Source organism: Bacillus sp. UNC69MF (genome assembly GCF_000746035.1).
GTDB lineage: Bacteria > Bacillota > Bacilli > Bacillales > Bacillaceae > Bacillus > Bacillus velezensis.
The window spans coordinates 715491-772593 of record NZ_KN050798.1 but is presented as its reverse complement, the minus strand read 5'-3'; the positions used below and the strand labels follow the sequence as shown (position 1 = coordinate 772593).

Genomic DNA, 57103 nt, shown 5'->3' with positions numbered 1-57103 from the left:
AGACGGAATGACACTTTTACGAGCAGGTCATCCTCAGGTATTCTGTCAGTCCCTTTTTCTTCCGTCACATCCAGAAGTTCAACCCTTGGCGGAGAAATGTCAATCTTTTTACTGAACACGGTCGACATTGACGTAGCAGCCGAGCCCATCATTTGATTCATTGCTTCCTGCACGGCGCTCAGGTGGATTTCACCGAGTGACGGATCGGCGCCCCGGCCGTCCCCGCCGATCATCAAATCCGCGATGATAGCCGCGTCGCTTTGTTCGACGACGAGCAAATTGCTGCCGTCAAAGCCTTCTGTATAGTTCACTTCAATGGCAACATACGGATGAGGAAATTCATCACTGATTTTGCTTTTTGAAATGACGGTCACACTCGGTGTCGTAATGTCCACTTTTTGATTTAAAAGAGTGGACAGCGCCGTAGCCGAGCTGCCGAACGAAATATTCCCGATTTCTCCGATCGCATCGCGCTCAAGTTCAGACAAGTTCGCCCCTTGAGGCTGTTCTGTATCCTCTGAGTGACTGTTTGTGCCGTTAAGAAGAGCATCGATTTCATCTTGAGATAATCTATTGTTCATCTTGTTCACCTCTTATGTCGTGATCTAAAATTTGCACTGCCTGTCTTCGATTCACCCGGCCGGCCTGCCCTAAAAACTTCGGTTTGTTTCCGACCAATACAGTAAGAGGATCAGTCACTGATTTGTCCAGAGTTATACAGTCCCCGACTTCCAAACTTAAAAATTCTTCTATTGTCAGTTCAGAAGCGCCCAAGAGAGCCACAACGGGAATTTGAGCCGTCATGATGCGCTTTTCAAGCAACTTCGTTTCTTCGGGCTTCGCTTCATTCCGGTCTGATTGCATCCAATAATGTACGGAAAGCTTAGGGATAATCGGCTCAAGTACGACATGGGGAATACAAAGATTAATGACACCGCTGATTTCACCTATCTGCGTATTGAGAGAAATGACAACGACTGTTTCATTTGGGGAAACCATCTGTACAAACTGAGGATTCACTTCAAATTCAGTCATTTCAGGGTCAATATCAGCAATCGATTGCCACGCTTCTTTGTAGTTGCCCAGTGCATTTTCAAATAAGTTAGAAATAATATTCGTTTCAATTTCCGTAAGGCTGTCAGCTTTGTTATGAGTGATGCCGATGCCTCCCATGACGCGGTCAAGCATTGCGTATGCGATGGTGGGATTAACCTCCATCATGATTCTGCCTTCCATCGGATGAACATCGAATAAATTTAAAATCGTCATGTTCGGTATGGAACGGATAAATTCTTCATACGGCACCTGGTCAACTGAGCTGACGGATATATGAATATACGTTCTGAGCTTGGCGGAAAAGTGTGTTGTGAGAAGCCTCGCAAAGTTATCATGTATCCGGGTTAAACTGCGTATCTGATCTTTCGAGAATCTGAGAGCCCGTTTAAAATCATATACCTTTACTTTCTTCTCTTTAACTTCCTTTTTCAGCTCTTCCGCATCCGCCTCACCCGTGGAAATGGCGGAAAGCAGTGCGTCTATTTCATTTTGGGAGAGAACTTCTCCTGACATTTTCTTCACCTCCGTATTCTGTCAAATTTGTTTTTATTGCAGATTAAAGGAGGTAATGTACACTTTCTGAACTTTTCCTTCTTGGAGATAGCTGTTTACTTTCTCTTTTAATGATTGTTTAAACGCTTCTCTTCCTTTATCTCCCTCAATCTCTCCGGCGCTTGTGCCGGCTAAAATGGAAATGATGTTGTCTTTCACCTGAAAATCGCGTTTTTCAAGTTCTTCCTTCGCTTTAGCCGAGTCGGTTTCAAGCTTGATGCCGATACGGATGATGCTGTCAGACTTTAAGTTTGTCGTGATATCGTCGACAGACACAGTGGCTGCAACGACTTCGTCAATTGTCGGCTTTTTATCTTTGCCGGAATTTCCGCTGACGACAAAATATGCTGCCGTTCCGAGGCCGGCGATGACAATTAAAATAATCAGCAAAATGATGACTAATTTTTTCTTCATTCTTCTTCCTCTATTCCCTGATCCAGTGAAAATATTTGTATGCTATGGTAAAACGATATGACTTTTTTGAGAACTGCTTCTTCCGGTTCTTTCACTACGAACTTTTTGCCGTTGGACAGTGTAATCGTCGTGTCGGGGAAGCACTCAATCTGTTCGATAAACAGCGCGTTCAGCGTAAAAGGCTGGCCGTTTAAACGGGTGACTTGAATCATGCAATCCGGAGAAGCGGCCTAACCGCCTCTCCTCCCTCCTTACCGTTTCAGATTAACCAGCTCCTGAAGGATTTCATCTGAAGTCGTAATGATTTTTGAGTTTGATTGGAAACCGCGCTGAGCAACGATCATTTCGGTAAATTCATCTGTCAGATCTACATTTGACATTTCAAGATAGCCTGCCAAAAGCTTACCCGTTCCGTTTTCGCCCGGAGTGGTGACTGCGCTTGCAGCTCCTGAACTTAATGATTCTCTGTAAAGGTTTCCTCCGATTTTTTCCAGACCGGCGCTGTTAGGGAACGTGACCAGACCGATTTGTCCGGCATCATGAACCTCATCCCCTGCATCAGTGTATGTAACGGTTCCGTCTGCACCGATGCTGTAATCTTTCGCATCAGTCGGAATATTGATTTTGCCGCCGCCGATTTTTTCAAGATAGTATCCGTCAGTCGTAACAAGGTTCCCTTGATTGTCCTTTCCGAAATTCCCCGCACGTGTGTAAACAATTCCCGCACCTGTATTAATCTGAAAGTAGCCGTCTCCGTCAATGGCTAGGTCGGTTTTATTCTGTGTAGCCTGCGGGGCGCCGGTTGAATGAACGACATCAATGGAAGAAGTCGCGGCACCTAAGCCGATTTGTTTTGAATTGGTCACGTTTGAACCGCCGGCGACTGTCTGGCTGATCATATCTTTAAATGTAACGCGGCTTTTCTTAAATCCCACTGTGTTGACGTTGGCGATGTTATTGCCGATTACATCTAGTTTTGTCTGAAAGTTTTTCATGCCGCTGATACCGGAATATAATGAACGTAACATGTTAAATTCCCCCTGAGTTTCTTATTATTTAGATGTTTCGCTGACGGCCGTGACATTCCACGGACTGACCTCTTTGCCATTTTCAAGCACGAGCACGTAATTGCCGTTTGAATGCTTGACTGAATTGACTGGGCTTGTCTGATCCTTCCCGTCGCTGTCGCTGAATGTGACATTTTTGCCGATCCAGTTCACATACATCGTAAACGGATCTTGATTTTCTACAAATTTAGTCATCGTCGTATTCATATTCATCATTTGCTCCAATGAAGAAAATGTCGCCATCTGGCTGATAAATTCTTTGTCATCAACCGGATTGAGCGGGTCCTGGTTTTGAACCTGTGTCATTAAGATCTTCAGAAATTCGTCTTTCCCTAAATTCGTGCTGCTGTTTACTGCGGAGGTGCTCTTCGCGCTTGAAGTGGTTGAAGCGCCCGCCGCGGCATAATCTGAGTTTACTGATGTCAACTATTCTTCCTCCATTTCATTGAGAGAAAGCTCCTCCAGCATATCTCCGAAATCGCCTGACTGCTGCTGGTTCTTCTGCTCTCTCTGTCCCTGATGCTGCTGTTTATTGTGATCGGCCGTCTGCCCGTAAACAGGCTGCTGATCCCCGCTTTGAAGCGGGACTGTAAAACGGTCGACCTGGACCGACATATTCGGAAGCGACTGTTTCAGCTGAGGAAGATGCTGTTCCAGCAGCTCTTTCGCGGACTGGCTGGATGCGATTATTTTGCTTTGAAACATCCCGTTTTCGTTTGTCACCTTAATTGTGACAAATCCGAGGTTCTCGGGATTAAGACGAATCGTAAAGCTTCCGGTTGTTTTCCCGAAAGGCGTGTATTTCATCTGTTTCCAGCCGCTGATGACCTGATCCGTTAACGGTTTATTTTCTGCCGGCTGCTGTTCAGCTCCTGCGGACGTTTGCTGAATGCCGGCAAGGCTTCTCGTTCCCGAAAACAGTATATGTGCAGACAATTTGCTGTCAGGCGCCTTTGCGTGAGAAACCGTGCCGCCGTTTTGCTGTTCTGTTTTTCCGGCTGACTCTTGGGATGATTCAGATGATTGAGATAACACAAAAGCTTTCAGCTCAGTTTCAGCCATATCCCATTCCTTTGTTCCCTTTTGAGAAAGGCCCGCAAGCTGCTCCGCGACGCTTTGAAAGCTCTTCAGCTCAGCGGCTGTCATGGAGTAAAGTTTAGATGCAGATTCGTTTTTCGGAAAAAATGTCTGCCGCAGGTCTTGAATCACGCGGTCTGGGACACCTTGTTTTTTCAATGCCTCTAATAAACGGGCGCCTTCCTGGTAAACCGCCTTTGCCTGCGCGCTGTCCGGCAGTTCCTGCTGAGATGTGAAGAGCTGGGATACGGCTTCTTGAATGAAAAGCAGACCCTTCTCAAGCGCATCCTTGACGGAATCCCCGTCTTTTGCGAAAGAATCCGGCTCATCCGTTTCAGGCTTCGCCCCATGCTTTTTTCCCGCTAACATGTCTTCAACAGATTCGGCAAGCTGTTTCAATAAAGGAAGAGCTGTTTCAGCCGTCTGCTTTCCTTCAAGAGCTTTTACCGCCTCAAGCAGCTGTTTTAGCTGCAATTCTTTATCTTCCGGGCCGGCTTTCAGCCAATCACCGATTTTCGATAGGGCATCATTCAGCTCTGCGTCACTTGTTTTTGTTTCATCTCCGGGCTGCCGGGGAGAAGTGATTTCCGACAGGAGCCAGTTCTGAAATAGACCTAAGCTGTTTACATTCATCTTCACATTGCTGTTTTGCACAGTCTGCGTACGATTACCCGTTAATTCAAGCAGCTTCAACTTACATCACTCCTTATTTCCGTCAGCGGATAGTTTTTCTGTATATTTAGCCGCTTGTTCAGGAGTCATTTTCGTCAAGATTTCAGCAAGCTGCTTTTTACTTAATCCGTTTAAAATATCGAGGGCTTCTTTTTCTTTCAGCTTTACGATAATGCTTGCCGCTTTACCGCTGTCCATACTTTTATAGATGTTGATCATTTTATCTTTTCCGGCTGAATCCGCAGCGTCTTTTTTCGTTTCATCCGTCTTCGTTTTCTGCTGCTGTTCAGCTTCCTGTTTCAGTGAACGGATTTTCTGATTCAGATTATCGATTTCGGACTTGCTTGTGTCTAAATCTTTATTCAAAATGTTAATTTCACTTTTTTGTTCCTTTATGGTCTTTTCAAGAGAAGCCGTTCTGTCTTCCTTCTGCTTTTCCGCCGCGCTTTTCATTTCTTTCGTTTCGGGAACCAATTCTTTTAAAACAGGCGTTTTAGCGGCTGTTTCCTGAATCGGCTTCATCACATCAACGCCGGCAGCCCAAAGGATGATGCTTGCGACGATGATCAGAAAAATCAGCGGGATCATGATAAAAAGCAGGATTGAACCGAACTTTCCAGATCTCTTTTCTTTATCGGCCATTTCATTCGCTCCTAATGCCCCTGAATCATAAACTGCTTGATTGAAATGTCGTCCATTTCCCTCATCTCTGCAGCTTTGTCTTCAAGTGCGAACATATTAAATTGTTTTTCCCGCATTTTTTCAAATTTCTTTACTTCAATGTTTTTTTCGGTGAGCTGTTCCTGCTTCTCATTCATTTCATTTCGTTTCATGATGACAAGCTTTTGATAATGATAGATGGTGTTCTCAAGATTGGAAACGAATTGCTGATAATGTCTCATTTCCTGAACGCTCATCCCGCATTTCAGCTTTGATTCTTTGTCTTTTTCGAGCAATTCTTTTTTGCTCATATTTTCATATAGTTTTTCAGCCACTGTCTCAAATTCAGAAACCGATTGTCTGTATTCAGTCAATGTTTGGTCTTTTTCATTCTCTTTTAATTCCAGCAGCTTTTGAAATCTGAATTGGTATGCCACGATGTTTATTCCTCTTTTCCTGTCAGACTCGTCAATGCCGCAATGCTGTCTTCCAATTGAGCAGGTTCTTCCGTTCCTTGTTTTAAAAATTGAATAAGCTGCGGATAAAACTGAATCGCTTCATCAATTTCTCTAGATGACCCTCTTTTGTAAGCTCCGATATTAATGAGATCTTCAGAGTTTTGATAAGTTGACAGAAGATCGCGGAATTTGTTGGCCGCCTCTATATGCGCTGTGTCTGAAATATTAGACATGACCCTGCTGATGCTTTTCAGGATGTTCACGGCCGGGAACTGCCCTTTGTTGGCAAGCGCCCGATCGAGAACGATATGCCCGTCTAATATTCCGCGCACCGTATCGGCAATCGGTTCGTTCATGTCATCTCCGTCTACGAGAACCGTATAAAAAGCGGTTACCGTTCCTTGTTCATTCGCGCCCGTTCTTTCCAGCAAACGGGGCAAAATAGCGAACACAGAAGGTGTATATCCTTTTGTTGTCGGAGGTTCTCCCGCTGCCAGGCCGATTTCCCGCTGAGCCATCGCGACCCTCGTGACGGAGTCCATCATGAACATCACATTCCGGCCTTTATCGCGGAAGTACTCCGCAATGGCGGTGGCCGTATACGCCGCTTTCAAACGCATTAAGGCAGGCTGATCAGAGGTCGCGACTACGACTATCGAGCGTTTCAGGCCTTCTTCGCCTAAATCCTTCTCGATGAATTCACGCACCTCGCGCCCCCGTTCACCGACGAGTGCGATAATGTTTAAATCAGCTTCAGTCTGCTTCGCGATCATTCCCATCAGGGTGCTTTTTCCGACTCCGCTTCCGGCAAAAATCCCGATTCTCTGCCCTTTTCCTACCGTCAGCAGACTGTCAATCGATCTGACGCCGACACCCATCTTTTCCCGTATCGGCGGGCGTTTCATCGGGTTTGGCGGCGGCTGTTCCGTCGAAACGGGGGACAAACCTTTCGGAAGCGCCCGGCCGTCAAGAGGCTCGCCGAACGCGTCGACAACTTGTCCGATTAAACCCGCGCCTACTTTGATGCGGAGCGACTCGCCAGTGGCCTCCACAATGCTGCCCGGCGCGATGCTGGCCGCTTCCAGATAAGGCATTAACAGAATGTTTTCATCTTGGAAGCCTACAACCTCAGCTTTAATCGCTTTTCTCGCATGGCCTTTCGGATAAATGAGACAAACATCTCCGATTGAGCTTTCGGGCCCTTTTGATTCAATCATCAGCCCGATGACCCGTTTAACCTTGCCGTAGCGTTTGTACGGATCCGCTGTTTCAATTGAGTCTATTAAATACTGTGTCTTCATTGCTCCGCTCCCGCCTCAAGCGCCGTTAAAAGTTTTTGCTTTAATTGCATCAGCTGGGTGTCTATGCCTGCATCAACACGTCCGAACGGAGTTTCTATCGAGCACGTTCCCTTTGCGGCTTTTTCATCGGCATATAAGCTTATTCTGCATTCTTTGTATAACAGCTGCTGAATTTCGTCCATATGCTGATGAACCGTCTCATAATATTCAGGGTCCACATAGATGGAGATGTCATCATAATCTTTTACTTCGGCTACTACCTGTTTGACCAGCAGAAGGAAAGCCTCTTTATCATCACTTTTTTGCCGCCATACTTTTTTAGCGAGCGCAACGGAAAGCTCAATAATCTCTTCCTCAGCGCTTTCCAGTTTTTCCTCGACTGACTGTCTCGCCATTTCCATAACGGCATTGGCCCGGCTGATGAGATTGGCGTATTCAGCTTGAGCCTCGGCTTTTCCCAATGCCATGCCTTCTTCATATCCTTCTGCCTTTGCTTCTTCTATCAATCTTTGTTTTTCTTCCGCCCAGCGGTTTTTCTCTTCTTCAATCTGCAGAAGAGTGTGCTCTAATTGATTTTTCGCTTCTTCAGACACCCTGTCGGCTTCGGCCTTGGCAAAGGCCATGAGAGCCTCCGGATTTTCGGGTTCCTCCCGGTCTGGATGGGAATGTGATTTCCTGACTTCCTGCAAGGAAAGCTTGCGCCGTTTTTGTTCAGGAGAAAATGATGATTGCTGTTTAATGATATTAGACAATAATATCGTCTCCTCCGCCTCGCGCGATTACAATTTCTCCGGCTTCTTCCAGCTTGCGGACGACGCCCACGATTCTTGATTGCGCCTCTTCTACATCACGCAAACGCACAGGCCCCATAATTTCCATTTCCTCTTTAAACGTTTCAACCATACGCTGTGACATATTGCTGAAGACGATCTCTTTGACTTCCTCGCTCGCAACCTTCAATGAAAGCAGGAGGTCGTCGTTTTCAACGTCTCTGATCACGCGCTGAATCGCACGGTTATCAAGGGTGACAATGTCTTCAAAGACAAACATCCGTTTTTTGATTTCATCCGCCAATTCAGGATCTTGGATTTCTAATGAATCAAGGATCGTTTTTTCCGTTCCTCTGTCTACGCCGTTTAACACTTCAACAACAGCTTCTATGCCGCCGGTCTGCGTATAATCCTGCGTAAAGGAGGAGGACAGCTTTTGTTCAAGGACCCGCTCCACTTCATTTATGATTTCAGGAGACGTTCTGTCCATAACCGCAATCCTTCTTGCCACCTCAGCCTGAACGTCCGGGTTCAGCTCAGACAAAATCTGTCCGGCCTGCACCGGGTCAAGGTAGGATAAAATCAGCGCCATCGTTTGCGGATGTTCCTGCTGAATGAAATTTAAAATCTGTTCGGGCTCCGCTTTTCTCGCGAAATCAAACGGCTTTACCTGCAAAGAAGAGGTGAGCCTGTTTAAAATGCTTACCGCTTTGTCTTCTCCGAGCGCTTTTTCAAGCACTTGGCGGGCGTAATTTAAACCGCCTTGTGAAATATAGTCCTGAGCGATTGCGATATTATGAAATTCTTCAATGATTTCATCTTTTCTTTGATGATCGACGCTTCTGACCCCCGAAATCTCGAGTGTCAATCTTTCAATTTCTTCTTCAGACAAATGCTTGTACACAGAAGCTGATACATCAAGGCCTAAGGAAATCATGAGGATGGCTGCTTTTTGTTTTCCTGTAAGCTTGTTCTGATCACGTTTCGCCATTTTCCACTCCCCCTAATCCTCGTCCAGCCAGCTTCGAAGCAATTTAGCAAAGTCTTCCGGTTTTTCTTTAGCCATTTTTTCAAGCTGTTTTCGTCTGACTGTTTCTTCCGTTTCAATTTTCTCTTCGTTGATATCAGGCAATCGAACCGGCTCGGGCGGTGTTTCATATTCATATTCTTCGTATTCATCCTCTTGTGAGCGTTTCTTTCTGATGAGGAGAATAATAAGCAGAATAATGGCCGCAAGCAGTACGCCGCCTGTAATGTATACCCAGATCGGAAGACCTGAAGATTGTGCCGAATCTGTGTTCAGGCTTGTTTTTCCGTCAAACGGCTGAACGGATACAACGATTTTATTGTTGATATCATTGTCTGTCAGGTTTTGATTTTGCGTTTCGTTTTTATCAAGAGACGTTCTGACGACCGTTCCTAAAATCTTCTGTATATCAGCCTGTCTCTGTGCTGATAAGGAAGCGGCATTTTTCGGATTAGGCGGCTCCACCATGACCTGAATGCCTAAATCACGCACTTTATACGGGCTTTCAGCGATTTCTTTATGAATGCGGTTGACTTCATAGTTGATTTTATTGCTGCTTTTTTCGTAGTCCCCGCTGTTTGAACCGCCGTTTGTCTCGGCATAGTTCGCGGTGTCATTGCTTCCCGTTCCGGCCGTGCCGCCGTTGGCCGCGCCGTCGCCTTTATACGTTTCCGCAACTTTTTCGGCGCTTACCGCTATGCCTTCCATGTTATCTTTATCGACAGGTTCGACAGTGTCTTCAGTGCGTTTTTCCTTCGTGAAGTCAACATCCGCCGTCACGGAAACAACGACCTTATCCTGCCCCATCATTGTGCCGAGCAGTGACTGAACATGTTTTTGAATGTCCTTTTCGACCTGCGACTTAATACCTTGCTGAGAAGCATAACTGTCAGAAACGGACCCTGCACCGCTGTCACTTTTGTCATAATATGTAGAATTTTGATCCATTATGACGATATTATCTTCTTTTAAGTTCGGAACACTTTTAGAAACGAGATGGTACAGCCCGTTGATCTGGTTTTGATCAAGCGAGTAGCCCGGTTTCATCTGCAAAACGATTGAAGCGGACGCTGCCGGCTGATCTTCACCGACGAACACGGCTTCTTTCGGCATGTTGATCATGACCTTCGAGCTTTTAATACCGTCCATTTCATTTATCAGGTTTGACAATTCGGTCTGAGTCGCCTCAACCTTTAAAACGTCAAACTCATTATCCGTCAGGCCGAAGCCCGCATTTTGTCCGAAAAACGAATAATCAATTGATCCCGTTTTCGGCAGGCCTTCCGCGGCAAGCTGGACTTTAAGCGCATCCACTTGGCTCTCAGGAACCTTAATGACCGTGCCGCCGTCAGCAAGTTCAGAAGACACCTTTTTCGTATCGAGCTCTTCTTTAATCTTCCCCGCTTCTTCCGCGGACAAATCTTTATAAAGAGGCACCATCTTTTCAGACGAAGTAAAAATAATAACGACGATGAGTAAAATAATGAATGCGGCCAAGCCGCTTACCATGAGTATCTTCTGTGTTTTTGATCTGTTGTTCCAAAACGCTGCCGTTTTGGTTTTCATTTGCATTAGAGTACGATTCATGTTAACCCCCGGTCATTCCAGTCATTCTCTTCAATCTGACCACTACATCTGCATTCTCATGATTTCCTGATAGGCTTCCACGGCTTTATTGCGGAATTCGGTAGCGGCCGTCAGAGAAATATTTGCTTTTTGGGCAGCGATCATGACCTCGTCAAGGTTTACATCCTTTCCTGCAGCCAGTTCGTTCGTTATTTGGTCAGATTTCACTTGTGACTCATTTAACGAATCAATAGAGTTTTTTAAAAGCTCCGAAAAGCTTGTTTGGTTTGAAGAATCAGTTTTTTGAGTTTGGTTTAATTGATTCGTTACGTTTTGAGTATTTTGGGTTTGTTGAAGCTGAAAAGGAGTAATAGCGTTAACCACTTACATCACCTTACTTTCCGATTTCTAACGCCTTCAAAAGCATGCCTTTGGAGGCGTTTAATGCAGTTACGTTTGCTTCGTATGATCTCGAGCTGCTGACAAGATCCACCATTTCCTTTAATGGATCTACATTTGGTTTTTGTACATATCCGTCTTTATTCGCATCAGGATTCTCCGGATCATAAACGAGATTAAAAGCGGACGGGTCTTCCGTAACACCAGATACCTTTACGCCACTTCCCGCGCTTCCTGTTCCGTTCATCTTGGAATGTAAAAGGGACGAAAATGATTCGCCTCCGGATTGGAGAGATACCAGCTTTCTTCTGTAAGGCACCCATTCGCCATTTACCTGCTTCGCTCTCGTTGTATCCATATTGGCCAGGTTGGACGATACGACGTCCATCCGGACACGCTGTGCAGTTAAAGCGGAACCCGAAATATTTAAGCTTTGAAAGCCACTCATTATTTTCCTCCTGTCAAGACGGTTTTCAGAGAATTGAATTTGCCGCTCATTCTTTCAACCAAAGCCTGATAATTAATTTGGTTTTCGGCTAAATCTGTCATTTCTTTGTCGATATCGACATTGTTTCCGTTTTGCTGGTACGATGTATCACTGCTGGACACGATAGAATAATCGTCCCCCGAACCCGTAAAGTCAACGTGCCGATAGTCGGTTTTTACAGCCTCAAGATTGGATGTTTCCTGATCTAACAAATTTCGGAAAGAGACTTTTTTTGCCTTATAGTTCGGTGTATCTATATTGGCGATATTATTAGTTAAGACTTTTTGCTTAATGTCCGCTCTCCCCAAGGCATTCTCAAGATTTTGTATAGTTCCAGAAAATAAGTCCAAATCCACTTACCTCCATTTCAGATATTTTTCTCCTAAAAATCCTTGTCGAGAATTGTAAAACCATATGCTTATTGTAAGAAATAACAGGCTTAAAGTCTATGAAGTTAGGCTAAAAAAAAGTGCTCAATTATATCTATTTTGCATGTAGGTATTAAGTCCTAGAATATTTGTACTACAAGGATTTGTTTAATATAAGACTGAAAATAGCAGAATTTCTGTTTCTTCCTCCTTTTTTCACACAGCAAGATGGATTATCTCAGATCAGATTCCAATAAGCAACTTTAAACTGCAACTTTTCACCTATTGTCCATAAAAAAAGCAGAACCCCCATTTTTAGGGATCCTGCTTTTGTCTTAATGAGATTTAAGGTTTTCCAATTCAATAAGGAATTTGTTGTTCAGAACTTTAATGTACGTCCCCTTCATTCCCAGTGATCTGGATTCAATGACGCCTGCGCTTTCCAGCTTTCTCAGCGCGTTAACGATTACTGAACGCGTAATGCCGACACGGTCCGCAATCTTACTTGCCACAAGCAAGCCTTCGTTTCCGTCAAGCTCTTCAAAGATATGCTCAATCGCTTCAAGTTCACTGTAAGACAGAGAACTGATCGCCATTTGAACAACCGCTTTGCTTCGCGCCTCTTCTTCGATTTCTTCCGCTTTTTCTCTTAAAATCTCCATTCCTACAACGGTTGCTCCGTATTCAGCAAGAATGAGATCATCATCTTCAAATTGATCCTGCAGACGGGACAGAATGAGCGTGCCCAGTCTCTCTCCTCCGCCGATGATCGGCACGATCGTTGTTAAGCCCGCTTGGAACAGGTCTCTGTTTTCTACAGGAAACGCCGTGTATTCGCTGTTGATATCAAGGTTTGAAGACGTCTCCGGAACATTGAACAGATTTCTCGTGTACTCTTCCGGGAACTGGCGGTCTTCAAGCATTTTTTTCATGCGGTCATTTTCAATCTGCTGATTAATAGAGTAGCCCAAAAGCTTTCCTCTGCGGCTGACGACGAAAATATTAGAATCAATGACGTCACGAAGCGTTTCAGCCATTTCTTTAAAGTTTACGGGTTTGCCTGCCGCAGCCTGCAGCATGCTGTTAATAATTCGTGTTTTTTGTAGTAAAGCCATGATAAATAATCCTCCTAGAATTCCTCTTATTAAATTTTCACAATATAAATTGACTTAGATCTTTGTTGTTTGCAATCGTTCCGAGCTTTTCTTCAACGTATTGCGGCGTGATGGCGACTTTTTCCATCGTCACGTCCGGCGCTTCAAACGACAGGTCTTCCAAGAGACGTTCCAATATCGTGTGAAGCCTTCTCGCTCCGATGTTGTCCGTATCCTGATTCACATGATAAGCCACTTCGGCGATCTTACGAATAGCTTCGTCAGAAAATTCAAGAGATATACCTTCTGTCTGCAATAAAGCCTGATATTGTTTTAACAGCGCGTTATCGGGTTCGACGAGAATTTTCACAAAATCATCTACCGTCAGCTTGCTCAATTCTACACGAATCGGAAAGCGGCCCTGCAGCTCCGGAATCAGGTCAGACGGTTTGGCCATATGGAATGCCCCGGCTGCGATAAACAGCACGTGATCTGTTTTGACGGAGCCGTATTTCGTGACGACGGTAGATCCTTCGACAATCGGAAGGATATCTCTTTGAACGCCTTCTCTCGATACATCTGCTGAGGAAGAAGCCCCTCCGTTTTTTGCGATTTTATCTATTTCGTCAATAAAGATAATGCCGCCCTCTTCAGCTCTTAACACGGCCTCTTGGCCGACTTCATCCATATCGATTAATTTGCCTGCCTCTTCATTGGTCAGAACCTTCCTTGCTTCTCTGACCGTCATTTTGCGGCGTTTTTTCTTTTTTGGCACCAGATTGCTCAGCGCATCCTGCATATTCATGCCCATCTGCTCCATCCCGGAGCCTTGCAGCATGTCAAACATCGACGGCTGCTGCTCTTCCACCTCTACGGAGACGTAATGGTCTTCGAGCTCTCCCAATGCGAGCTGATGCGCCATGCGCTTTCTTTTCTCTTCAAGGCTTGCTTCTTCCTGCTGGTCGGCTTCATCATCATTTGCCGCCTGGCTTCCTCCGAAAAGCATTTCAAACGGATTTTTCACACCCGCTTGTTTTTTCTTTCCCGGAACGAGAAGCCGCACTATACGTTTGTTTGCATTTTCTTCAGCCTGTTCTTTCACTTCGCTGATTTTTTCTTCTTTAATGAGCCGCACGGATGTCTCAACGAGGTCTCTGACCATTGATTCGACATCTCTGCCTACATAGCCGACTTCTGTAAATTTTGTCGCTTCAATTTTTATAAATGGCGCACCGGTAAGCTTGGCGATCCGTCTGGCGATCTCTGTTTTCCCCACCCCGGTCGGGCCCATCATCAGGATGTTTTTGGGGACGATCTCGTCTCTCAGTTTTTCATCAAGAAGACTTCTGCGATAGCGGTTTCTTAATGCCACGGCGACAGCTTTTTTCGCATCCTGCTGTCCTACAATGTATTGATCCAACCGATCTACGATTTGTCTCGGTGTTAACGGTTTGTTTTCCATGCGCCTCAAGTCCTTTCTATTCAAGTTCTTCCAAAATGATCTGATCGTTTGTGTACACACAAATCTCGCCCGCGATTTTCAAAGCGGCTTTTGCAATATCTTTGGCGGACAGATTCTCTCCGGCATAGGTTTTCAGCGCTCTTCCTGCTGACAGGGCGTAGTTTCCGCCGGAGCCGATTGCCAAAATGCCGTCATCCGGCTCAATCACTTCACCTGTTCCCGATACGAGAAGCAAGGTATCCTGGTTCATGACAATCAGCATGGCTTCCAGCTTGCGCAGCACTTTATCGCTGCGCCATTCTTTCGCAAGCTCAACCGACGCACGTTTTAAATTGCCGTTGTATTCTTCAAGCTTCGCCTCAAACATTTCAAAAAGTGTGAAAGCGTCTGCAACAGATCCCGCAAATCCGGCCAGAACCTTTCCGTTAAACAGCTTTCTCACTTTTCTTGCAGTATGTTTCATGACTACAGCCTGACCGAATGTGACCTGGCCGTCTCCTGACATAGCGCTTTTCCCGTTATGCTGGACGGCAAAAATCGTTGTCGCATGAAAAGATGACATGAGAAGGGCCTCCTTTTAATTTTCTTTAAAAGCTCTCGGGTGGTGGGACATATATGTGTTTCTCAGCATTTCCTTCGATACATGCGTGTAAATCTGCGTAGAAGACAGATTGGAATGGCCCAAAAGCTCCTGGACGCTTCTTAAATCAGCCCCTTCATTCAGCAGATGAGTCGCAAACGTGTGCCGAAGCATATGCGGGTGTATATGTAAAGTGCCGGATGCTTTTTTTACAAGCCCGCTTAAAATATACCGGATTCCTCTGGCGGTCAGCGGGCCGCCTCTTTGATTGACAAACAGCACATCATGAGGCTCTTTTGCTTTTTCAAGCAGGCACTGCCTTCCGCTGTTGATATACAGCTCCAGCGCATCACGGGCATATGAGCCGAACGGGATATAGCGCTGCTTCTTGCCTTTCCCGTGAACGAGCACCGTATCCATGAACAGGTCAAGATCGCTGACAGTGAGCGTACAGCACTCACTGACCCTCATTCCGGTCGCATAAAGAAGCTCAAGCAGGGCCTGATCGCGCATCCCTGACGGCTGACTTCTGTCTGAAACAGCGAATAGTTCCTCAAGTTCTTTTTCATAAAGAAACTTCGGAATCCGTTTCTCTTGTTTCGGCAGATGAACAAGCTGAAACGGATTCTCTTCAACAAGCTTTTCCCTCATTAAAAATTTATAGAAGCTTCTCAAAGCTGAAATTTTCTTGCTGATTGTTTTTCTTGACAGGCCTTTTTCATAAGCCTCTGTCAAAAATATTCTCACATCATGATATGCAGCTTCTTTCATTCCATTTATATTTTGAGCATGCAGAAACATCCCAAATTCTTCAATCGAATTAACATAATTCACAATAGTATATTGTGAATAATTTTTTTCAATTTGTAAATATTCAACGAATAACTTTAAAAAAAAGTTAACATTCTCAGTCATTATGAAGACCTCCCTCTCCGAAGGGCTTTTAAATGGTATCATATAATGCATCGAAGTTGCAATGAAAAGCTATATCGTTTTCGAAATAGTTTGAATAGTCTCAATTGCGCGTTTAGCGTATTCTTCATTTCGTTCTTTTTTGTTTTTAATTCTTACAGGCAATTCTTTTAAGAGGCCGAAGTTTGCATTCATCGGCTGGAAGTTCTTCTGATTTGTCGTCGTAATGTAGTGAGCCATGCTTCCGATCGCCGTCTCCTGCGGGAATGTCACAAGATCCTGACCGAGCACAAGTTTGGCGGCATTGATTCCCGCTACAAGACCTGAAGCGGCAGATTCAACATAACCCTCTACGCCGGTCATTTGGCCCGCGAAAAACAGATCGTTCCGCTGTTTAAATTGATATGTCGGATTCAAAAGGCTCGGCGAGTTGATAAATGTGTTTCTGTGCATGACGCCGTATCTGACGATATCAACATTTTCAAGACCGGGGATCAGTTTAAGCACTTCTTTTTGGTCTCCCCATTTTAAATGTGTCTGAAAACCTACAATATTATAAAGCGTTCCCGCCGCATCATCCTGTCTGAGCTGAACGACTGCATAAGGGCGCTTGCCTGTTTTCGGATCTTCCAGTCCGACCGGTTTCATCGGTCCGAACAGCATTGTTTTCTTGCCTCTTTTCGCCATGACTTCAATCGGCATGCAGCCTTCAAAGAAGATTTCTTTCTCGAATTCTTTTAAAGGTACCGTCTCAGCCGTCGTCAATGCTTCATAGAAACGGTCGAACTCTTCCTCTGTCATCGGGCAGTTTAAGTACGCCGCTTCTCCCTTGTCATAACGGGATTTTAAGTACACTTTCTCCATATCGAGGCTGTCTTTTTCGACAATCGGCGCCGCCGCGTCATAAAAATACAGATACTCTTCTCCCGTGAGCTCTTTCAGCTGCTGTGAAAGCGATTCTGACGTAAGCGGTCCGGTCGCGATAACAGTCGGGCCTTCCGGAATCTCTGTTACTTCCTCAGTAAGAACCGTTACGTTCGGATGGTTTTTCACGAGATCCGTCACGCTTTGCGCAAATTCATGACGGTCAACGGCAAGCGCTCCCCCGGCCGGAACCGAGCATTTATCAGCAGATTGAATGATTGCCGAGTCAAGGGCCCGCATTTCTTCTTTTAATACGCCTACCGCATTGGCGAGTGTATTTGAACGGAGGGAGTTGCTGCATACCAGTTCGGCGAATTTATCAGTATGATGGGCTGCCGTCTGCCTGACGGGCCGCATTTCATATAGTTTCACTTGAATTCCTCGTTTTGCAAGCTGCCATGCCGCTTCACTTCCGGCAAGGCCTGCTCCGATTACATTAACTGTTTGCTGGTTCATTTCTTTTCATCTCCTGTTGTTTGTCCCTTCCACACAAAGAAGGTGAGCAAGGCTCTGCTCACCGCTACTTCTGTGGTTCTTCCTTATAATCGCATTCGACGCATTGGACTTGTATGCCTTTTTTAAGCTTTTTCTCTACGAGCATATTTTCACATTTCGGGCATTTTCGTTCAATCGGTTTGTCCCAAGATACGAAGTCACATTCAGGATAACGGTCACAGCCGTAAAAGATGCGTTTCTTTTTTGATTTTCGTTCGACAATGTTTCCTTCATGGCACTTAGGGCATTTTACGCCGATTTGTTTGACAATCGGTTTTGTATTCCGGCAGTCAGGGAAATTGGAGCACGCCATAAATTTGCCGTATCGGCCCATTTTATAAACCATCCGGGAGCCGCATAACTCACAATCTTCATCGGCGTATTCAGGTTCAATTTCCACTTCTTTCATTTCGGCTTCCGCTTTTTTCACGCGTTTTTCGAAATCGGTATAGAAGCTGTCAATGATTTGAACCCATTCTGTCTGGCCATCTTCAACATGGTCAAGGTCTCTTTCCATTTTAGCCGTGAATTCAACGTTAATGATTTCCGGGAAAAACTCCATGATAAGATCCAGCACGATCTGCCCAAGCTCAGTCGGCACAAACCGTTTATTGTCTAATCCCACGTAACCGCGGCGCTGGATGGTGTCAAGAGTCGGCGCATATGTCGAAGGACGGCCGATCCCCAGTTCTTCAAGCGTTTTAACCAGGCGCGCCTCTGTATAACGCGGAGGCGGCTGAGTAAAGTGCTGCTCAGGCTCAATATCTTTCGATAAAACCGTGTCTCCCTCTTTAAGGTCCGGAAGCATGCGGTCTTTTTCTTCCAGCTGATCGTCTTTACCCTCTACATAGACTTTCATGAAGCCGGCGAATTTGACTTTACTTCCGTTTGCCCGGAATGTCAATCCGTTATTGCTGAGATCGACGCTCATCGTATCAAGGACGGCAGGGGCCATCTGGCTTGCAACAAAGCGCTCCCAAATCAGCTTGTATAATCTGAGCTGGTCTCTTCCAAGCACCGCTTTTAAGTCGGCAGGTTTTCTGAGCACCGAAGTCGGGCGGATCGCTTCGTGGGCATCTTGTGCGTTTTCATTTTTCTTTGCCGGTTTCCGTTTTCCCGCTAAGTACTCTTTTCCGTACGCCTGATCAATAAAAGCTGACGCTTCTTCAACGGCTGTATTGGAAATCCGCGTTGAGTCCGTTCTCATATACGTGATGAGCCCGACTGTCCCTTCTTTGCCGAGATCAATTCCTTCATATAATTGCTGCGCGATCATCATCGTTTTCTTCGCTCTGAAATTCAGCTTTCTTGCAGCCTCCTGCTGCAGAGTGGACGTTGTAAACGGCAGAGCGGGATTTCGTTTGCGCTCTTTTTTCGTAACCTTGTCAACTGTATACTTATTGCCTTTCAGCTGAGCAAGGATGGCTTTTACGTCTTCTTCGCTTTTTAAAGGAAGCTTTTTGCCGTTTTTTCCGAAAAATCCGGCTTCAAACGTCTCTTTTCCTTTTAAAAATGAGCCGGTAATCGTCCAGTACTCTTCAGGTTTAAAATCGTTGATTTCCTTTTCCCGGTCGATGATCAGCCGGAGCGCAACGGATTGCACACGGCCCGCACTGAGGCCTTTTTTTACTTTTTTCCAAAGAATCGGGCTGATTTTGTATCCGACGAGTCTGTCTAGTATGCGGCGCGCCTGCTGCGCATCGACAAGATCCATATTAATCATGCGCGGATGTTTAAATGATTCTTTAATGGCGTCTTTCGTTATTTCATTAAAGACGACCCGGCAGTCCGAGCTGAGATCCAGATCAAGACTGTGTGCGAGATGCCATGCAATCGCTTCCCCTTCTCTGTCGGGGTCGGCCGCGAGATAGACTTTTTTTGCTTTCTTTGCCGCTGTTTTTAATTCTTTTAAAACAGGGCCTTTTCCGCGGATCGTAATATATTTCGGTTCAAAGTTCTGTTCGATGTCAACTCCCATTTGACTTTTCGGAAGATCCCGGACATGTCCCATTGAAGCTTTGACTTTATATTTCTTCCCTAAATAACGTTCAATCGTTTTCGCCTTTGCCGGCGATTCCACGATGACTAGATAATCAGACATTTTCATCCCCCTCAAGAGGTGTTCTCTCTCTTTTCAAGTATCAATTCATTTTAGAGCTGCCTTTTTTTGGCTTTCAACATTTCATTCTTTATGATGAACGTCATTTTATACATGAAAATAATGTGCAACTTTAAATCCTCACTATTATTAAATATTACAATACCGTTTGTCAAACGATATTTCAAAAGGGTTCCGTATACTGAACGCATCGGGCGGTCAGCTCTCCGTCAATATCCTCTGCGCATAATACAGCTTTCGCCCCTTCTTGAATGAGTTTTATAGGTCCTCCGGAATATGGATTAAATATGGAACCCGGAACGGCAAATACCTCTCTGCCTTGATCGAGAGCCTGGTAAGCTGTGATTAATGAACCGCTTTTTTCTTTTCCCTGCACGACCACAATTCCTTCACTTAATCCGCTGATTATGCGGTTTCTCATCGGAAAGTGCCATTTTTTCGGCTTTGTTTCAGGAGGATGTTCTGAGAGTAGGAGATGGTGTTCAGCCATGTATTCTGCTAACAGGAGATTTTCCCGGGGATAGATGTGATGGAATCCGCCGGCTATCACGCCGATCGTAAGCCCTTTTGCCCTGATGCTCGCCTTATGAGACAATCCGTCTATACCGGATGCAAGCCCGCTTACAATGACCCAGCCTTTTTTTGAGAGTTCGGCGGAAAGATGCCCAACCGCTTTTATTCCGTCTTCCGTCGGTTTCCGCGTTCCTACAATCCCGATTTTTCTGCCTTTTTCAAGAAGCAGCGTGTTCCCTTTTGCATACAAGACAGCCGGCGGATCATAAATCGCTTTAAGCCATGTTGGATAGCGGCTTGATGAAATCGGAATGACAGTAATGCCTTCGCGGCGGTAATCGGACAGAACTTCATCAAGTTCCGGATCCTTGCGCTCTATTTCCCGAAAAATTGCTTCCGGGGCTGTTTTCCCTTCTGATAAAACAGTTAATGGATGCGGATCCGGTAAAAAAGACAGAGAATGATCAGCTTTCCACCATTTTAATAGAAGAGACGGGGAAATGATTTGATTAATACTGCAGACCATTAAACAGCGCGATGCTTGATCCAAATCTGGAAACCTCCTCTTTTTTTCAGCAAAAACAGGAACAGCCGTTACGGCTGCCCCTGCTTCGATCAGTGCGTTTTGCACGTTTCAAATAAGCCTTTTTCTTTTAACACCTTAATCAGCGTTTCACCCATTACAGAAGGGGTTTCCGCGACTTCAATTCCGCAGGCGTTCATCGTTTTGACTTTTTCTTCTGCCGTGCCTTTTCCTCCGGAGATGATGGCGCCCGCATGGCCCATACGTTTTCCCGGAGGCGCGGTTTTACCGCCGATAAAGCCGACAACAGGCTTCGTCATGTTCGCTTTCACCCACTCAGCCGCTTCTTCTTCAGCTGTGCCGCCGATTTCTCCGATCATGATGACAGCATGTGTTTCAGGATCTTCATTGAACGCTTTTAACACGTCAATAAAGTTCGTGCCGTTGACCGGATCGCCGCCGATCCCTACAGCGGTAGATTGGCCTACGCCGGCTTCTGAAAGCTGATGGACAGCCTCGTATGTCAATGTTCCTGAACGGGACACAACGCCTACATGACCCTTTTTATGAATGTATCCCGGCATAATGCCGATCTTGCATTCTTCAGGTGTAATAACACCAGGGCAGTTCGGCCCTATTAATCTCGTTTTCTTGCCTTCCATAAAGCGCTTCACTTTCACCATGTCCAAAACCGGAATGTGCTCAGTGATACAAATGACAAGATCAATTTCCGCGTCAACCGCTTCCATAATTGCGTCCGCCGCAAACGGAGCCGGCACGTAAATAACTGACGCATCTGCGCCCGTTGTATGAACCGCTTCTGCGACCGTATTGAATACCGGTACGCCTTCCGCTTCCGTTCCGCCTTTTCCAGGTGTTACACCGCCAACGATATTCGTGCCGTATTCCAGCATCTGCTTTGTATGAAATAAAGCGGTAGAACCTGTAATCCCCTGTACAATAACTCTTGTATCTTTATTGATAAAAACACTCATTATCTGGTCCCCTGCCTTTCATTCTTTCCTAAACTAAGGATACGATTTTCTGTGCGCCGTCTGCCATTGATTCCGCAGATGTGATGTTTAAGCCTGATTCATTCAGGATTTTCTTTCCTAAATCTACGTTTGTCCCTTCAAGGCGCACGACCAGCGGCAATGTCAATCCGACTTGTCTCGTCGCTTCAACAACGCCCTCGGCGATGACATCACACTTCATGATGCCTCCGAAAATATTGACGAAAATTCCTTTTACGTTTTGATCGGAAAGAATGATTTTAAAAGCTTCCGTAACTTTTTCTGCGGTTGCGCCGCCCCCGACATCAAGGAAGTTTGCAGGTTCTCCGCCGTAGTGTTTAATGATATCCATTGTAGACATTGCAAGACCCGCGCCGTTTACCATACAGCCGATATTTCCATCAAGGGAAATGTAGCTTAAATCGTATTTTGACGCTTCGATTTCTTTCGGATCTTCTTCATCTAAATCTCTGTATTCCATAATGTCTTTTTGTCTGTATAACGCATTGCTGTCGAAGTTCAGCTTAGCATCCAGCGCGATGACGTTTCCGTCCCCCGTAACGACGAGAGGGTTGATCTCGGCGATGGAGCAGTCCTTCTCAACAAATGCTTTGTATAAACCGAGCATAAATTTAGCGGCTTTGCCGACAAGCTCTTTCGGGATGTTAATTGCGAATGCAATTTCCCTTGCCTGATAGCCCTGAAGGCCGACAGCCGGATCAATTACCGCTTTTTTAATTTTTTCAGGTGTTTTTTCCGCTACTTCTTCAATCTCCGTTCCGCCTTCTTCAGACGCCATTAAAACGATTCTTGAAGTAGCACGGTCAAGTACAAGCCCGACATAGTATTCCTTTTTAATATCGCAGCCTTCTTCAATAAGTAAGCGTTTTATTACTTGTCCGTCCGGACCCGTTTGATGTGTGACGAGCGTCTTGCCTAACAGTTCTTCGGCATACTCTTTCACTTCATCTTTTGTTTTTGCAATCTTTACCCCACCAGCTTTGCCGCGGCCGCCAGCATGGATTTGCGCCTTTACGACATAAACCGAGCTTGACAGGCTCTCTGCTTTTTCAACTGCTTCCTCTGCTGTAAAAGCCACTTTACCTTCAGGAACAGACACCCCGTATTTTCTGAGGACTTCTTTTCCCTGGTACTCATGGATATTCATTTCCCATCCTCCTAACTTATGTAGCAAAACTAAAAATAGACTGCGCTTTCATTCTATATAATACTGGAAGAATTGTCTAGGGTTCAAAACAAAATCTTTATATCCTTCCAAACATTCTAACTTTTATTTTATTGAAAATATAAATTTAAACGGAGTCCGGGAAATGAATGGTCCTTATTTTTCGTTTTTCAGGGTTTCGTCCAGTTTGTAAACAAATGAAAAAATTTCGGCAACGGTTTCATAAAGCGCCTCCGGTATCTGATCGTCAACCGTCAAATGGCGCATTAATTCGACAAGGGTTCTGTCTTCCTGAATGGGAACCCCAGCCTTCTCAGCTTCTTTTATAATATTTTCCGCCACGTGCCCCCTGCCTGTTGCGACAACCTTCGGGGCTTGGTCTTTCTGCCGGTCGTAATGCAGGGCGACAGCTCTTCTTAACGGCGTTTGCTCTTTCATATTTTCACATCCACTTTTCTTCCGCCGTCTTTTTCTATAAACTCTTCCACAAGAGCGCTCTGGTCTTTCGGGCGCCGTTTTTTAGCCGTGACGCCTGACAGGCTGAAGCCCGTTTCTTTTACGGCTTCTTTTAAAGCCGGTACGAGAGGGTCGATGGCCGCCTGAAGCTCAAAATCAGTCTCAACCGTAATGGTCATTACATTTTGCTGAATCATGCAGTCCACAACGGTTTCTTGCAGTGTTTCAAGGTGCAGCAAAAACAGGAGCCTGCAATGTGACGGATCGAGTTTTCCGTCCGGCTTCTTCCGTCCTTTAAAGAGAACTGTGATGTCATTCTCATACGCGGACGCTCCCAGCGGAAATGACAGCACCATCTGCGTAAAAGAAGGGTTATGCTGCTCAATAAACAGCTGGCCGTTTAATTTATGAATAAGCGGTTCCGCCTCTTGTTTAACGGATTGGGGCGCTTCTTGAAGCGTCCGGACGGCTTGGAGGGCTGTTTTCAGCGCTTGTTTCTCCGGCTGCGGAGACACGCCTTTTTCAAGCGCTGTAATGAATGATAATTCATCACGTGTGCCCAGTCCTTTTTTGATTTTCTGCAAAAGGCTTAATACATCATGTTTTTCTGCATATTTCAATTCGGTGAGCTGAGCGGCTTTTTCGAAAACAGCCGCCTCCTGTTCTGTCAGATGTGCGTTTTGAAGAACAGGTGCTGTTTTCAATGTTTTTTCTTGAGAAATGAAAGCCTTAATGATCTCCGCCGTTACTTTTACGGGACGGTTTTCAGTTTTTTCTGCCGATGTCATTAATTTCTCTATAATCTGTTTTGCCGTTTTTTCAGGAAGTTCCGGATTTGCCCGTGCACTCGGAGGAGAAGGCTGGCTTGAGACTGCCTTTCCGTTTTCACGAGTCTCTCGGACAAATGGTGATTGTTTTGATTCCGTCCGTTCTCCTTCATCCATCAGCCCGGTTTCTGAGAGCGGCATGCGTGCAGCCTCGGCAAGCTTCTTCAGGAGACGTTCTGCATGAAGATCCGTTTCCGCGTTTAACACGTCAGAAACCGCCTCTTTGAGCACAGACAGCTCTTTTGCCGATTGCGGAGCCTGATTGATTGCCTGAAGCAGTCCTGAGAGGAGGCGCCGGGTCGGAACCGGATATTTAACGGCATGAATGGCTGACAAGACTTCCGGATGTGCGGGCAGTTCCCGTTTCAGCGCAAATACGATTGTTTCCGCCGCTTTTTTCAATTCGGCGGCCGGAAGCGATTCAGCCCAGCGGATGCAAGCTTTGAGGCTGTTTTCCGTCATCGGCAGCTTCTGCTGCATAAACGTTTCGGCAATCTGCAGAGACACAGGGCCTGGTTTGACAGAAAGAGCGTTTAACAGTCTTCCCGCCACTTCCTGAACGGTTTTCGGGCTTCCTTCGAATTGGTCGATGACATGAAGCCGGCCCGTTTTTTCCGCCGGCTGTTTGTCATAAGAAAACCAGTAATACGCCTGCGGGCGAAGGGCGGTTTCAAGTTTTCCCTGCATCGTCCGGCCGCCGATTTGGATAAGAGCGCTTTGATCGTCCAGCAAACGGAGAACCTTCCCTAACAGCAGCCTTTGAGCGCCGCTGTCTTTACCGCCGTCTTGCCGGTCCGGAGGGATTTCCGCCGTCAGCTGTCTGAAAGCCGCTTGGATTTCGCCGCTTATGTTCATGTCTTAAGCCTCTTTTCTAACAATAAGATTGAACGGGAGCGAACGTTTTTCGGTGAATAGTTGTCGGTCCGTATGCCTGAAGAGCTTCAAGATGTTCTTTCGTTCCGTAGCCTTTATTTTTTTCAAAGCCGTACATGGGGTAGGTTTTGGCGTACTCAGCCATGAGACGGTCCCGCGTTACTTTTGCGATGCAGGCTCCGGCGGCAATTGACACGCTTTTGGCATCCCCTTTTATAACTGATGACTGCGGAATGTCAAGCGGAAGGGTCATGGCATCAACAAGCAGATAATCAGGTGTTTCCGTTAAAGCATTGACGGCTTTTACCATCGCCAGTCTCGCGGCCTCATAAATGTTGATCCGGTCAATGACGTCCGCATGGACAATGCCGACTCCTACAGCCGCCGCTTCTTCCGTGATCCGGCTGTAATACTCCTCGAGCTTCTTTTCCGACAATTTCTTCGAGTCCGTGAGACCGAGAATCTCGCATTCTGCCGGCAAAATGACGGCGCCGGCGACAACCGGTCCGGCAAGCGGCCCTCTTCCGGCTTCGTCAACACCCGCAATCAGGCGGAAGCCCTTTTTGGATGACAGTCTTTCGTATGCCGTCATGTTCAGCCATTGCTCTTTAAGAGCTTTTTCCTTCGCGTGCTTTTTCAGCCATTGCTCTAAAAGCGTCTGTACGCTTTTTCTCGGGTCTTTCTCACATTGGGCAAGGAAGGGGTCGCTTTCGTCCCTGACCTCTTGCAGGCGTTCTTTTACGCTTTTTACGGTTAATGTATTCACGTTCTCTTCTCCCTTACATTATGTATATCGGTATTCTGCGGAAAAAATAAAGACCCGCATCGCTGCGCGTCTTTATTCTGATGGTGTTTCAAATGAAAGCCTGCCGAATTTTTCCGTCCGGATGTCCCGAATGATGACTTCCGTTGTTTTATCATAGTCAACCATTCCGCCGCCCATCAAACAGCCGCGTTTTTCACCGATCGCGTCGAAAAGAGCGGCGATATCCTCAGGGATTTCCTGAAGTCCGTAGCGCTCCTTCAAGCGGTCGGGATAATGCTCTTCCAGAAAGCGCAGCCCGAAGACGGCCACATCCTGCAGGTTGATAATCGTATCTTTAATCGCCCCGGTGATCGCCAGACGCAAGCCGACAAGCTCATCTTCAAATTTAGGCCATAAAATTCCCGGTGTATCGAGCAGCTCTAATTCCTTGCCTACCTTTACCCACTGCTGTGAAGTGGTAATGCCGGGCCTGTCTCCCGTCTTGGCAATGTTTTTTTTGGCCAGCCGGTTAATGAGCGTAGACTTGCCAACATTCGGAATGCCGATGATTAATGCGCGGATTGCTCTCGGCCTAATGCCCTTTGCTTTCATTTTATCGAACTTATCCTTCAGCAGCTCTTTTGAGGACGGCACGATTTGATGCAGTCCCTGCCCGTTAACGGAGTTTATTGAAAGAGAGGGAATGCCCTGTTCCTGAAAGTGGTCCTTCCACTGAGCAGTCACAGCCGCATCCGCCTTATCGGCTTTATTTAAAAGCATAATGCGCGGCTTATTTTTTAAAATCTCCTCAATCATCGGATTTCTCGATGACATCGGGATTCTCGCATCCACCAATTCGTATACGATATCAATTAATTTCAGTTTTTCTGTTACTTCCCGTCTCGCTTTAGCCATATGGCCTGGGAACCATTGAATGGTCATGTGACTTCGACACCTGCCTTATTTACCGGAACCGGATGTTCCGATGATCTCTTATGTATTTTACGTTGCTTGTTCTGCTTTTACAAATTTCATATAAAAAAAGAGCCTGTTACGGGTAACAAGCTCTTTTCGTTCGTTATCATTATCGTCTGATTTCTTTAATACGAGCCGCTTTTCCGCGAAGTTCACGCAGGTAGTAAAGCTTAGCGCGACGTACTTTACCGTAACGTACAACTTCGATTTTCGCGATTTTTGGTGTGTGTACAGGGAATGTACGTTCAACGCCAACACCGTAAGAAATCTTACGAACTGTGAACGTTTCGCTGATTCCACCACCACGACGCTTGATCACAACACCTTCGAAGATCTGGATACGCTCACGGTTACCCTCAACAACTTTTACGTGTACACGTAAAGTGTCACCAGGACGGAACGCAGGAAGATCAGTGCGAAGCTGTTCTTTTGTGATATCTTGAATTAGTTTTTGCATCGTTTTCAACTCCTTCCAACAGATGCTCTTGGCCACAACTGCAAGGCACAGCGGAACATCGTTTTCAAGCTTCTGAAGGATAAGCCTCCTTAAGCCACAAGTAGTATCTTATCATATCTTCATCGCCTGCGCAATAGAATCTATTCGTTTTCCCACTCGGAAATCCATTTTCTTTGCTCATCAGTGAGAGGATAGTTTTCAAGAAGATCGGGACGTCTTAAAAAGGTTCTTCTGATTGATTCTTTATTGCGCCATTTTTGTATTTTTGCATGGTTGCCCGACAGAAGGGTCTCAGGCACTTTTAAGCCTCTATAATCTGCAGGCCTCGTATAGTGCGGATGCTCTAAAAGCCCCGTGCTGAAGGAATCCTCCACGTGGGATGCTTCTTTTCCGAGGACGCCCGGCAAAAGCCTGACAACGCTGTCGGCAATCATCATGGCAGGGAGCTCTCCCCCGGTCAGCACAAAATCCCCGATGGAGATTTCATCAGTGACAAGATGTTCCCGGATCCGTTCATCATACCCTTCATAATGTCCGCAAATAAACATGAGATGTTCCTCTTGTGCCAGCTCCTCGGCTTTCTTCTGCGTATAACGCTCACCTTGCGGGCAGACGAGAATAATGCGCGGCTTGGCGTCCGTACCGGCTGTCAGCTTTTCAACCGCATCAAATACAGGCTGCGGCTTTAACACCATCCCGGCTCCCCCGCCGTACGGGTAATCATCAACCGTTTGGTGTTTATTATCCGAAAAAGCCCGGAAATTGATGACGTCAAAACGGACAGCCTCTTTTTCCTGTGCTTTTTGCAGAATGGAGGAGCCGAGCACCCCTTGAAACATTTCGGGAAACAGTGTTAAAAAGTCGATTTTCATTCGTCTATTAACCCTTCCATTACATGAATCTTAATTTTCTTCTCATTTATATTAATATCCTTTACCACAGAAGCAATATACGGAATGAGCGCATCTTTTTTGCCTTTTCTTGCAACCACCCATACGTCATTAGCCCCTGGCGTCAAGATTTCCTTCACTGTGCCGATCAGTTCCCCGTCTTCTGACACAACCTCGCAGCCGATGATTTCATGAAAATAAAATTCATCTTCTTCAAGCTCTCCCAAGTCTTCTTCAGGGACTTTGATCACCATGTTTCTTAGGTGTTCGACTTCATTGAGACTCGGCATTTCTTTGAATTGCAGCAGGTGAAACTGCTTGTGAAGCCTGTGGGCGCTGACCGTTACTTTGATTGGCTCCGCAGCCCCTTCCGCAAACAAATAGAGCGTATTGCCGGGCTTGTACCGTTCTTCGGCAAAGTCCGTTTTAGAAATGACCCGCACTTCGCCTTTAATGCCGTGGGTATTTACAATTTTGCCTACATTAAACCATCTGTTTGTCATATTATCACCTCGGGCGGATTTCAATTACTACCCCGTCTTTTATGACGATGGTATTTGCCGCTGTTTTTTCATGCCAGTTATCACCGACGTTGATTGAAAGCAGCGCATCGATCTCCTTTTCCTTCACTTCGCTTCCAAGCGGGAGCGACTCTGTCTGGCTTATTTGGAAATCGATCATTTTGATTTTGTCTTGTCTTTTCTCAATGGCTTTTTTAAAAGATTCCGCTACATCGGGATTCTGCTGATCTTTTTCATGTTTTCTAAGCTGAAAATAGAGCTGGCTGCATTCTCGTTCAAGCGTTTGCTTTTTTTCTGCAAAAGAGGCCAAAAGCTTTTCCTTGCTTTGCTCGGTCAGAACCTGCATAACGGTTACTCTGTGAATAATCTGCATAGGACCAGACTCCCCACTCTTCCAACATATTTCTGTTCATTTGCCTTTTTTACGTGTAAAAAAAGGGGAGGTGCCGGCCCTCTCCCTTTTTCAGTCAAATATTTCAAATTGAACTTTCTTAGAAGACTGTGCGCCAGCTGCAAAAACGACGGTTCGAATCGCTCTTGCAGTCCGGCCTTGCTTTCCGATAATCTTACCGGTATCTGACTTATTGACAGATAAGCGCAGCGCAATCTTTTGATCAGTCTCTTCCTTTGTGACCGTTATGTCTTCCGGATGGTCGACAAGCGGAGCCACAATGCTGACAATCAAATCTTCCAAGTTCTGATCAGTCATTACTTGCCTTGTTTAGCGTTGTGGAATTTTTCCATAATTCCTTGGCTTGAGAACAAGTTGCGGACTGTATCAGAAGGTTTAGCTCCTGTTTGAAGCCATTTAAGAGCAAGCTCTTCGTTGATTTTCACTTCAGCCGGCTTTGCAACCGGGTTGTATGTGCCGACTGTTTCGATGAAACGGCCGTCACGCGGTGAACGAGAATCTGCTACAACAATACGATAGAAAGGAGATTTTTTTGCTCCCATACGTTTTAAACGAATTTTTACTGCCATTTTACTAGCACCTCCGAAAATATTTCAACAAGATAGTATATTAACAATGATAAAAGTGTTTGTAAAGTGTTTTTTCTTAACAACGGTTTTATCATGTATAACCGATTACATAAAAGGTAATTTAAAGCCTTTTTTCTTCCCTTTTGTCATGTTGGTCATCTGCTTCATCATTTTTTTCATTTCCTCAAACTGCTTTAAAAGACGGTTGACTTCCTGAACGGATGTTCCGCTTCCTTTGGCAATCCGCTTCCGCCGGCTGGCGTTAATGATATCCGGCTGTTCTTTTTCAAGAACAGTCATTGATTTAATGATCGCTTCCACATGATTCAGCTGTTTTTCATCGACTTGGATGTTTTTTAAGCCTTTCATTTTGCCTGCGCCAGGCATCATTTGCAGCAGTTCGTCAAGAGGCCCCATGTTTCGGACCTGGCCGAGCTGCTCCAGAAAATCATCCAATGTGAAACTCATCGTTCTCATTTTCTGCTCAAGCTCTTTGGCTTTGTCTTCATCAACGGTCGCCTGAGCTTTTTCAATCAAGGTCAGCACGTCACCCATTCCGAGAATCCGGGATGCCATCCGTTCAGGATGGAACGCTTCAAGAGCATCGAGCTTTTCTCCCATTCCGGCGAATTTAATCGGCGTTTCGGTGACCGCGCGGATAGAAAGCGCCGCACCTCCGCGGGTATCCCCGTCAAGCTTTGTTAAAATGACGCCCGTTAAACCGAGCTGGTCATTAAAGCTTTTGGCGACGTTTACCGCATCCTGACCGGTCATTGAGTCGACGACAAGGAAAATTTCCTCAGGATTTGCGACTTCCTTTACACCGGAGAGCTCATCCATCAGTTCATGATCGATGTGCAGCCGTCCGGCGGTATCTAAAATCACATAATCATGATGCTCTTCCTTCGCTTTTTCAATCGCCTGTCTGGCAATTTCCACCGGGCTGACCTGATCGCCAAGCGAAAAGACCGGCATATCAAGCTGTTTCCCCAGGGTTTCCAGCTGTTTAATCGCGGCGGGGCGGTAAATATCCGCAGCCACGAGCAGCGGTTTGCGGTTATGTTTTTTGCGCAGCAGGTTGGCAAGCTTCCCCGTGGTTGTCGTTTTACCGGCACCTTGGAGCCCGACCATCATAATAACGGTCGGCGGGCGTTTGGCGACGGCAATTTTGCTTTCTTCGCCGCCCATCAGCTCGGTAAGCTCTTCTTTTACGACTTTAATAACCTGCTGACCGGGTGTCAGACTCTGCATAACGTCCTGTCCGACAGCCCGTTCACTTACTTTTTTCACAAAATCCTTTACGACTTTAAAGTTAACGTCAGCCTCAAGAAGCGCAAGACGAACTTCACGCATCATCTCTTTTACGTCTTGTTCGCTGACTTTTCCTTTTCCGCGGATTTTTGAAATCGTCTTTTGCAGTCGGTCGGCTAATCCTTCAAATGCCATTGTTTGCCGCCTCCTAATCTAATTTCTCAAGCGCTTCAATCAGAGCCGTCATTTTTTCCTCTTCCTGCAACCCGGAAGCAAGCTCTTTCAGCTTTGTAAACATTTCTTTACGCTCCTGAAACTTTTTAAAAAGGAGCAGTTTTTCTTCATATTGTTCAAGCATCGCTTCAGTCCGTTTGATGTTATCGTAAACGGCTTGCCTTGAAACGTCATACTCTTCGGCTATTTCACCAAGGGAGAAATCGTCCAGATAATAAAGCGACATATAGCTCTTTTGTTTTGACGTCAGCAACGACTGATAGAAGTCAAATAAATAGTTCATTCTCGTCGTTTTTTCGAGCGACATTTGAGCTCTCCCCTTTGTTAAGTCAAATCCCTTTACAAAAACTTAGTTTACATGGTTTCAGAGCGTGTGTCAAGTTTTTATCTTGTCAAAGCAGGATGCTCTTTTTACATAATAAGTTTTTTCAAAAAAATTCATATAGACCGTCGTTAAAATACTCGAATTCTTGTTTTGATACACGATAGCGGCAATAGCCTTCGTAAAAAGCATTGAGGCATGCTTCATTTGTGACAAAATGACTGATCGCTAATGATTCATCATATCGCGGATCTCCCGCCGATATTCCCGCAGCATCGATAAACAGATAGACCTCTCCGTCTTTCACCAGCACATTATCAGTCGTGCAGTCACCGTGTATCATTGTCTGCTGAACAGGAACAGGCCTGTACCTGTCCAATTCCTTCAAAAGCTCTGCACTTCCTTCAGCCTGTCCTTTTTTGACATATTCCCCGGCTCGTTTGATTTGCAGATCGAGCCAGTCTGATTCCGGCTGTAAACCAGAGACCATTTCGGTTTCATGCAGCCGTTGCAGAAACTGGCCGAAACTTTTGATCAGCTTTTTCTTTTCAGTATCTCCTTTTGCTTTTCTTAAAGCAGAAGTCAGGGTGATTCCATCCTCAAATGACATTACGATATGGCTGGCATGCTGTTCCTGTATCATCCCATAATAAATAGGAACAGGCAGACGACGAGTTTCCGTCAGTTTTTGTAAAACGAAGGCTTCTCTCATTAACCATTCCCGATACTTCTGTTGAAAAGAACTTTTCAGCAGAAATGCGTCTTGGCCGGCCACTATTTTTCGAACGGTTGAAGTGCCTCCCTGTTCATCCAGCAGCGACATATGGTTTATCGCTCCGACCTTACTTTCCAATTCAGCTTTCAGCCATTTGTCCAACAATTGCCCCCTCCATTCCGATCTATCAATGCGTATAAAAAAACGAGTATAAAACCGTCCATTTTATACTCGTTTTTTATTCATTAATCCTCGGCTTTTTCAACTAAATCAGAAAAGAGACCATATACGTAAGATTCTGCATCAAACCGCTGGAGATCGTCAACCTTTTCTCCGAGGCCGACCAGTTTCACGGGGATGTGAAGCTCATTGCGGATCGCCAAGACGATACCGCCTTTTGCGGTGCCGTCAAGCTTCGTTAACGCGATACCCGTCACATTCGTCGCTTTGGAGAATTCTTTCGCCTGCGCCATCGCATTTTGGCCTGTCGTCGCGTCCAGCGCAAGGAGAACCTCATGCGGAGCCTCAGGCACTTCGCGTTCGATGACGCGTTTGACTTTTTCAAGCTCTTTCATTAAGTTTACTTTATTCTGAAGGCGGCCGGCCGTATCACAAATCAGCACATCCGCTCCTCTTGCTTTAGCCGCGTGTACGGCATCATAAATAACCGCAGCAGGGTCGCTTCCGGCAGCCTGTTTAATGACAGGCACGCCTGTACGCTCCCCCCACACTTCAAGCTGTTCAATCGCCCCGGCTCTGAAGGTGTCTCCGGCAGCGAGCACAACGGATTTGCCTTCATTCTTCAGCTTATGGGCAAGTTTTCCGATCGTTGTCGTTTTTCCGACGCCGTTTACCCCGACAAGCAGAATAACGTTCAGGCGCCCCTCCTGAATATTTAATTCAGAAATCTGTTCGTCGCCGCTGTTATAAATGTCGACAAGCTTTTCAGAAATGACGGACTGCACTTCCTGAGTATCCTGGATGTTTTTCAGCTTCACTTCTTTTTTGAGCTCATCAATCAGCTCCATAACGGTTGTAAAACCTACGTCAGCGCCAATCAGCACTTCCTCAAGCTCCTCGAAGAAATCCTCGTCGACTTTCCGGTAGCGGGAGACGAGTTCGTTCACTTTATTTGAGAAGGAATTTCTTGTTTTTTCAAGACCATCTTTAAATTTTTCAGAGACGGAGTCTGTCTGTTTCGTGATTTTCTCTTTTAATTTTTTAAAAAAGCTCATCTTTCAACCTCTTTCCTCGTTACTGAACGAATTCTTTTGTTTCTTCCAGTTTGACCGAAACCATTCGGGAAACGCCGGATTCCTGCATCGTAACACCGTAGAGGACATCCGCTTCTTCCATGGTGCCTTTTCTGTGGGTGATGACGATAAACTGGCTGTCGCCGCTGTATTTTTTTAAATATTGCGCAAACCTGAATACATTGGCTTCATCAAGCGCAGCTTCCACTTCATCAAGGACGCAGAACGGCACGGGCCTTACTTTCAGAATGGAGAATAAAAGGGCAATGGCAGTCAGCGCCCGTTCTCCCCCTGACAAAAGATTTAAGTTTTGCAGTTTTTTGCCCGGAGGCTGCGCGATAATGTCCACCCCGGAATTAAGAAGATCATTCGGATCAGTCAGCTTCAGTTCAGCCCGTCCTCCTCCGAATAAAGAACGGAACACGTCATTGAATTGAGAACGGATCTGGACAAACGTTTCATGGAATCGCTTCGTCATTTCAGAATCCATTTCTTCAATGACTTGAAACAGTGTGTTTTTCGCTTCCGTCAGGTCATTTTTCTGCTCTGTTAAAAACTGATACCGTTCGTTTACTCTTTCAAATTCATCGATGCTGCCGAGATTGACCGTTCCGAGCTCTTCAATTGAAAGCTTGATCAGTTTGACCCGTTTTCTCGCCTCTTCAGGCTCGAGTTCGAGCTGATATTGTTCTTTTGCTCCTTCAAAGGATAAGCTGTATTCCTCGCGTAAATACTGCAAGAGATTATCAAGCTCAACTTCCATCCGGCCGAGTTTTACCTCTTCATCTTTCAGAATGTCTGTTTTTTGCTTATACAGACGCTTCATCTCTTTCAGTTCAAGCTCGTTCGTATCAAGAGCCCGCTGGAGCTTCACCCGCTGGTCGCGCCGGCTGGCGATCAATTCGATCGTTCTCGTTTTATCGTGAAGCTTGTGATGGGCTGCTTCTTCAAGCTGCTCCTCACCGCTTGTGCTGGACGTCATCTCTGAGGTCAGGAGGCTTAAATCTTCCCGTGTTTCTTTCAGAGCGAGCTGCGTTTCTTCAAGCTCTTTTTTCAGCCGTTTGAGGTTGTCTTCTTCACTCGAACACGCCTGTTCTTTTTTCGCAGCAGCCACTTTACATTCCGTCAGTTCATGAGAGAGCGTTTCTTTTGTTGAGGATAGGGTCTGCTTTTGTTTTGTCAGCCTTTCCATCTCTTCCTCAAGCTCTTTCAGCTGGCCGGATGCCTCACTCAGCTGTTCTTCCAGAGCTGATTTGCGCGTCTCTTTTTCCCGGCTGCTTTCGGTCAGTGATGCTTTCTCCTGATCGTAAAGCTCCAGATGGGTATTGATGTTCTTTTCAGCGACTTCGAGTTCATACAGCCTGCCTTTTACATCCTGCTGCTTTGTTCTGAAAGCTTCACCGTCTTCACGGAGACCGCTCAGCGTATGTTCAAGCTCTTGAATGGCCTGCTTCAGCGTTTTGACCTCTTTTTCGAGCAAAGCTGTTTTTTCTTCCATTTCGGCAAGCCGCGCAGTCACCGTCTCAAGCTCACGGCTTCTGCCGAGCAGAGAATTGTTTTTCTTTTTGACCGCGCCGCCTGTCATTGATCCGCCTGGATTGACGACATCGCCCTCAAGCGTCACGATGCGGTAGCGGTGCCCGAGAAGCTTGGCCAGTTCATTCGCACCTTTTAAATCTTCAGTGATCAGCACGGTGCCGAGAAGGTTTTGAATGACATTCCGATACGCGGCATCATATGTGACAAGCCCGCTCGCTGTGCCGAGGAAAGACGGATGCTTCTGAGCCATCTGTTCATCACGGGTTTGGAGCTGGCGCGGTTTCATAACCGTAAGCGGCAGGAACGTCGCGCGGCCGAATGAATTCTGTTTTAAATATTGAATCGCTTTCCGCGCCGCCTGCTCGTCGTCTGTGACAACGTGCTGCGCCGCTGCGCCGAGTGCAATCTCGATCGCCGTTTCATACTTTTGTTCGGTGGCAATCAGTTCGAGAACGGCGCCGCGGATGCCGCCGAGCTTCTCTTTCTGCTTCAGCACTTCTTTTACGCCTTGGTAAAATCCTGAAAAATCGCCTTGCATCGTTTCAAGCATATCTTTTTTGGATCTGGCCTGCTGGACGAATTGATATGCCTGATACAGCGCAGATTCTTTCTTTTCATATTGGCGTTTTTTCTGTTCATATGCTGTCTGGACTTCGCGAAAGCGGACGACCTGATTGTGAATATCCTCTTCAACGGCAGCCAATTCTTCTTCGCACGCCGCTTTGCGGACTGCAATATCGTTACGTTCTTCAAGATATTTTTCATTGTTTGCGGTCAGTCTCGCCTGCTGGACCGCAGATTGGGACATCTGGTCATCTAAAAGCTGCAGCTCGTTGCGAATCGACGCCTGGCTGTTTAACAATTCAAAGTAATCGCTTTTTAATTGTTCAATTTTCTCTTCTACATTTTCATTATGCAGACTGAGAGCCTGCTGCTTTTCTTTCACTTGGGCGTTTAACCGCTTCACTTCCGCACGCAGCTTATCATAGACGGCAGACTGTTTTTCAATGTCGGCTTTCAGTTCGGCTTCTTTGTTCGTGTAATGTGTAACGGATTCCTCAAGCTGTTCCCGGTTTTGCGCGGCATTTTTTTTGCGCTCTTTCAGCACTTCTTTCCGGCCTTCCAGCTTTTCCAGCTCTTCACTTGTCACGAGCAGAACCTGCTGCAGTTCGTTGACGGATTCATCAAGCGCGTGGATTTTATCTCTCGTCTCTTCTATCATCGCTTCTTTTGCGGATAGAGCCGATGATTCCACCAATTCTTCTTCTTTAGCAGCCTGCACCTTGTCTTTTAAACCCGACCATCTGCCATGCAGTTGTTCGATGTCAAAGGCGGTAAGGGCAATTTCGACATGCTCAAGCTCTTTCTTTTTTTCTAAGTAGTCTTTGGCGATTGATGCCTGGATTTTCAGCGGTTCGACCTGATCTTCAAGCTCATGGAGAATATCTTCCACCCTGTTTAAGTTATCCTGCGTCTCAAACAGTTTGTTTTCCGCTTTTTTCTTTCTTGTTTTATATTTCAGCACGCCGGCCGCTTCTTCAAAAATACTGCGGCGGTCTTCCGCTTTGCTGCTGAGAATCTCTTCGACTTTCCCCTGGCTGATAATAGAGAATGCTTCTTTTCCGAGCCCGGAGTCCATAAATAAGTCAATGATGTCTTTCAAACGGCACTGCTGATTGTTGATGAGAAATTCACTCTCTCCGGAACGGTACACCCGTCTCGTCACGCTGACTTCGTGATAATCGATCGGGAGAAAATGATCTTCATTATCAAGCGTTAACGTGACTTCGGCAAGGTTCAGCCGCTTGCGCGAATCACTTCCCGCAAAAATGATATCTTCCATTTTTCCGCCCCGAAGCGAGCGGGCTGATTGTTCGCCGAGCACCCAGCGGATGGCTTCGGTAATGTTGCTCTTTCCGCTGCCGTTCGGACCGACAACGGCCGTGACGCCTTTTACAAAGTCAACGGATATCCGTTCTGCAAATGATTTAAATCCTATAACGTCTAAACGTTTGAGGAACATCCCAGATCCTCCTTATCGTATAAGTATCTCAATATTATCATAATCACCCGCTTATATCAGGCGCAGACATACTGAAATCCCCCTAGGGATACAGGGGGATTTTATTGTTTCGTATGATGTTTTTGCAATTTTGCAAGAGCTTCCTGTGCCGCATGCTGCTCGGCTTCTTTTTTGGAACGTCCGTTCCCGATACCGAGCGCCTCACCTTTAAGAGAGACTAGCGCCTCGAATTCCCGGTTGTGGGCAGGCCCTTTTTCATTGAGAATTTTGTACTCAAGCGATCCTTTTCCGTCCCGCTGTACAAATTCTTGAAGCTGGCTTTTGAAATCCATCACATGAGAAAAAGCACCATCGTTTATTTTAGGGAACACGTACACTTTCAGGAATTGCTGAACCGGGTCAAGGCCCTGATCCAGATACAGTGCGCCGATAAACGCTTCAAACACATCCGCTAAAAGCGCAGGACGCTTTCTGCCGCCCGTCATTTCTTCTCCTTTTCCCAAGAGAACAAGATCGCCGAATGACAATTCATGGGCAAGTGAGACGAGTGACGGCTCGCATACGATAGCGGCTCTCAGCTTCGTCAAATCTCCTTCACTCATGGCCGGGTATTTGGCAAATAAGAATTGGGAGATCGTCAGTTCCAAAACAGCGTCACCTAAAAATTCAAGCCTTTCATTGTCTTCATACGGCTTTTTCCGATGCTCATTCACATAAGATGAATGTGTAAATGCTTGATACAAAAGTTTCTCGTTTTGAAAATGAACCGAAATCCGTTCTTGGAACTCTTTAAATTGCTCTATTTTTTTATAGAACTTTTTTTTATCTTTAAAATGTGAGTGTTTTGACATAGTAACCTCCATAGGCACATCAGGTTCACCGCGCTCCCCGCCGTAAACGGAATCGGCAGCGCGTACAGCGTCAGACGCCGGTAACCGAACGATTAAAGGGCTAAAGCCCCGCTGTCAGGCGGGACTTTTAGCATCAGCTTATTGCTGGTTTTGTATGTAGTTCACAGCGTCGCCGACTGTTGCAATCTTTTCAGCATCTTCGTCAGAAATCTCCATATCAAACTCGTCTTCAAGTTCCATAACAAGCTCAACTACATCTAGGGAATCAGCACCTAAGTCTTCCTTGAAAGAAGCTTCAAGTTTGACGTCAGCTTCATCAACGCCAAGGCGGTCTACGATGATTTTCGTTACACGCTCTAATGTATCTGCCATAGCAATTCACCTCCCCTCAAGTATTATAGAGGATTCGTTTTTAAAAAACTAGAGAAACTAGGATGAAATTTTAAAAACAAATCTTTACATCACCATTCCGCCGTCAATATGAAGGGTTTGGCCCGTCATATAACGCGATCCTTCAGAAGCAAGGAACGTAACAACGCTGCTGATATCGGAAGGATCACCGAAACGCGCGAGCGGAATCTGCTTCAGCATTTCATCTTGGACTTCTTTAGAAAGCTTGTCCGTCATATCCGTGGAAATAAAGCCCGGAGCAATGGCATTGACCGTAATATTGCGGCTCGCAAGCTCTTTGGCTGATGACTTCGTTAAGCCGATTACACCGGCTTTTGCCGCCACGTAGTTTGCCTGGCCGGGGTTTCCGCTGACGCCGACGATTGATGATACGTTGATAATCCGGCCGGAGCGCTGTTTCATCATCTGTCTTGTCACGGCTTTCGTGCAGTTGAATACACCTTTTAGGTTAATGTTAATGACATCATCCCATTCATTTTCTTTCATTCTCATCAGAAGATTGTCTTTTGTGATCCCCGCATTGTTCACGAGAATGTCGATTGAAGAAAATGCAGCGACAGCCTCTTTCATCATGTTTTGTACTTCTTCGGGATTTGATACATCGGCTTTTACCGCGATCGCGTTTCGGCCCAAAGATTTGATTTCATCTACGACTTCGTTCGCTTTCGCTTCATTCCCGGAGTAGTTGACTACTACGTTACAGCCGTTTTTCGCAAGATCAAGCGCGATCGCCCGCCCGATTCCGCGGGACGCTCCCGTTACCACTGCTGTTTTTTCATTAAGCATCCTGATTCTCCTCCTTCAGCGTTTGAATCGCCAGTTCGATGGTTTCATGGTCAGAAACCGCGATTGTTTTAAGGCGGCGGTTCACTTTTTTCACAAGGCCTGAAAGCACTTTTCCCGGCCCGATTTCAACAAACGTCGTGACGCCTTCGTCAATCAGTTTGTTAATGGTTTCTTCAAAGCGAACAGGTGAGTACAGCTGTTCGATCAGTTTTTTCTTGATATCGTCTTTTTCTGTCATAACGTCAGCCGAAACGTTTGAAATCACGGGAACAGCCGCATTTTTTAACTCACAGGCGCTGAGCACCTCCTCGAGTTTTTGCGCTGCCGGCTTCATTAATTCAGAATGGAACGGTCCGCTTACTTCTAATGGGATTGCCCGTTTTGCTCCGTTGTTTTTCGCTTCTTCTGAAGCCAGCTCCACGCCTTTTGCCGTTCCGGAAATGACGATCTGGCCGGGGCAGTTCAAGTTTGCAAGCTGTACGAGATGACCGTTTTCCGTCACTTGATCCGTCACCTTTTTCAAGGACTCCGCATCCATTCCGAGAATAGCGGCCATGGCGCCTTCTCCGGCCGGCACAGCTTCATTCATGAATTCTCCCCGTTTTCTTACCGTGTAAACGGCATCTTTAAATGTCATCGCTCCCGCCGCAACAAGCGCCGAATATTCTCCGAGGCTGTGGCCGGCGGTGAAATCAGGGGTGATGCCGGATTCTTTAAACTTTTCCAATACGGCGATGCTCGTTGTCAACAGCGCAGGCTGCGCATTGTATGTAAGGGTTAATTCTTCAGCGTCGCCTTCAAAAATGAGCGAGCTCAGCTTTGTTTCAAGCGTTTCGTCCGCTTCATCAAAAATACGTTTTGACACTTCTTCGCGTTCGTACAGGTCTTTTCCCATACCGATATATTGTGATCCCTGTCCGGGAAATAAAAATGCAATCTTACTCATGATGCGGTAACCTCCAGACTACTCATCTGTTTTTTCTTCTTTTACTTCTTCTTCTATAAATGCGGCCACGTTTTGGCTGACCATTTCTCTCGCCTGGCGCAGCGCATGGTAAACAGCGCGTGCGTCAGAAGAGCCGTGCGCTTTAACGACGGGCGCTTTCAAACCGAAAAGACTCGCCCCGCCGTACTCAGAATAGTCCATTTTCAGTTTCATTTCCATCAGCTTCGGCTTCAGCACTCCCGCTGCGAGCTTAGAAACAAAACTTGAAGTCAGTGTATCTTTCAGCATTTTGAAAATCGATAACGCTGAACCTTCCAATGTTTTCAACGTGACGTTGCCCGTAAAGCCGTCTGTGACGATGACGTCAGCAGCGCCTTCGAGCAAGTCTCTCGCCTCAACGTTTCCGACAAAATTCACGTTTGTTTCTTTTAATAATTCAAACGTCTTTTTTGTCAGGTCGTTTCCTTTCTTTTCTTCCGTGCCGACATTTAACAATCCGACGCGGGGCGAGCTGATTCCGAGAACCTGCCGGGCATATACAGATCCCATAATTCCGTACTGGACGAGATGCTCCGGTTTGGCATCGACATTGGCTCCCACGTCCAAAAGAAGGAAACCGTCGCCTGAAACGGTCGGAAGCGTCGGCGCAAGCGCAGGCCGGTCGATTCCTTTAATTCTGCCGACGATAAACAGTCCCGCTGTCATGAGTGCGCCCGTATTCCCCGCTGAGATGCAGGCGTCCGCTCTGTTTTCAGCCACTTCCTGCGCCATCAGCACCATAGAAGAGTTTTTCTTTCTGCGTACGGCGCGGACCGGTTCATCCGTCGGTTCAATCACTTCATCGGCGTGCAACACAGTGATGCGGTCTGATGTTGTTGGCAAGTGTGATTCTATCGTTGTCTTGTCACCGACCAGCGTAATATGAAGATCGTCAAATGCCTCAATACTCTTCATTACTCCGTCAATAACAGCTTTGGGTGCGTTGTCGCCTCCCATTGCATCTACAGCTATTCTCATGCATGCTCCACCTTTATGATTGTTTTGAACGGTACATGTCAAAGCTGCCGGAGAACACGACTTCTTCTCCCACATAGCTGTTGACTTCAACTACCGTTCTGCCTTTTTCTTTTTCGACTGCCGTCACTTTGGCTTTCGCAACGACGCGCTCGCCTTCTTTCACCTGTCTTGTAAAGCGGATATTTGCGCTTGCGGTCAGCGCCAGCTCATCATCAATGACGGCTACGGCGAGTGAGTTCGCCTGCGCAAACAAATGATGCCCCCGCGCAATTTGATTGCGGCTGAAGACATGCTCGCGTCTTACTTCTAATATGGAAATGGCCTGGCCGTCAAGCTCCAGATCAATAATTTCACCGATCACTTCGTCTAAAGACAGTGATTTCACTTCATCATCAAGCGTTTGTTCTGCCACGTTTTTAATTCTTTCCCTCAGCTCCGGTATTGAGAGCTCTAAGCGGTCTAAACGGATCGTCTGAATGCTGACGCCGAATTTCCCCGCTAATTCTTCATCTGTGATGAAGGGTGTCGATTTGATCGTCTGCTGCAATAATTTTTGGCGTTCTTTCTTGCTTCTTCTCATCTGTAAACACCATCCGGACAATTAAGACTAGGTACTAATAGTAGTATATAATCTCATAGTTTGGAATGCAATGATTGTTTTTTGAAAGCCGCCGAATTTTGCAGAATCAGCTTAATTTCTCCCCTTCCAGGACGCCGCTTGAAAGTAATTGACCGCGCAGCATGCGGTATTCGTCATCTTTCCAAAAAGCCTCTGAAGACACCAGATTGGCCGCATCCTGGCGGGCCGTTTCCAAAGCTCTGTAGTCATGAACCATATCCGCCACCTTGAACTCGGGCATACCGCTCTGTTTTTTTCCGAAGAAATCACCGGGGCCGCGCAGTTCAAGGTCCTTTTCAGACAGTTCGAAGCCGTCGTTTGTCTCCGACATGATTCTCATCCGTTCCTTCCCGGTTTCGGATTTCGGATCTGCCATCAAGATGCAGAAAGATTGGTGATCTCCCCGCCCGACCCGGCCGCGGAGCTGATGGAGCTGAGATAACCCGAAACGGTCGGCGTCATAGATGACCATAATCGTCGCATTCGGCACGTTCACGCCGACTTCTACGACGGTTGTTGATACAAGTACCTGACATTGATTGGCGCTGAATTCTCTCATCACCTGATCTTTTTCATCAGAATGGAGCTTCCCGTGCATCAGGCCGACATTCCATTTACCGCGGTAAACGTCAGACAGCATGTTATATACGTCAATCGCATTCTGTACATCCAGTTTATCCGACTCTTCAATGAGCGGGCAGATAACATAGGCTTGCTTTCCCTGCTTCAGCTCTTTTTCTATAAAAGCCAAAATCCGCTCCAGCATGTCGTGTTTCACCCAATACGTTTCGATTTGTTTTCGCCCCGCGGGCATTTCATCTATCACGGAAACATCCATTTCTCCGAAGACGGTAATGGCCAGCGTTCTCGGAATCGGAGTAGCTGTCATAAACAGCACATCCGGATCCTGACCTTTATTCTTGAGTTTTTTGCGCTGTTCGACCCCGAACCGGTGCTGCTCGTCCGTAATAACAAGGCTCAGCGCTTTGAATTCCACTTCATCCTGGATTAAAGCATGGGTCCCTACTAAAATATCAATCTCTCCGAGAGCAAGCCGCTCCAAAAGCTCCCTGCGCCGCTTTCCTTTGACAGAACTCGTCAAAAGCGCGATATTTACATCTTCATTTGCAAACAACGATACGAGAGAATCCGCATGCTGTTCGGCCAGAATTTCAGTCGGCACCATTAATGCCCCCTGATACCCCGACAGAATCGCAGCGTACAAAGCGATGGCGGCGACGGCCGTTTTCCCTGAACCGACATCACCTTGCAGCAGACGGTTCATTCGGTAAGGGGATGTCATATCAGCGGTAATTTCCCGAAGCACGCGCGTCTGTGCGGTTGTGAGCGAAAACGGCAGGCTGTCTGTGAAAGCGGCGAGCTTTTCAGCAGGAAACACATGGCTGATGCCTTTTGACTGTTCCCTTTCCGCTTTACGGAACGCCTGCATTTTCAGCTGAAATAATAAGAATTCCTCGTAAACAAACCGGCGTCTTGCCTGCTGTAACGATTCCCTCGTTTCAGGCTGATGCATCGTCTGCAGGGCATGTTTGTAATCAGGCAGCTTGTAGCGGATTCTCAATTTTTCAGGAAGCGGATCGGCCGCACTGTCCAAATGATGCTGCAGCGCTTCCTTAATAAACCGTCTCATCATTTTTACGGTGACGTTTTCTTTAACAGAATAAACAGGCTCAATGCTTTTATCTTCTTGATGAGGACCGTTTTTTAATTCCTGCACGGAAACGGTCTGTCTGTGTTTATCCCATTTCCCGGATATCGTGACGACAGAACCTAACGTCAGTTTCTTTTTTAAGTAGGGACGGTTAAAGCAGACCGCGGTAATTAAATAATTGCCGACAAGCACCCTGAATGTCAGCCTGTTTCGTTTTTTGCCGTAATAGGTAAGAGAAGGTTCTGAATGAACCTTCCCTTCTACCGTCACTCTTTCTTCATGTTTTACTTCTTCTAAATCCCTCAGCTCATAGTCATCATAACGGTAAGGGAAATAATTCAGAAGATCAGAAATGTCATAGATACCAAGTTCGTGCAATGTTTTTTCTGTTTCCGGCCCAATGCCCTTAATTTCCGCTATACTAGTTTGCTGATGGTGTGTCACTTGATTTCAGCGCTCCTCCGAAAATTTTTTTCTCTAATTCTCTTCCCGTCGGTGTCGCGGCTAAACCGCCTTGTCCCGTTTCACGCAGTGCTGTCGGCATTGTCTGGCCGATTTTGTACATCGCGTCAATCACCTCATCGCAAGGAATGCGGCTTGTAATCCCGGCCAGCGCCATATCCGCCGCGATCATTGCGTTGGATGCTCCCATTGCGTTTCGTTTGACACACGGCACTTCTACCAATCCGGCGACCGGGTCACATACGAGACCGAGCATATTTTTCAGTGTAATCGCCATTGCTTCCGCTGATTGCTGAGGCGTTCCGCCCGCCATTTCCACAATCGCAGCCGCTGCCATGCCTGATGCTGACCCGACTTCCGCCTGACAGCCTCCTGCCGCTCCTGAAATACTCGCATTATTTGCTACGACAAAACCGAACGCGCCGGCTGTAAACAGAAAACGGATCATTTGTTCTGTCGTAGGGTGCAGCTTATGCTTTACGGCGAATAACGTTCCCGGCACGACCCCGGCAGAGCCGGCAGTCGGTGTAGCGCAGATCGTTCCCATCGCCGCATTGACTTCATTTGTCGCCACAGCTTTAGAAACGGCGTCTAAAATCAGATTGCCCGACAGGCTTCTTCCAGATTGGATGTATGCCTGAAGTTTCACGGCATCTCCGCCTGTTAAACCGGTCTGACTCGTGACGCCCTTCAGCCCTTTTTCAACAGCTGCTTCCATGACGGAGAGATTGCGCTCCATTCCTTGAAAGATTTCTTCCCGCGTTTTTTGCGTCACTTCCATCTCTTGCGTGATCATCACTTCCGAAATCGGAATTTGTTTTTCTTGAGTGATTTCTATTAACTCTTTTACATTACGAAACATGTCATTTTCCTCCTGACTTTTTAGTCAGCTATCTTAGTAACCTGTATAATATTAGGAAGTGTTGAAAGCTCGTCAAGCACTTCTTCTTCAATATTCTGATCGACCTCAATCGTCATCAGCGCAAGCTGGCCGACGTCCTTACGCGCCACTTCCATATGTCCGACGTTGATGGAGAATTTCGCAAGCACATTGGCAACGCCTGCAATCGTGCCGAATTTATCATTGTGAACGACTAAAATAGCCGGATGGTTTCCGGACAGACGCAGCTCAAAGCCGTTGAGCTCCGTGATTTCTATTTTTCCGCCGCCGATGGAAATACCGGTAAGGGCAAGCTCTCCCTCCTCATCAGAAATGACGATACGCGCCGTATTCGGATGAACGGGCACGGCATCCTCTGTACGGAACTCTACATATATGCCCTTCTCTTCCGCAATTTGAATCGCTGTTTTAATCCGCTCATCAAATGTATCAAAATCAAGCAGGCCGCCGATAATCGCGACATCAGTGCCGTGACCCTTATACGTCTCCGCAAATGATCCGTAAAAAGACACAACGATCCGGCGGGGCTCCCGCCTGAATAAGCTTCTGGCCACTCTGCCGATCCGGGCGGCGCCTGCGGTATGTGAACTGGACGGACCGATCATTACCGGGCCGATAATATCAAAAACGCTTCTATACTTCATGCTGGTTTGCTCCTCCTTAACATCACTTCATTCAGCGCTTTTCTTTAGACTAATTGAACATTTCTCAATTGGCAAGCAGGCACACTGCCGCACTGCCGCAGGTAAATAAAGGCATAAGAATAGAAGGGCCTGATAAGCCCTTCTATTCTGCCGCAAATATATATGGATACAGAGGCTGTCTGCCGTTATGGATTTCAACCTCGATATCTTCACAGACGCTTGCAATATACTCAGCGAGTTTCTCAGCTTCTTCTTCCGGCGCGTCCTCTCCGTACAGGATGGTGACGATTTCATCTTCATCCCCGATCATTTCATCCAGCAGCAATTTCGCCGCACTTATCCGATCTTCGGCGCTGCCGATAATTGAACTGTTTAAAATGCCGATAAAATCACCTTTTTTAATATCTTTGCCGTCGATATGGGTGTCTCTGACTGAATATGTCACCTGTCCGCTTTTCACATTCCGGATGGCCTCAAGCATATTAGCTTCATTTACGTCAGCCGGCTGGTCAGGGTTAAACGCAAGCAGGGCAGTCATGCCTTGAGGGACCGTTTTTGCCGGAATGACAATGACATTTTCTTCAGCCACGCTCGCCGCCTGATTGGCAGCCATCACAATATTGGAATTGTTCGGAAGAATGAAAACCGTCTCCGCATTGACAGACTGAACGGCTTCAACAATATCTTCCGTGCTCGGATTCATTGTCTGGCCGCCTTCGATTACGTGTGAAGCGCCGATGCTCGTAAACAATTCAGAAATGCCCTCTCCCATTGCCACAGTCACGATGCCAAAAGGCTTGCGGGCTTCTTTCATAACGCCGGCCGGCTTTTTTTCATCATGTTCTTGGCTGATGATTGAAGTATGCTGTTCCCTCATGTTTTCAATTTTAATTTTAATCAAATCGCCGTAACGCTGTGCGAGATTGAGTACGTTCCCTGGTTCTTCGGCATGAATATGAACTTTCGCAAGCGTATCATCAGCCACGACCAGCAATGAATCGCCGAAACGGCTCAGTTCGTTTCTGAACGTCTCTTCCTTGAACGTCCGTTTATCTTGATCCAGCCTCACCATCACTTCCGTACAAAATCCGAATTCAATGTCTTCTGTACTCAGCATGCTCTGCGCGCTTTTATGATGCTCGGCATTCACCATATCATCGAGTGCCGGAAGAACCGCTTTTTTCGGTACGGCCTCTCCTTTTAAAGCAGCCAAAAAGCCTTCATATACACAAAGCAGACCTTTTCCGCCGCTGTCAACGACACCGACGTCCTTTAAAACAGGAAGCAGATCCGGCGTGCGGTTCAGCGACGCTTCCGCTTCTTCAATAACGGCCTCCATGACCGAAATAATATCGGTTTCTTCTTTGGCCGAGGCGACCGCTTTTTTAGCCGCATCCTTGGCCACGGTTAAAATCGTTCCTTCAACCGGTTTCATGACCGCCTTATATGCCATATCCACTCCCGCTTGGAGTGCTGCGGCAAATTCTTGGGCGTCTATTTGATTTTTGTTTTCAATGCTCTTTGTGAAACCTCTGAACAATTGGGACAAGATCACCCCTGAGTTTCCTCTCGCTCCCATAAGCAGGCCTTTTGACAAGGCGATGCCGACTTTGCCGATGTCGGGTGAGTCAATGTGCTCTACCTCTCTTGCACCGGATGACATCGATAAATTCATATTTGTTCCGGTATCGCCGTCAGGCACGGGAAACACGTTCAGCGCATCCACCGCGGACGCGTTTTGAGACAATGTCTCAGCCCCCGCCAGAATCATTGCCGCAAAAGCTCTCCCATCTAAGTTTCGTCTAGACAATACTCATCCTCCTCACTACGGGTTCGTTACTCGTACGCCTTGGACATAAATATTTACAGAATCAACTGCAAGTCCGATTGTTTGATTTACTGTGTATTTTACCTTCGTCTGAACATTGTGGGCTACTTCGGATATTTTAGTGCCGTAGCTGACAATAATGTACATGTCGATATGTATTTGTTCGGCTTCCTGACGGACATGTACGCCTTTTGCGAAGTTCTCTCTCCGGAGGATTTCAGACAAACCGTCTTTAATCTGGTTTTTTGAGGCCATCCCCACTATTCCGTAACAGTCAATGGCAGCGCCTCCGGCAACCATTGCGATGACTTCGTTGGATATATCAATCTGTCCGTATTTTGTCTTCATTTCAATGGACACACAGGTTCCTCCTTCAGATGCATAGAGTTATCATTATTCTACTATATGTATCCCATTATGAAAAGAAAAGATACAGACAGCGGCCTTCAGCGCGGAAATGTGATTGGTTTTACATGTCAAGTGATTTTTCTTGAAAGTAAGGGAAACAATAGTTGCAAACGGTTTTTAGCTGTGGTAAATTATTTAAAGTATTGTATAACGAAAGCATCTGAGACACTATGTTTGAAAAGATGTTTCGCGCAGTTAGGAGGGAAACAAATGGCACGTAAATGTTTTATTACAGGTAAAAAAACAAAAGCCGGAAACAACCGTTCTCACGCAATGAACGCTTCTAAGCGTACTTGGGGCGCCAACCTTCAAAAGGTCCGCATCCTCGTTGACGGCAAACCTAAAAAAGTATATGTATCTGCCCGGGCTTTAAAATCCGGTAAAGTTGAGCGTGTATAAGCAAAAATGAACGCCTGCCCTTTTATGCGGCAGGCGTTTTTTATGCGTTCAAAGAGGGCAATTTCAGCTTCTTGGGCTTACTCTTTTCTAAATGAGCCCAGCATCGCCCGGACAATTCCTCCTAAAAACTTCGGCAATTTAATGGTATAAAATTTCATTTTGTCCCCTCCTATAAGTCCCGTATCCGCTGCGTTCATCACTTTAGGATTCATGGTTTTTTCCGCATATGGCAGAAGCCGCTTTTCTAATCCGCGCTCCTTACCATTATTAATATGCCTTTTGCAAACGAAAAAGTACCTCGTGAATGAATGAGTTCGTTACTAATACATAGTGTGGAACCCAGAGGAATATGACAATTATCAAGGGGATATTTAAAACCGTCGAGTGTCAGGCCGTCTGCCGCTTCCGTAAACGGAATGAAAGAAATATAGCGTCTGCACGCTTTTTCTTCAATTGTATAACGGCCGGGCCCGAACATCTGAATGTCATTCTGCCGGTCGATCAGCTCGACATCGGTGTTCTTATGTAAGGCTTTATACAGCAGCTGGATGTTCCCTAAAAAATGATCGGCTCTTCCGCCCGTCACACCGAATACCCGAATGTTTTCCGGTTCTTTTTGTAAAGCCCAGTCAAGGGCGAGTTCAAGATCGGTATAATCTTTTTCCGCCTGATACACATGGAGGGCCGGCGCCGCTTTTTGAATCTGCATGAGCTCCTCTTCCGTAATGCTGTCAAAATCACCGAAAGCTTCCTGCGGAATGATTCCGGCCTCCAAAAGAGCAACCGTCCCTTTATCGACTCCGACCCACATCGTATCTCCGTCTGTGTATTCGGATAGATCGGGAATAAGCTCCCGCGGGCCGCCCGCAACGATATTGATTGTCTTCATATGTTATCCTCTCTCTTAGACGCGAAAAGAGCCGGCGGCTTTCACCGGGCTCTTTTTCAGCATGTTTATGATGCGTTTCGGATGTCAGCGATGGCTTTTTTCCGATCCGGCTGATTATATACGGCAGACCCGGCAACAAGCAGATTGGCGCCCGCTTCAGCGCATAAAGGGGCTGTTTCTTTATTAACGCCTCCGTCCACCTCGATTAAAAGCTCAGACAGGCCTTTCTCCTCAGCCAGCTGTTTGACCTGACGGATTTTCGGCAGAACCGAATGAATGAAGCGCTGTCCGCCAAAACCGGGGTTAACCGTCATTAACAGCACAAGGTCAAGCTCCTCGATCACATGTTCAATCGTTTGGACGGGCGTATGCGGATTGAGCACAACTCCCGCTTTTACTCCCTGCTCTTTTATCAATTGAATGGTCCGGTGAAGATGCGGACACGCTTCAGCATGAACGGAAAGGATGTCCGCACCGGCTTTTGCGAATGCCGGGATGTAGCGGTCCGGGTTTTCAATCATAAGATGGACATCCAGCGGCAGATCAGTCACCGGACGGACGGCTTCAACGATAAGCGGCCCGATTGTAATGTTAGGGACGAAATGGCCATCCATGACATCAATATGGATATAGTCCGCCCCTCCTTTTTCCACGTCTTTAATTTCCTCGCCCAGTGAAGCAAAATCGGCGGAAAGAATTGATGGCGCAACCTTAATCATATTAATACCTCGGCTTTCTCTCTTTTATTTCCTGCATAAATTCTTTGTAATGCTCATAGCGGTACGGCTGAATCTCTCCTTCTTCCACCGCTTGCTTTACCGCGCATTTCGGCTCTTTAAGATGCAGACAGCCTCTGAATTTGCAAGAGGCGCTTATTTCTCTGATCTCAGGGAACGTGCTGCCCAGCTCTTCTTCCTCAATGCCGGTAAATTCAAGCGAACTGAACCCCGGAGTATCCGCAACCAGACCGCCTGATGTATGAATGAGCTCCACATGGCGCGTCGTATGTTTTCCGCGTCCCAAATGCGCGGAAATCTCGTTTGTTTTCAGCTCAAGCTCCGGGCTGATCGCATTTAAAAGCGAAGATTTTCCGACTCCGGACTGACCGGCAAACACCGTCGTTTTGTTCTCGAAGTGTTTCACAATGCCTGTTAAGCCGCTGTTTTCTTTTGATGACGTCACATATACGTCATAACCGATCGCCTGATAGTCTTTCACGTAAGAAAGTATCGCCTCTTTCGATTCCCCGTCTGCAGCTAAGTCCATTTTGGTTATGCAGATGATCGGGTGAATGCCGTTGGCTTCCACAAGGACGAGAAAACGGTCCAATAAAGACGTGCTGAACGCCGGCTGAACGGCAGAAAAGACAAGAACGGCCTGATCGACATTTGAAATTGGCGGCCTGATCAGCTCGTTTGTTCGTTCTTTGATTTCCAGCAGGTAGCCTTCTTTATCATTTTCAGCCTGATAAACGGCATAATCGCCGACCAGGGGCGTTATTTTATTTTTTCTGAAAATGCCCCGGCCCCTGCATTGAATGATCTTGTCCTGTGATTCATCCAAGACATAATAGAATCCGCTTAACGCTTTTATAATTTTGCCCTCAGGCATAGGGTCCCTCCTTGTCAGTCATTATCTTTCGGGTATTCAATCGTTTTGTAGCTGACGACTTTATGATCGACCATCACTTGATAATACCCCTTCTGTCCCTGATCAATCTTCAGTTCAATTGTTTTTTCAGTCGGCTCTTTTATTTTAAATGAGTCATACGTATCAGAGATGCTGTGGTCCTTATCATCGATGGCGATTTGCACTTCAAGCTCGTCCCCTTCATGTTCGGGTTCGTAAGGAATGCTGATTTTTTCTTTTACCGTTTTCGCCGGTTTTTCTTCAGGTCCGAGCGAGAACGTCACTTCAACATTACTTCCCGGCTTAACCGCAGTGCCGGCTGCCGGCTCTTGCTTCATGACTTGTCCTTCCGGCACGTCATCTGAATGGGCTTGTTTTTCAACAAGCTGCAGGCCGTTATCTTCAAGATACCCTGAAGCCGCTTCTTTGCTGTAAGTCTTTAAGTCCCTCAGCGTAACGTCCGCCGGGCCGAGGCTGACCGTTAGATTGACTTCATCGTCGCTTGCGACCATGTCGGTGCCGGCTGACGGGTTCTGATCAATTACGGTGCCGGCCTCGCTGTCATCGTTCTCTTCTTTGACATTGACATGTTTGAAGCCTTTTTCCTTCAGCGCTTTTTTTGCGTCGCCGATCTGCCGCCCTTTCACGTCGATCAGCTGGGTTTTCGGTTTTCCGATGCTTTTGTACAGTTTTACAGAAGAGCCTTCTTTAACGGTAGACCCCGCTTTTGGGTCCGTTTTGACCATTAATTCCTCTTCTATTTTTTCATCTTCAATGTCCGTTATATCAGGATCCGCCCGGAGCCCGTTCTTTTCAAGCAGGGCTTCCGCTTTTTCGTACTTCATGCCCCGTACGTCGGGGACGCTTACATCTTTAGGCATAAATAAAGACGGAAACACGGTGACCGCAAGAACAGCCGCCATAATGAAAATGAAACAGACGGCCAGCAAAACCCACGGCCATTTCCGTTTTTTCTTTTTGGCGGGCTGCTGTTCCTTATCATCCGTCTCCCCCGGCGTTTCCGCCTGAGGCGCGGCTTTTGCGCCGTCAGTAATAACGGGAATGGCTTTTGTCATTTCCTCATCATCCTGCACGGAAAATTTTTGTTCATTCAGCCTGCCGGCGTCAAAAGCCGTTCTGATGTCCGCTTCCATGTCCTCGGCGCTTTCATAGCGGTGAAACGGGTCTTTAGCGGTTGCCTTTAAAATAATGTTTTCGACGCTCTGCGGAATGGAAGGGTTCCACTTTCTGGCGGAAGGCGTTTCTGTTTGCAGATGCTTTAGCGCTATACTCACGGCTGATTCTCCGTCAAAAGGAATTTTACCTGTTAAAAGCTCAAACAGCACGATGCCGAGCGCGTAAATATCTGATTTTTTCGTTGCCAGACCGCCTCTCGCCTGCTCCGGAGACAAATAATGAACCGAGCCCAGCACAGAATTCGTATGTGTGATTGTCGTAGACGTAAGCGCTGTGGCGATGCCGAAATCCGTCACCTTGATATGCCCTAAATGATCTATCAATATATTGTGCGGTTTAATATCCCGGTGCACGATATGGTTTTGATGGGCATGGGCGATGGCCGAGACGATCTGCTCCATAACGGACAGCGCTTCTTTCGGATGAAGCGGTCCGTGTGCGTTTATGTATTCCTTTAATGTCATGCCTTCCACATATTCCATGACAATGTAATAAATATCGCCTTCCTCCCCGATATCGTAAATACTGACGATATTCGGATGATCGAGGCTTGATGCCGACTGTGCTTCTCTTCTGAAACGCCTGATAAAATCAATGTCATTCACAAAGTCAAACCGCAGAATTTTAATTGCGACTTCACGTTCGAGAATGATGTCCTCAGCTAAAAAAACGTTTGCCATTCCGCCGCCGCCAATGGGCCGGAGGATATGATAACGCCCGCTGATCCGCTTGCCGGTTAGCACTTGTCTTCACCCTCTTTTGCATCTGCGGAAAACTCAATCAACACAGCCGTGATGTTATCTTCGCCGCCGTTTTGATTCGCTTTGCTGATGAGAAGGTCGACTTTTTCCTGAGGATCAGATTCGGCTTGAAGCATTTGTTTGATCTCGTGATCTTCTATTTTATTTGACAGTCCGTCAGAGCATAAAAGCAGCTGATCGCCGTCAGACAGTTCAAAAGAACTGGCGTCGGGACTGATGGTTTCATCTGTCCCCAGCGCTCTCGTCAATACATTTTTCCGCGGATGGTGCTCGGCGTCCTCTTTCGAAATTTCCCCCGTCTTGACCAGCTCATTCACAAGCGAATGGTCTTCAGTCAGCTGAGTGAATTCCCCCTCTTGAAGCAGGTAGCACCGGCTGTCACCGATATGAGCCACAGTGACAAACTTCCCGGTGAATAAGGCGCAAACAACAGTGGTGCCCATTCCCCGGCATTCTTCATTCGCTTTAGCGTGGTCATGTACTTTGACATTCGCCTCATGAATCCGGTCTTTCAGCCAATTCTCGCAAGCAGACGGCAGAGATGGAACCGTTTCGGTCCGGTTCCACTGCTCTTCCATCGCCGCAACCGCCATCCTGCTCGCTACATCTCCGGCAAGATGACCGCCCATGCCGTCGGCGACAACCGCAAGCACCGCGTCTTCTTTTGTGAAAATGCCCGCCGCATCTTCATTATGCCGGCGGACTTTACCTGTATCTGTTTTCAAGGCTGTAATCAACCTCTTCACCTCGTCTCGTCTTGACGCTCCTTCGCGCGAAGCTGACCGCAGGCCGCGTCAATGTCATGGCCTTGCTCTCTTCTGATCGTGACATTTACACCGCGGGATTTTAACGTTTTTTCGAATGCGAAAATCTGATCTCTCGGTGTGCGGACGTAATCCCGTTCAGGCACATAGTTTACCGGAATTAAATTGACATGGCATTTCACGTCTTTTAACAGTTCTGCAAGCTCTTCTGCATGTTCGACCTGATCATTTACGCCACCGAACAGCCCGTATTCAAAGCTGATCCGTCTGCCTGTTTTCTCGATGTAATATTTGACGGCCTCCATAAGGTCAGGAAGCTTATAGGCTTTGTTAATCGGCATCAGACGGCTTCTGATTTCCGTATTCGGAGCATGCAGAGAAATCGCGAAATTGATCTGCATTTTTTGATCGGCGAAATCGTAAATCTTCGGAATGATTCCGCTGGTGGAAACTGTGATATGACGCGCTCCGATGTTCAGCCCTTTATCGTGGTTAATGATTTTTAAGAAAGCGAGCATTTCATTGAAATTATCAAACGGCTCTCCGATTCCCATGATGACGACTGAGCTGACGCGTTCATCCGTTTCATCAAGCGCCTTTTGCACTTTCACGACTTGAGCGACGATTTCTCCCGCTTCAAGATTCCGTTTCAGTCCGCCGAGCGTTGACGCGCAAAATGTGCAGCCGATCCGGCAGCCGACCTGTGTCGTTACACATACAGAATTACCATACTCGTGTCTCATTAAAACCGTTTCGATCGTATAACCGTCATGAAGCTCAAATAAAAATTTCATCGTGCCGTCTTGAGATGTCTGTTTTACAGCCGTTTTCAGCGTTGTCAGCACAAAATTGCTCTCGAGTTTTTCACGCAGGCTTTTTGAGAGGTTTGTCATTTCATCAAATGAAGAAACCCGCTTCTCATAAAGCCATTCAAAAATCTGTGCTGCGCGGAACGGCTTTTCGCCATTCTCGGTCAGCCATTGTTTGATTTCATCTAATTCAAAAGAGTAAATGGACGGCTGCTCAGTCCGCAGCTCTTTCCGTACGCTTGTCTTTTTTAATTGTGTCATTTTTTATCCCTTCTTTCTCATGCTGCTAATAAAGAAACCGTCTGTTCCGAAATAATGCGGAAGAATTTGAAGGCTTCCATCCTGAACAAAGGGTCTCGCCTTTTCAGGCAGCCGCTTTTCAAGAGACAAATCGGGTTCAAACTCAGGGTGTTCTTGTATAAACGCATGCATAACTTCTTCATTTTCTGTCCGGTCCATTGTACACGTACTGTATACGAGTGTGCCACCTTTTTTTACTAATGGGGCGATTTCCCTTAAAATGCCGAGCTGGATTTCTGACAGCCGTCTGCTGTCCTCCGGCGTCTTCGTATATTTCATATCGGGTTTTCTTCTGATGACGCCGAAACCTGAGCAAGGGGCATCAACGAGAACACGGTCAAACCGTTCTGCGCCAAAGGCCTCTCCCGCTTTTCGCGCATCCATCGTTTGCGCGTCGATGATCGTAAGCCCGAGCCGTTCTGCGCCCTCTTTAATCAGCTTCACTTTATGGCGGTGAAGATCAAGCGATGTGAGGCTCCCCTCGTTCTCCATCAGTTCCGCAATGTGAGCCGACTTTCCGCCCGGTGCGGCGCATGCGTCTAAAACGGTTTCGCCCGGCTTCGGGTCCAGCGCCCGCGCGACAAGCATTGAGCTTTCATCCTGTATGGATACCCGGCCGTTTTGGAAAAATGCCGTGTTCGCGATGCTTCCTTTTAAAAGCTTAATCGCATCAGGAGAAAGGTCTCCGGCTTCAGCTTCAAGACCGGCATTCTCCATCTCATTCAGCACCGTTTCCCTGTCGCTCTTTATGTGATTGACACGGAGCGTCTGCTTCGGCGGAATGAGATGAATCCGGCAGATCTGTTCAGCTGCCTCAAAGCCGTACGCCTCGACCCACTCTTTTACGAGCCACTCGGGATGGCTTGTCTCTGTGGAAAGACGGAGAACCGGGTCTTTAATTTCAGCGAATGACGGCGCCCCTTCACGCTGCAGGGAGCGGAGGATGCCGTTGACAAAGGACGCAATGCCCTTATGCCCGCGTTTTTTGGCGATCTCAACCGCTTCATGAATGGCGGCGCGATCCGGTATTTTTTCTAAATACTCCATTTGATACGCGGACAGACGAAGCAGCTGAATCACCCATGGCTTCACTTTATTCGGCTTGCGGATAAAAGGCTTCAGCATGTAGTCTAAGGCGATTTTATTTTGCAGCGTTCCGTAGACAAGCTCTGTCAGCAGTCCTCTGTCCTGATCGCTGAGCGTGTTCGTTTTGATAACCGATGTAAGAAGCAGGTTGCTGTATGCCTGATTTTGCTCAAGCTTCTCAAGCGCTTCAAGGGCGAGCTCCCGGACATTAATTTTCTTCATTTGCTTCTCCTAACACGTCACCGGGCTGCACATTTTTGCCTCTTACAAAATCTTCGCCCTTCATCCGTTTTTTTCCCGCCGGCTGCAGCTCTGTGATTAAAAGGGCGGTGCTGTTTCCTGATGCGACCACAATGCCGTTTTGCTCCGTGCGGATGACTGTTCCGGGCGCATCTTCAGTTTTTGCCGCAACTTTTTCAGAAGCCCATACTTTCATATTTTGACCGTTCAAAGTTGTATAGGCGACAGGCCAAGGGTTTAAACCTCTGATCTGGTTGTAAATCTGTTCTCCGGGCTTTGCCCAATCAATCCGCTCCTGCTCACGCTTAATGTTAGGCGCGTAAGTCGCTTTTGATTCGTCCTGTTTGATCGGATTAATATTTCCGGAAATGACGTTCGGGACGGTCTCTGACAAAAGCTTTGCCCCCGCTATGCTTAATTTGTCGTGAAGCGTGCCGACGTTATCCGTTTCATCAATTTCCACTTCGATTTTCGAAATCATATCACCCGCATCAAGCTTTTCAACCATATACATGATTGTCACGCCCGTTTTCTTCTTGCCTTGGAGAATCGAATAATGTATCGGCGCTCCGCCTCTTAATTCAGGCAATAGTGACGCGTGTACGTTGATACAGCCGTATTTCGGGCCGTCCAGCAGCTGCTTGGGCAGGATCTGTCCGAATGCCGCCGTAACAATCAGGTCCGGCTTCAGGCTGAGCACTTTTTCTATTTCTTCTTCGAGCCTTACTTTTTCGGGCTGAAGCACGGGAATGCCGTGACGTTCAGCTTCAGCCTTAACAGGAGGGGGCGTCATGATTTTTTTTCTGCCTTTCGGGCGGTCAGGCTGCGTAACGACACCAACCACTTCATACCCGTCTTCAATAAGCGTGCGCAGGACGGGAACTGAAAAATCGGGCGTTCCCATAAAAACGATCCTTGTCATCCAATCATCCTTCCATTTCTGCCAGTTCTTCTTCAGTGTAGTAAGCCGTAATTTTTGATGTGAATAAAATGCCGTCTAAATGATCCATTTCATGCTGAACGGCTCTGGCCAAAAAACCCTCCGCTTCTAAAATAAACGGTTTTCCTTTACGGTCATAGGCTTTTACCTTTACGTAATCCGGGCGGGTGACATCGCCGTAAACCCCTGGAAAGCTTAAGCAGCCCTCGACTCCGGTCTGTTCACCGCTCTTTTCAAGAATAACCGGATTTACAAGGTCGATCCGGCCGCTTTCTTCACCGATGTCCACGACGGCCGCTCTTTTTAAAATGCCGATTTGCGGCGCGGCGAGGCCGACGCCATCCATTTCGAGCATCGTATCGTACATATCGTCAAGCAGTTTTTTTAATTTTTTATCAAACACTGTCACTTCATCGGCAGGTGTTTCCAGAACCTCCGCCGGGTGTGTGACGATTTTTTTTACAGCCAAAATTTTGCCCTCCAAAAACTAATGTTACATCAGCATGTACGGATTCATATCGATTGAAATCATGACATGCTTTTGCGCAATGTCGCGTTTATAGTGCTCCAGTATCTTTTTCAACTGAATCTGCAACTCGTTTTCCTGTCTGTATTTTATCACGCATTGATAGCGATATCTATCTTTGATCCTGGCGATCGGGGAAGCCGCCGGCCCGAGAATTTTCGTATCAGGCCCGCATCCCGCTCTTAAATAGTTTGTAATCTTTTCTGCGGTGACCGCGGCTTTTGCCGCTTCTTCATGAGAAACGGTCACCAGCGCCACGTA

At 46.7% G+C, this 57103-nt stretch carries 63 protein-coding genes (2 of these 63 only partly in view); 1 reads left to right on the top strand and 62 read right to left on the bottom strand.

Going from position 1 to position 57103, the window contains the following annotated elements; all coding sequences use genetic code 11:
* The 51 genes from fliY to BR62_RS0115695 form a co-directional block, all read right to left on the bottom strand.
* Positions 1-581, bottom strand: partial view of a flagellar motor switch phosphatase FliY gene (gene fliY / locus BR62_RS0115945; protein ID WP_032871481.1) — the 5' portion only. Its footprint begins 556 nt before the window's first position; 581 of the gene's 1137 nt are visible here — the first part of the coding sequence; the start codon lies at positions 579-581; its stop codon lies beyond the left edge, outside the window.
* Positions 571-1569 (bottom strand): flagellar motor switch protein FliM, encoded by a 999-nt coding sequence (gene fliM, locus BR62_RS0115940; RefSeq protein ID WP_003154240.1) that lies wholly within the window; start codon positions 1567-1569, stop codon positions 571-573. Before fliM ends, fliY begins: the two co-directional genes overlap by 11 nt.
* Before the next feature lie 33 nt (positions 1570-1602).
* Complete coding sequence (gene fliL, locus BR62_RS0115935; RefSeq protein ID WP_032871479.1) at positions 1603-2022, bottom strand: flagellar basal body-associated protein FliL; 420 nt, start codon at positions 2020-2022, stop codon at positions 1603-1605.
* Complete coding sequence (locus tag BR62_RS0115930; protein ID WP_003154243.1) at positions 2019-2234, bottom strand: swarming motility protein SwrD; 216 nt, start codon at positions 2232-2234, stop codon at positions 2019-2021. The genes fliL and BR62_RS0115930 overlap by 4 nt, the downstream gene beginning before the upstream one ends.
* Before the next feature lie 39 nt (positions 2235-2273).
* Positions 2274-3050: a flagellar basal body rod protein FlgG gene (gene flgG / locus BR62_RS0115925; RefSeq protein ID WP_007409783.1), complete on the bottom strand. Its 777-nt coding sequence runs from the start codon at positions 3048-3050 to the stop codon at positions 2274-2276.
* Between the two features lie 24 nt (positions 3051-3074).
* Entirely contained in the window at positions 3075-3515 is a 441-nt protein-coding gene (flgD, locus tag BR62_RS0115920; RefSeq protein ID WP_007409782.1) for a flagellar hook assembly protein FlgD, read from the bottom strand.
* On the bottom strand, positions 3516-4859 hold the full coding sequence (locus BR62_RS0115915; RefSeq protein WP_007409781.1) for a flagellar hook-length control protein FliK: 1344 nt from the start codon (positions 4857-4859) through the stop codon (positions 3516-3518).
* Between the two features lie 6 nt (positions 4860-4865).
* A complete protein-coding gene (locus BR62_RS0115910; RefSeq protein WP_007409780.1) occupies positions 4866-5480 on the bottom strand; it encodes a MotE family protein in 615 nt (204 codons plus the stop codon).
* An 11-nt stretch (positions 5481-5491) separates the two neighbouring features.
* A complete protein-coding gene (gene fliJ / locus BR62_RS0115905) occupies positions 5492-5935 on the bottom strand; it encodes a flagellar export protein FliJ (RefSeq protein WP_003154253.1) in 444 nt (147 codons plus the stop codon).
* A 5-nt stretch (positions 5936-5940) separates the two neighbouring features.
* Complete coding sequence (gene fliI, locus BR62_RS0115900; protein WP_032871477.1) at positions 5941-7257, bottom strand: flagellar protein export ATPase FliI; 1317 nt, start codon at positions 7255-7257, stop codon at positions 5941-5943.
* The gene (gene fliH / locus BR62_RS0115895) at positions 7254-8009 is read right to left on the bottom strand and encodes a flagellar assembly protein FliH (protein WP_032871474.1); all 756 of its coding nucleotides are present in this window, start codon (positions 8007-8009) and stop codon (positions 7254-7256) included. Before fliH ends, fliI begins: the two co-directional genes overlap by 4 nt.
* Complete coding sequence (gene fliG / locus BR62_RS0115890) at positions 8002-9018, bottom strand: flagellar motor switch protein FliG (RefSeq protein ID WP_003154256.1); 1017 nt, start codon at positions 9016-9018, stop codon at positions 8002-8004. Before fliG ends, fliH begins: the two co-directional genes overlap by 8 nt.
* A gap of 12 nt (positions 9019-9030) precedes the next feature.
* Positions 9031-10641: a flagellar basal-body MS-ring/collar protein FliF gene (fliF, locus tag BR62_RS0115885; RefSeq protein WP_032871472.1), complete on the bottom strand. Its 1611-nt coding sequence runs from the start codon at positions 10639-10641 to the stop codon at positions 9031-9033.
* Positions 10642-10683: 42 nt separating this feature from the next.
* Positions 10684-11004 (bottom strand): flagellar hook-basal body complex protein FliE, encoded by a 321-nt coding sequence (gene fliE / locus BR62_RS0115880; protein ID WP_007409777.1) that lies wholly within the window; start codon positions 11002-11004, stop codon positions 10684-10686.
* A gap of 10 nt (positions 11005-11014) precedes the next feature.
* On the bottom strand, positions 11015-11467 hold the full coding sequence (gene flgC, locus BR62_RS0115875) for a flagellar basal body rod protein FlgC (protein ID WP_007409776.1): 453 nt from the start codon (positions 11465-11467) through the stop codon (positions 11015-11017).
* Positions 11467-11856: a flagellar basal body rod protein FlgB gene (gene flgB / locus BR62_RS0115870; protein WP_003154260.1), complete on the bottom strand. Its 390-nt coding sequence runs from the start codon at positions 11854-11856 to the stop codon at positions 11467-11469. The genes flgC and flgB overlap by 1 nt, the downstream gene beginning before the upstream one ends.
* 353 nt (positions 11857-12209) lie before the next feature.
* Positions 12210-12989: a GTP-sensing pleiotropic transcriptional regulator CodY gene (gene codY / locus BR62_RS0115865; RefSeq protein ID WP_003154263.1), complete on the bottom strand. Its 780-nt coding sequence runs from the start codon at positions 12987-12989 to the stop codon at positions 12210-12212.
* Between the two features lie 37 nt (positions 12990-13026).
* On the bottom strand, positions 13027-14430 hold the full coding sequence (gene hslU / locus BR62_RS0115860; RefSeq protein ID WP_007611413.1) for an HslU--HslV peptidase ATPase subunit: 1404 nt from the start codon (positions 14428-14430) through the stop codon (positions 13027-13029).
* 16 nt (positions 14431-14446) lie between these two features.
* Positions 14447-14992 (bottom strand): ATP-dependent protease subunit HslV, encoded by a 546-nt coding sequence (hslV, locus tag BR62_RS0115855; protein ID WP_003154267.1) that lies wholly within the window; start codon positions 14990-14992, stop codon positions 14447-14449.
* 15 nt (positions 14993-15007) lie between these two features.
* Complete coding sequence (gene xerC / locus BR62_RS0115850) at positions 15008-15925, bottom strand: tyrosine recombinase XerC (protein ID WP_032871470.1); 918 nt, start codon at positions 15923-15925, stop codon at positions 15008-15010.
* 69 nt (positions 15926-15994) lie between these two features.
* The gene (gene trmFO, locus BR62_RS0115845) at positions 15995-17302 is read right to left on the bottom strand and encodes an FADH(2)-oxidizing methylenetetrahydrofolate--tRNA-(uracil(54)-C(5))-methyltransferase TrmFO (protein WP_032871468.1); all 1308 of its coding nucleotides are present in this window, start codon (positions 17300-17302) and stop codon (positions 15995-15997) included.
* Between the two features lie 64 nt (positions 17303-17366).
* Positions 17367-19442: a type I DNA topoisomerase gene (gene topA / locus BR62_RS0115840; RefSeq protein WP_007409771.1), complete on the bottom strand. Its 2076-nt coding sequence runs from the start codon at positions 19440-19442 to the stop codon at positions 17367-17369.
* Between the two features lie 181 nt (positions 19443-19623).
* Positions 19624-20523: a DNA-processing protein DprA gene (gene dprA / locus BR62_RS0115835; RefSeq protein ID WP_032871465.1), complete on the bottom strand. Its 900-nt coding sequence runs from the start codon at positions 20521-20523 to the stop codon at positions 19624-19626.
* Between the two features lie 65 nt (positions 20524-20588).
* Complete coding sequence (gene sucD / locus BR62_RS0115830; protein ID WP_003154281.1) at positions 20589-21491, bottom strand: succinate--CoA ligase subunit alpha; 903 nt, start codon at positions 21489-21491, stop codon at positions 20589-20591.
* Between the two features lie 28 nt (positions 21492-21519).
* The gene (gene sucC / locus BR62_RS0115825) at positions 21520-22677 is read right to left on the bottom strand and encodes an ADP-forming succinate--CoA ligase subunit beta (RefSeq protein WP_032871463.1); all 1158 of its coding nucleotides are present in this window, start codon (positions 22675-22677) and stop codon (positions 21520-21522) included.
* A gap of 174 nt (positions 22678-22851) precedes the next feature.
* Positions 22852-23133 (bottom strand): FlhB-like flagellar biosynthesis protein, encoded by a 282-nt coding sequence (locus BR62_RS0115820; RefSeq protein WP_015239847.1) that lies wholly within the window; start codon positions 23131-23133, stop codon positions 22852-22854.
* Positions 23130-24833: a hypothetical protein gene (locus BR62_RS0115815; RefSeq protein ID WP_032871461.1), complete on the bottom strand. Its 1704-nt coding sequence runs from the start codon at positions 24831-24833 to the stop codon at positions 23130-23132. The genes BR62_RS0115820 and BR62_RS0115815 overlap by 4 nt, the downstream gene beginning before the upstream one ends.
* A gap of 16 nt (positions 24834-24849) precedes the next feature.
* Complete coding sequence (locus BR62_RS0115810; protein ID WP_007611398.1) at positions 24850-25617, bottom strand: ribonuclease HII; 768 nt, start codon at positions 25615-25617, stop codon at positions 24850-24852.
* Positions 25618-25689: 72 nt separating this feature from the next.
* Positions 25690-26538: a ribosome biogenesis GTPase YlqF gene (ylqF, locus tag BR62_RS0115805; RefSeq protein WP_007611396.1), complete on the bottom strand. Its 849-nt coding sequence runs from the start codon at positions 26536-26538 to the stop codon at positions 25690-25692.
* 142 nt (positions 26539-26680) lie between these two features.
* Positions 26681-27028, bottom strand: coding sequence for a 50S ribosomal protein L19 (gene rplS, locus BR62_RS0115800; protein WP_003154288.1), 348 nt, complete (start codon positions 27026-27028; stop codon positions 26681-26683).
* 140 nt (positions 27029-27168) lie between these two features.
* Complete coding sequence (trmD, locus tag BR62_RS0115795) at positions 27169-27900, bottom strand: tRNA (guanosine(37)-N1)-methyltransferase TrmD (protein ID WP_007409764.1); 732 nt, start codon at positions 27898-27900, stop codon at positions 27169-27171.
* On the bottom strand, positions 27897-28421 hold the full coding sequence (gene rimM, locus BR62_RS0115790) for a ribosome maturation factor RimM (RefSeq protein WP_003154290.1): 525 nt from the start codon (positions 28419-28421) through the stop codon (positions 27897-27899). Before rimM ends, trmD begins: the two co-directional genes overlap by 4 nt.
* Before the next feature lie 4 nt (positions 28422-28425).
* Entirely contained in the window at positions 28426-28812 is a 387-nt protein-coding gene (locus BR62_RS0115785) for a YlqD family protein (protein ID WP_003154291.1), read from the bottom strand.
* 90 nt (positions 28813-28902) lie between these two features.
* Positions 28903-29148, bottom strand: a complete 246-nt coding sequence (locus BR62_RS0115780; protein WP_007611392.1) for a KH domain-containing protein — start codon at positions 29146-29148, stop codon at positions 28903-28905.
* A complete protein-coding gene (gene rpsP / locus BR62_RS0115775; protein WP_003154296.1) occupies positions 29148-29420 on the bottom strand; it encodes a 30S ribosomal protein S16 in 273 nt (90 codons plus the stop codon). Before rpsP ends, BR62_RS0115780 begins: the two co-directional genes overlap by 1 nt.
* A gap of 105 nt (positions 29421-29525) precedes the next feature.
* Complete coding sequence (gene ffh / locus BR62_RS0115770; protein ID WP_007409763.1) at positions 29526-30866, bottom strand: signal recognition particle protein; 1341 nt, start codon at positions 30864-30866, stop codon at positions 29526-29528.
* Positions 30867-30879: 13 nt separating this feature from the next.
* The gene (locus tag BR62_RS0115765; protein ID WP_003154299.1) at positions 30880-31212 is read right to left on the bottom strand and encodes a putative DNA-binding protein; all 333 of its coding nucleotides are present in this window, start codon (positions 31210-31212) and stop codon (positions 30880-30882) included.
* 121 nt (positions 31213-31333) lie between these two features.
* Positions 31334-32104, bottom strand: a complete 771-nt coding sequence (locus tag BR62_RS0115760; protein WP_020955815.1) for a phosphotransferase family protein — start codon at positions 32102-32104, stop codon at positions 31334-31336.
* Positions 32105-32187: 83 nt separating this feature from the next.
* A complete protein-coding gene (gene ftsY, locus BR62_RS0115755; protein ID WP_032871459.1) occupies positions 32188-33177 on the bottom strand; it encodes a signal recognition particle-docking protein FtsY in 990 nt (329 codons plus the stop codon).
* Between the two features lie 19 nt (positions 33178-33196).
* Complete coding sequence (gene smc, locus BR62_RS0115750; protein ID WP_032871458.1) at positions 33197-36757, bottom strand: chromosome segregation protein SMC; 3561 nt, start codon at positions 36755-36757, stop codon at positions 33197-33199.
* Positions 36758-36858: 101 nt separating this feature from the next.
* Positions 36859-37608 carry a ribonuclease III gene (gene rncS / locus BR62_RS0115745; protein WP_007409760.1) on the bottom strand — a complete coding sequence of 250 codons (750 nt, stop codon included), beginning with the start codon at positions 37606-37608 and terminating at the stop codon, positions 36859-36861.
* 138 nt (positions 37609-37746) lie between these two features.
* The gene (acpP, locus tag BR62_RS0115740) at positions 37747-37980 is read right to left on the bottom strand and encodes an acyl carrier protein (protein ID WP_003154310.1); all 234 of its coding nucleotides are present in this window, start codon (positions 37978-37980) and stop codon (positions 37747-37749) included.
* Positions 37981-38064: 84 nt separating this feature from the next.
* On the bottom strand, positions 38065-38805 hold the full coding sequence (gene fabG, locus BR62_RS0115735) for a 3-oxoacyl-[acyl-carrier-protein] reductase (RefSeq protein WP_032871457.1): 741 nt from the start codon (positions 38803-38805) through the stop codon (positions 38065-38067).
* Positions 38798-39751 carry an ACP S-malonyltransferase gene (fabD, locus tag BR62_RS0115730; protein ID WP_032871456.1) on the bottom strand — a complete coding sequence of 318 codons (954 nt, stop codon included), beginning with the start codon at positions 39749-39751 and terminating at the stop codon, positions 38798-38800. Before fabD ends, fabG begins: the two co-directional genes overlap by 8 nt.
* A gap of 18 nt (positions 39752-39769) precedes the next feature.
* Positions 39770-40768, bottom strand: coding sequence for a phosphate acyltransferase PlsX (gene plsX / locus BR62_RS0115725; RefSeq protein WP_007409758.1), 999 nt, complete (start codon positions 40766-40768; stop codon positions 39770-39772).
* Between the two features lie 13 nt (positions 40769-40781).
* Complete coding sequence (gene fapR, locus BR62_RS0115720; protein WP_003154320.1) at positions 40782-41348, bottom strand: transcription factor FapR; 567 nt, start codon at positions 41346-41348, stop codon at positions 40782-40784.
* Between the two features lie 106 nt (positions 41349-41454).
* Positions 41455-43503: an ATP-dependent DNA helicase RecG gene (gene recG, locus BR62_RS0115715; protein ID WP_032871453.1), complete on the bottom strand. Its 2049-nt coding sequence runs from the start codon at positions 43501-43503 to the stop codon at positions 41455-41457.
* Positions 43481-44383 (bottom strand): L-serine ammonia-lyase, iron-sulfur-dependent, subunit alpha, encoded by a 903-nt coding sequence (gene sdaAA / locus BR62_RS0115710; protein WP_012117539.1) that lies wholly within the window; start codon positions 44381-44383, stop codon positions 43481-43483. Before sdaAA ends, recG begins: the two co-directional genes overlap by 23 nt.
* A 20-nt stretch (positions 44384-44403) precedes the next feature.
* Positions 44404-45066, bottom strand: a complete 663-nt coding sequence (gene sdaAB / locus BR62_RS0115705; RefSeq protein ID WP_032871450.1) for an L-serine ammonia-lyase, iron-sulfur-dependent subunit beta — start codon at positions 45064-45066, stop codon at positions 44404-44406.
* Positions 45067-45208: 142 nt separating this feature from the next.
* Positions 45209-46876: a DAK2 domain-containing protein gene (locus BR62_RS0115700; protein WP_025284718.1), complete on the bottom strand. Its 1668-nt coding sequence runs from the start codon at positions 46874-46876 to the stop codon at positions 45209-45211.
* 15 nt (positions 46877-46891) lie between these two features.
* A complete protein-coding gene (locus tag BR62_RS0115695; RefSeq protein ID WP_003154327.1) occupies positions 46892-47254 on the bottom strand; it encodes an Asp23/Gls24 family envelope stress response protein in 363 nt (120 codons plus the stop codon).
* 258 nt (positions 47255-47512) lie between these two features.
* On the opposite strand from BR62_RS0115695, the gene rpmB reads away from it, so the two are divergent.
* Positions 47513-47701, top strand: coding sequence for a 50S ribosomal protein L28 (gene rpmB, locus BR62_RS0115690; protein ID WP_003154328.1), 189 nt, complete (start codon positions 47513-47515; stop codon positions 47699-47701).
* A gap of 77 nt (positions 47702-47778) precedes the next feature.
* Here the strand turns inward: rpmB and spoVM are convergent, their stop codons facing one another.
* The 11 genes from spoVM to priA all read right to left on the bottom strand — a co-directional run.
* Positions 47779-47859: a stage V sporulation protein SpoVM gene (spoVM, locus tag BR62_RS0115685; protein WP_003154329.1), complete on the bottom strand. Its 81-nt coding sequence runs from the start codon at positions 47857-47859 to the stop codon at positions 47779-47781.
* Positions 47860-47945: 86 nt separating this feature from the next.
* Positions 47946-48590 (bottom strand): thiamine diphosphokinase, encoded by a 645-nt coding sequence (locus tag BR62_RS0115680; protein WP_007409754.1) that lies wholly within the window; start codon positions 48588-48590, stop codon positions 47946-47948.
* Positions 48591-48655: 65 nt separating this feature from the next.
* Positions 48656-49309, bottom strand: a complete 654-nt coding sequence (gene rpe / locus BR62_RS0115675) for a ribulose-phosphate 3-epimerase (RefSeq protein WP_032871447.1) — start codon at positions 49307-49309, stop codon at positions 48656-48658.
* A 1-nt stretch (position 49310) separates the two neighbouring features.
* Positions 49311-50201, bottom strand: coding sequence for a ribosome small subunit-dependent GTPase A (gene rsgA / locus BR62_RS0115670; protein ID WP_007409752.1), 891 nt, complete (start codon positions 50199-50201; stop codon positions 49311-49313).
* A 14-nt stretch (positions 50202-50215) separates the two neighbouring features.
* The gene (gene pknB / locus BR62_RS0115665) at positions 50216-52159 is read right to left on the bottom strand and encodes a Stk1 family PASTA domain-containing Ser/Thr kinase (protein WP_012117534.1); all 1944 of its coding nucleotides are present in this window, start codon (positions 52157-52159) and stop codon (positions 50216-50218) included.
* Positions 52153-52914 (bottom strand): Stp1/IreP family PP2C-type Ser/Thr phosphatase, encoded by a 762-nt coding sequence (locus BR62_RS0115660; RefSeq protein ID WP_032871444.1) that lies wholly within the window; start codon positions 52912-52914, stop codon positions 52153-52155. Before BR62_RS0115660 ends, pknB begins: the two co-directional genes overlap by 7 nt.
* Positions 52915-52919: 5 nt before the next feature.
* Entirely contained in the window at positions 52920-54011 is a 1092-nt protein-coding gene (rlmN, locus tag BR62_RS0115655; protein ID WP_003154339.1) for a dual-specificity RNA methyltransferase RlmN, read from the bottom strand.
* Positions 54012-54014: 3 nt separating this feature from the next.
* On the bottom strand, positions 54015-55358 hold the full coding sequence (rsmB, locus tag BR62_RS0115650) for a 16S rRNA (cytosine(967)-C(5))-methyltransferase RsmB (RefSeq protein WP_020955807.1): 1344 nt from the start codon (positions 55356-55358) through the stop codon (positions 54015-54017).
* Positions 55345-56298: a methionyl-tRNA formyltransferase gene (fmt, locus tag BR62_RS0115645; RefSeq protein ID WP_032871442.1), complete on the bottom strand. Its 954-nt coding sequence runs from the start codon at positions 56296-56298 to the stop codon at positions 55345-55347. Before fmt ends, rsmB begins: the two co-directional genes overlap by 14 nt.
* Positions 56299-56302: 4 nt before the next feature.
* Positions 56303-56785 carry a peptide deformylase gene (gene def / locus BR62_RS0115640; RefSeq protein ID WP_012117530.1) on the bottom strand — a complete coding sequence of 161 codons (483 nt, stop codon included), beginning with the start codon at positions 56783-56785 and terminating at the stop codon, positions 56303-56305.
* A 24-nt stretch (positions 56786-56809) separates the two neighbouring features.
* Positions 56810-57103: the 3' end of a primosomal protein N' gene (gene priA, locus BR62_RS0115635; protein ID WP_032871440.1), read on the bottom strand. The gene runs 2118 nt beyond the window's last position; 294 of the gene's 2412 nt are visible here — the last part of the coding sequence; its start codon lies off the right edge, out of view; the stop codon is at positions 56810-56812.

What these genes read in the sequence shown, in the direction of transcription:
- rsgA (WP_007409752.1), bottom strand. Translation starts at nt 50,201, where the DNA reads ATGCCTGAGGGCAAAATTATAAAAGCGTTAAGCGGATTCTATTATGTC.
- BR62_RS0115680 (WP_007409754.1), bottom strand. Translation starts at nt 48,590, where the DNA reads ATGAAGACAATCAATATCGTTGCGGGCGGCCCGCGGGAGCTTATTCCC.
- flgG (WP_007409783.1), bottom strand. Translation starts at nt 3,050, where the DNA reads ATGTTACGTTCATTATATTCCGGTATCAGCGGCATGAAAAACTTTCAG.
- fabD (WP_032871456.1), bottom strand. Translation starts at nt 39,751, where the DNA reads ATGAGTAAGATTGCATTTTTATTTCCCGGACAGGGATCACAATATATC.
- ftsY (WP_032871459.1), bottom strand. Translation starts at nt 33,177, where the DNA reads ATGAGCTTTTTTAAAAAATTAAAAGAGAAAATCACGAAACAGACAGAC.
- xerC (WP_032871470.1), bottom strand. Translation starts at nt 15,925, where the DNA reads ATGACTGAGAATGTTAACTTTTTTTTAAAGTTATTCGTTGAATATTTA.
- BR62_RS0115930 (WP_003154243.1), bottom strand. Translation starts at nt 2,234, where the DNA reads ATGATTCAAGTCACCCGTTTAAACGGCCAGCCTTTTACGCTGAACGCG.
- smc (WP_032871458.1), bottom strand. Translation starts at nt 36,757, where the DNA reads ATGTTCCTCAAACGTTTAGACGTTATAGGATTTAAATCATTTGCAGAA.
- sdaAA (WP_012117539.1), bottom strand. Translation starts at nt 44,383, where the DNA reads ATGTTTCGTAATGTAAAAGAGTTAATAGAAATCACTCAAGAAAAACAA.
- rsmB (WP_020955807.1), bottom strand. Translation starts at nt 55,358, where the DNA reads ATGAAGAAAATTAATGTCCGGGAGCTCGCCCTTGAAGCGCTTGAGAAG.
- plsX (WP_007409758.1), bottom strand. Translation starts at nt 40,768, where the DNA reads ATGAGAATAGCTGTAGATGCAATGGGAGGCGACAACGCACCCAAAGCT.
- fliF (WP_032871472.1), bottom strand. Translation starts at nt 10,641, where the DNA reads ATGAATCGTACTCTAATGCAAATGAAAACCAAAACGGCAGCGTTTTGG.
- hslU (WP_007611413.1), bottom strand. Translation starts at nt 14,430, where the DNA reads ATGGAAAACAAACCGTTAACACCGAGACAAATCGTAGATCGGTTGGAT.
- acpP (WP_003154310.1), bottom strand. Translation starts at nt 37,980, where the DNA reads ATGGCAGATACATTAGAGCGTGTAACGAAAATCATCGTAGACCGCCTT.
- hslV (WP_003154267.1), bottom strand. Translation starts at nt 14,992, where the DNA reads ATGTCATCTTTTCATGCGACAACGATTTTTGCCGTCCAGCATAACGGG.
- rpmB (WP_003154328.1), top strand. Translation starts at nt 47,513, where the DNA reads ATGGCACGTAAATGTTTTATTACAGGTAAAAAAACAAAAGCCGGAAAC.
- BR62_RS0115765 (WP_003154299.1), bottom strand. Translation starts at nt 31,212, where the DNA reads ATGTCGCTCGAAAAAACGACGAGAATGAACTATTTATTTGACTTCTAT.
- rncS (WP_007409760.1), bottom strand. Translation starts at nt 37,608, where the DNA reads ATGTCAAAACACTCACATTTTAAAGATAAAAAAAAGTTCTATAAAAAA.
- fapR (WP_003154320.1), bottom strand. Translation starts at nt 41,348, where the DNA reads ATGAGAAGAAGCAAGAAAGAACGCCAAAAATTATTGCAGCAGACGATC.
- trmFO (WP_032871468.1), bottom strand. Translation starts at nt 17,302, where the DNA reads ATGAACCAGCAAACAGTTAATGTAATCGGAGCAGGCCTTGCCGGAAGT.
- BR62_RS0115780 (WP_007611392.1), bottom strand. Translation starts at nt 29,148, where the DNA reads ATGACTGATCAGAACTTGGAAGATTTGATTGTCAGCATTGTGGCTCCG.
- rpsP (WP_003154296.1), bottom strand. Translation starts at nt 29,420, where the DNA reads ATGGCAGTAAAAATTCGTTTAAAACGTATGGGAGCAAAAAAATCTCCT.
- rlmN (WP_003154339.1), bottom strand. Translation starts at nt 54,011, where the DNA reads ATGACACAATTAAAAAAGACAAGCGTACGGAAAGAGCTGCGGACTGAG.
- fliG (WP_003154256.1), bottom strand. Translation starts at nt 9,018, where the DNA reads ATGGCGAAACGTGATCAGAACAAGCTTACAGGAAAACAAAAAGCAGCC.
- sucD (WP_003154281.1), bottom strand. Translation starts at nt 21,491, where the DNA reads ATGAGTGTTTTTATCAATAAAGATACAAGAGTTATTGTACAGGGGATT.
- sdaAB (WP_032871450.1), bottom strand. Translation starts at nt 45,066, where the DNA reads ATGAAGTATAGAAGCGTTTTTGATATTATCGGCCCGGTAATGATCGGT.
- trmD (WP_007409764.1), bottom strand. Translation starts at nt 27,900, where the DNA reads ATGAAAATCGACTTTTTAACACTGTTTCCCGAAATGTTTCAAGGGGTG.
- BR62_RS0115815 (WP_032871461.1), bottom strand. Translation starts at nt 24,833, where the DNA reads ATGAACATAAGCGGCGAAATCCAAGCGGCTTTCAGACAGCTGACGGCG.
- spoVM (WP_003154329.1), bottom strand. Translation starts at nt 47,859, where the DNA reads ATGAAATTTTATACCATTAAATTGCCGAAGTTTTTAGGAGGAATTGTC.
- rimM (WP_003154290.1), bottom strand. Translation starts at nt 28,421, where the DNA reads ATGACAAACAGATGGTTTAATGTAGGCAAAATTGTAAATACCCACGGC.
- fliL (WP_032871479.1), bottom strand. Translation starts at nt 2,022, where the DNA reads ATGAAGAAAAAATTAGTCATCATTTTGCTGATTATTTTAATTGTCATC.
- codY (WP_003154263.1), bottom strand. Translation starts at nt 12,989, where the DNA reads ATGGCTTTACTACAAAAAACACGAATTATTAACAGCATGCTGCAGGCT.
- rpe (WP_032871447.1), bottom strand. Translation starts at nt 49,309, where the DNA reads ATGATTAAGGTTGCGCCATCAATTCTTTCCGCCGATTTTGCTTCACTG.
- fliM (WP_003154240.1), bottom strand. Translation starts at nt 1,569, where the DNA reads ATGTCAGGAGAAGTTCTCTCCCAAAATGAAATAGACGCACTGCTTTCC.
- fabG (WP_032871457.1), bottom strand. Translation starts at nt 38,805, where the DNA reads ATGCTTAATGAAAAAACAGCAGTGGTAACGGGAGCGTCCCGCGGAATC.
- sucC (WP_032871463.1), bottom strand. Translation starts at nt 22,677, where the DNA reads ATGAATATCCATGAGTACCAGGGAAAAGAAGTCCTCAGAAAATACGGG.
- rplS (WP_003154288.1), bottom strand. Translation starts at nt 27,028, where the DNA reads ATGCAAAAACTAATTCAAGATATCACAAAAGAACAGCTTCGCACTGAT.
- BR62_RS0115785 (WP_003154291.1), bottom strand. Translation starts at nt 28,812, where the DNA reads ATGCAGATTATTCACAGAGTAACCGTTATGCAGGTTCTGACCGAGCAA.
- ylqF (WP_007611396.1), bottom strand. Translation starts at nt 26,538, where the DNA reads ATGACCATTCAATGGTTCCCAGGCCATATGGCTAAAGCGAGACGGGAA.
- BR62_RS0115910 (WP_007409780.1), bottom strand. Translation starts at nt 5,480, where the DNA reads ATGGCCGATAAAGAAAAGAGATCTGGAAAGTTCGGTTCAATCCTGCTT.
- fliI (WP_032871477.1), bottom strand. Translation starts at nt 7,257, where the DNA reads ATGAAGACACAGTATTTAATAGACTCAATTGAAACAGCGGATCCGTAC.
- ffh (WP_007409763.1), bottom strand. Translation starts at nt 30,866, where the DNA reads ATGGCATTTGAAGGATTAGCCGACCGACTGCAAAAGACGATTTCAAAA.
- topA (WP_007409771.1), bottom strand. Translation starts at nt 19,442, where the DNA reads ATGTCTGATTATCTAGTCATCGTGGAATCGCCGGCAAAGGCGAAAACG.
- fmt (WP_032871442.1), bottom strand. Translation starts at nt 56,298, where the DNA reads ATGACAAGGATCGTTTTTATGGGAACGCCCGATTTTTCAGTTCCCGTC.
- flgC (WP_007409776.1), bottom strand. Translation starts at nt 11,467, where the DNA reads ATGAGTGGCTTTCAAAGCTTAAATATTTCGGGTTCCGCTTTAACTGCA.
- BR62_RS0115820 (WP_015239847.1), bottom strand. Translation starts at nt 23,133, where the DNA reads ATGAAAGAGCAAACGCCGTTAAGAAGAGCTGTCGCCCTGCATTACGAC.